Source organism: Clostridium phoceensis (assembly GCF_001244495.1).
In the GTDB taxonomy this organism is placed as follows: Bacteria; Bacillota; Clostridia; order Oscillospirales; family Oscillospiraceae; genus Lawsonibacter; species Lawsonibacter asaccharolyticus.
Genome location: NZ_LN866274.1, coordinates 1,112,515 through 1,167,779, shown reverse-complemented (window position 1 = coordinate 1,167,779; position 55,265 = coordinate 1,112,515). Strand labels below are relative to the sequence as shown.

The following is a 55,265-nucleotide window of genomic DNA, read 5'->3' as shown; positions in this document are numbered from 1 at the left end:
AGGCATCGCCATTGGGGCCTGTGCGGTGGGACTGGCCGCCCTGGGCGGCGGGGCCATCGGCCTGCTGTCCGTGGGAGGCGGTTCCTTCGGTGCCTACGCAGTGGGCGACGGGGCGGTGGGCACCCAGATCGCCATCGGCGGCTCCGCCTCCGCTCCCCTGGCCATCGGGAGCCAGGCCGCCTCCGGCGCTCTCACCTTCGGCCCGGGGGCCGACCCCGCCGCGGTGACGGCCGCCATCCGCCAGGCCGCCGCTGCAGCCCCTGTATGGCTCCAGGACCTGCTCATCTCCCTCGCCCTGGGAGTCTGACCCTTGTTTTTCCCCGGCGCCCGTGGTATCATGGTCCCAAATCTACCGGGCTGGGCAGCCCCTCCCCGGGGACAGGAGCGGCCTATGATACCGACTTACGAGCAGATGGGGGACTGGCTGGAGGAGATCGCCGGGGAATTCCCCGACGCCTTCTTTGAAGAGCTGGACGGCGGCATCCAGCTGGAGGAGGAGGCCCTGCCTGACCCTGATTTTCCCCCCGGTGAGATGTACATCATGGGGGAATACTGCCATGATATGCTGGGCCGGTACATCGTCCTATACTACGGCTCCTTTGCCGCCCTGCTCCCGGAGGAGGACGAGGAGGGGTGGAAGGATGAGCTCTTCGCCACGGTGGCTCACGAGTTCACCCACCACATGGAGGAGACGGCCGGCCTTCACGCCCTGGATGACAAAGACGCCGAATTTCTCCGTCAGGCCCGGGAGATCTACGGCGACACATAGCAGACGGAGGGGGCCGGCGGACGCCGGCCCCCTCTCTGATATCTAAAAGGCCGTCCCCCATCAGGAGCCTGGGCGCGTCCCAAAATTTTCCGCTCAGATCCTGTAACGAATGTCCCGTCCCTGGGACCAATAGACAGAAGGACACGGAAGGAGGCGACCGCCATGGCCCACCGGGGTGAAGACCTGTACGAACAGCACGCCCAGCTGGTATACCGCTATCTCTTCTCCCTGTGCCGGGACGCTGACCTGGCGGAGGAGCTGTGCCAGGAGACCTTCTGCCAGGCCCTCCGACAGCTGGGCTCCTTCCGCGGGGACTGCACGCCTCAGGTATGGCTGTGCGCCATCGCCAAGCGGCTGTGGTACAAGGAGCTGGAGCTGCGGAAGCGGAACGTTCCCCTGGAGGAGGAGCACCTGGCCGGTCAGGCCGCCCCCGACGATCCAGCGCAGGAGACGGAGCAGCGGGAGGGCCGGCTGGCCCTGTACCGGGCCATGCAGCAGCTGGACCCGGACACCCGGGAGGTCATCCATCTGCGGCTGGCCGGTGACTTCTCCTTCCGAGACATCGGGGACATCCTGGACCGGAGCGAGGTATGGGCCAGGGTCCGGTTCTACCGGGGAAAAGAGGAGCTGGCTCGGATCATGGGAGGTGACAGGGATGGAACATAAACTGGACTGCTGCGTGGTACGGGACCTGCTGCCCGCCTACCTGGAGGGGCTGACAGAGGAGGAGACCACCCGGCAGGTGGAGGCCCACCTGGAGGAGTGTCCGGAGTGCCGCCGGCACCGGGAGGCTATGCAGGCCAGCCTGCCGGTGGTGCGGGCCCCCAAGCGGGCTCTGGCCTTTCTAAAAAAGGTGAAGCGCACCCGGCTAATCGCCGCCGTCCTGTCGGCAGTGGTGGCCCTGCTCCTCATCTTTCTGGTGTACGACAGCGAGTACCACTGGCGTGGGGACCTCCCCTCCCTCACCCAGGGGCTCCAGGACTATCTGGGCTGGACCGATCATCTGGAGGGCTGCGCCATAGAGGCCCTGGCCGCCACAGAGGTGGACGGCACCCTCTATGTGTCCTTCACCTCCGACAGCGAGGACAACGTCCACGGTGTGGCGGAGCTGGACCGGGGCCTCAACGGAAAATATCAGTTCGTTTCCGCAAGCTACTCCCCCTTCCCCTATACCGGAGGGGTCTTCCTCCATAGCAGCGAGGACCTCTGGCTCTTCGCCGGGGTGGGCTGCCGGGAGATCTATGGCTTCACCGCCCAGTTTGAGGTCTACGACTCCCAGGGGCTGGACCGGGTGGTCCCAGTCACCTTTCCGGTGCAGGAGGACACCTTCCTCCTGGCTGTCCCCAAGGACGAGCTGGACCTGGGGACAGGCCCGGATGAGCATGTCCGCCTCCCCGACTCTTTTCTCCTGCTGGACCAGGAGGGGGAGGACATCACGCAGGAGTATGAGGACCCGGAGATCGATCAGAGCTGGGGTGCCGGGACTGGGACGGCGGAGCGTTTTCTCCTCTACGTCCTGATCGGCCTCATCGGTCTCATCGGATTTGCCTTTGTCCGCTTCTTCCTGCTGTAAGCAGAGAGCACGGCGGCGGTCTCGAAACGAGACCGCCGCCTCTTTTACCAGGGCTCCATGGCGATATCCCGCCGGGGCAGCTTCTCCCAGGCGAACAGGGGTACCAGCTCCTCCGGGGATACAGGGGCCGCCTCCGGGATCAGCCCCGCCAGATGGGCCAGCCGGCCCACCAGCTCCCGGGCGGTAAACCGCTGCTGAAGGGCTCCCAGCTCCTGGTCCCGGTCCCGCTTGGCCAGGCGGCGGCCGTCGGGGGCCAGCAGCAGGGGCACATGGCCGTACTCCGGCGCGGGACAGCCCAGCAGCTCCAGCAGATACCGCTGCCGCGGGGTGGAGGAGAGCAGATCGCTGCCCCGCACCACCTGGGTCACCCCCATCCAGGCGTCGTCCACCACCACTGCCAGCTGGTAGGCGTACACCCCGTCGGACCGGCGCAGAATGAAGTCTCCACAGTCCCGGAGCAGGTTTTCCTCATACATCCCCTGGAGCAGGTCCCGGAAGGAGCTGGCACGGTCGGGCACCGCCAAGCGCCAGGCGGGGTTCCGCTGCCTGGCCAGATCCTCCCGCTGTTCCGCCGTCAGCCGCCGGCACCGCCCGTCATACACCGCCTGTCCATCCGAGCGGTGGGGGGCGGAAGCCGCCATCCGCTCCGCCCGGGTGCAGAAGCAGGGATAGACCAGCCTCTTCTCCTCCAGCTGCCGGAAGGCCGCCTCATAGGCCGGGGTCCGCCGGCTCTGGTACACCGGCTCGTTGTCCCAGTCCAGCCCCAGCCACTCCAGGTCCCGCATCACCTGGTCACACCACGCCTGGGTGCAGCGGTCCGGGTCCAGGTCCTCCAGCCGGAGCACCATCCTTCCCCCCGCGCTGCGGGCGGCCAGCCAGGCCAGAAGAGAGGACCACAAATTGCCCAGGTGCATCCGCCCGCTGGGGCTGGGAGCAAAGCGCCCTGTCACCGGCACGCCCACCTCAGTCGGCCCAGGGGTAGTGGCGGATCAGGGCCTGGGTCCCCTCACCCCCATGGCCCTCCGCCTCGATCTGCCGGCAGTCGGCCAGGACCTGCTCCAGCACCTCCAGCTCCAGGCCCCGGTCCCGGCACTCCTGGCTGGCGATCCCCATATCCTTTACAAAATGCCGCAGATAGAAGGCGGCGGAAAAGTCCCCGTTGAGCACCTTGGGGGCAATGATGTCCAGCTGGCCGCTCCGGGCCGCTCCGGTACGGATGGTCTCATAGACCCGCGCCGGGTCCAGGCCTGCCCGCTTGGCGTAGGTCAGCGCCTCGCACACCCCTGCCAGCGCCCCGGCGATGGCGATCTGGTTGGCCATCTTGGTGTGCTGGCCCGCGCCCGGGCCTCCCTCCAGCACGATGTTCTCCCCCATGGTCTCCAGCACGGGCAGCACCTTTTGGAACACGGCCTCATCGCCGCCGGCCATGATGGCCAGCGTCCCGTTGGCCGCGCCGGTATTTCCCCCGGACACCGGGGCGTCCAGGGCGTCCAGCCCCCTCTCCCGGGCCTGGTCATAGATGCGCTGGGCCAGCTTGGGGCTGGTGGTGGTCATGTCGATGAGCACCGTCCCGGGCTGTGCGGACTCCAGCAGTCCCCCGGGGCCAAAATAGACCTCCTCCACGTCCTGGGGATAGCCCACGATGGTGATGACTACCCCACAGCCGGCGGCGCACTGGGCGGCGCTGTCCTTCCAGACCGCTCCCTCCCGCTCCAGTGCCTCTGCCTTGCTCCGGGTGCGGTTGTAGATCTGGACCGGGTAGCCCGCCTTCATCAAATTGCGGATCATCCCCTGTCCCATGATGCCGGTGCCGATAAATCCAATGGTCTGCATGTGTGTACGCCCCTTTTCTGTCTCAGATGTATCCAGCATATCACGCTTTTCCCCCCGAGACAAGGGGGCGGTCCCATTTTGCCTGGACGGCTGGAGCGGGGCTCCGAAGATTTTCGCCCCTTGCGGGGAGGAGGTTTTCCCGCTATAATACAGATATCCTATGGGTACGGACGCTTTCAGATTTTTTTGTTCCGCATGCAATAAAACGCCCGTCTCAAGCATTTTAAGGATGACAGGAGAATGTGTCCATGACAGTGCTTGGACTTTTGACAACCACATATGGGGCCCCCTCCGCCCGGGAGGACCTGGAATCGCTGCTGCTGGGGGTGGCAGCCGGGGATTCCCACAGTCTGGAGGAACTCTATCACCGGACCCGGACCGCAGTCTACGGTCTGGTGCTCTCCTACTTGAAGCACCCCCAGGACGCCGAGGACGTGACACAGGACGCCTTTGTCCGCATCTGGGACACCGCCGCCAGCTACCGCCCCCAGGGCAAGCCTATGGCCTGGCTGCTCACCGTGGCCCGGAATCTGGCTCTGATGAGGCTGCGGGAGCGGGGGAAGACCCAGGAGCTGACCGACGAGGAGTGGTCCGCCCTGCCCGCCCGGGCCCCCGATGTCACCACGGAGGACCGCCACGTCCTCCGCGCCGCCCTTTCCCTCCTGTCCGAGCAGGAGCGGCAGGTGGTCATGCTCCATGCGGTCACCGGCCTGAAGCACCGGGAGATCGCCCAGCTGCTGGAGCTCCCCCTTGCCACAGTCCTGTCCAAATACCGCCGGGCCCTGAAGAAACTGAACCTGCTTCTGGAAGGAGATGACGCCTGATGACAGAACGCCAGTTGGAAGAGCGCCTGCGCGCCGCTCTGGAACACGCGGCCCCCAACGATGTGGAGGGGGTCCTCTCCCGCTGTGCCCCCCGTCAGGGCGGTGCGATCCCCATCACGGCGGCCCGGGCCAGACCCAAGAAGCACCGCTGGCTCCCTCTGGCCGCTGCCGCCTGCCTTGTGCTCGCTGTGACGGGAGGTGGCGTCGGTTACTACCTCCAGTCCAACACCGTAGCCTCCATCATCTCCCTGGACGTAAACCCCGGTGTGGAGCTGACGGTGAACCGGCAGGAAAAGGTGCTGTCCGCCGCCCCCACCAACGAGGATGCGGTGGATATCCTGGATGGCATGGAGCTGAAGGGGACCCCCTTGGATGTGGCCATGAACGCCATCGTGGGCTCCCTGGTCAAAAACGGCTATGTGGACGAGCTGGCCAACTCCATCCTCATTACGGTGGAAGATGAGGACACTGCCCGGGGCGCCCGGCTCCAGCAGGAGCTGACCAGCCAGGCGGACGCCGTCCTGGCCAGTGCCCAGGTGAACGGTGCCATCCTCTCCCAGACCTTCCAGCACAATGATGCCCTCCAGCAGAAGGCGGACGAGTACGGCATCTCCGCCGGCAAGGCGGCCCTGATCCAGACCATCGCAGACAGCAGTTCCGGCCTTTACACCTTTGAGGAGCTGGTGGGTCTGCCCATCAACGACCTGAACCTGCTCTATACCTCCCTCTTCTCCTTCCGCCCCGCCGACCCCGAGGACATTGGCGTCATCGGCGGCAGCGACGGCTCCTCTTCCGTTCAGACACTACCCAGCAGCGGCATGATCCAGACCTCCGGCCAGGCCAGCGACAGCGCCTACATCGGCGTGGAGGCCGCCCAGGCCGCCGCCTTCTCTCACGCCGGCGTCTCCGCCGCTCAGGCCACTGTACTGGAGATAGACTTCGACTATGAGGATGGAAGGATGGTCTATGAGCTGGAGTTCTATGCCAATGGCAGCAAGTATGAGTACGACATCGACGCCCTCACCGGGGCTGTGGTGAAATCCCAGCAGGAGAGCCGGGGCTCCGCCCCCTCCGGCGCCGACATCGGTGAGCAGGGAGCGAAGGAGGCCGCCCTGGCCCACGCCGGGTTGACGGAGGGGGATGTGGTCTCCCTGTCGGTCAAGCGGGAGTACGACGACGGCCGTCTGGAGTATGAGGTCAAGTTCTGGGTGGATACCACCGAGTATGAGTACACGGTAGATGGCGCCACCGGGGACATCCGCAAGAGCGAGAGGGAGCCACATCCCTCCGCCTCCTCCGCCGACATCGGCCAGGACCAGGCCGTATCCATCGCTCTGGCCCATGCTGGGCTCTCCCAGTCCCAGGTCTATGGGCTGGAGGCAGAGCGGGAGTGGGAGGACGACCATCTGGAGTACCAGGTGGAGTTCAAGGCCGGCGGCATGGAGTACAGCTACGACATTGCCGCCTCTGACGGTGCCATCCTCTCCTTTGAGCGTGAGAAGGACTGAGCTTTTCAAAACAAGGAGCCCGGACGGACTTGAACGGTCCGTCCGGGCTCCCCTGTTTTTTCTGTTTTCCCCTCAGTGGGCATCCGCCCAGCTCTTGCCCGCCGAAGTCTCCGCCAGCAGAGGGACAGACAGGGAGATCACCCGCTCCATCTCCTCCTCCACCAGGGCGCACACCCGCCCCTGTTCCTCCTCCGGGCATTCCACGATCAGCTCGTCGTGGACCTGGAGGACCAGCCGGCCCTCCATCCCCTCCGTACTCAGCCGGTCCCGCACCCGGAGCATGGCCAGCTTGATGATGTCGGCCGCCGTTCCCTGAATAGGCATGTTCAGGGCCACCCGCTCCCCGAAGGAGCGGGTATTGAAGTTGGAGGACTTCAGCTCCGGCAGCCAGCGCCGCCGGCCGAACAGTGTGGAGACATAGCCCTCCTCCTTGGCCCGCTCCACTACCCGGTCCATATAGGCCCGCACCCCGGCATACTTCAGGAAATATCGATCCATATACTCCTTGGCTTCCGCCACCGACACCCCGATGTCCTGGGACAGGGAGAAGGGGGAGATGCCGTACACGATGCCGAAGTTTACCGCCTTGGCCCGGCGGCGCATCTCTCCGGTCACTTGGTCCGGCTCCACTCCGAACACCTGGGAGGCGGTGATCGTGTGGATGTCCTCCCCGGTACGGAAGGCGCCGATCATGTGCTCGTCCTCCGCCATGTGAGCCAGCAGGCGCAGCTCGATCTGGGAGTAGTCCGCGTCCACCAGCACCTTGCCCGGTCCCGCCACGAACATCTTCCGCAGCTGCGCCCCCAGCTCGGTGCGGACGGGGATATTCTGGAGGTTGGGCTCCGCCGAGCTGAGCCGCCCGGTGGCGGTCACCGTGTTCTGGAAGCAGGTGTGGATCCGCCCATCCGCCCCGATCACCTTGGAGAGCCCGTCCACATAGGTGGATTTCAGCTTGGTCAGCTGCCGGTACTCCAGGATGGTCTCGATGATAGGGTGCTGGCCCCGCAGCTTCTCCAGCACGTCGGCGTTGGTAGAGTAGCCAGTCTTGGTCTTTTTCACCGGGGGCAGGCCCAGCTGGTCAAAGAGGATGCGGCCCAGCTGCTGGGTGGAGTTGATGTTGAACTCCTCCCCCGCCAGCGCAAAGATGGCTGCCTGGGCCCCCTGTATCCCCTGGGAGAGCATCTCTCCGAAGCGGATCAGCGCCCCCCGGTCCACCAGCATCCCTTCCCGCTCCATCTCTGCCAGCACTGGGCAGAGGGGCAGCTCGATCTGCTGGTACAGCGTCCACAGGTCCAGCTCCTCCAGCCGCTTTCTCAGCGTTTGGTGGAGGGCCCCGATAAGGGCGCAGTGGGATATCAGGGCGCCCATTGGGGCCGCCGGGTCGGCCAGGGGGCCGAAGGCCCCCTCCTCCAGATAGGCGGCGGCCTTGGGGAACTCCTGGTTGTAGTAGGTCATCCCCAGCTTCTCCAGCTCGTAGCTGCCGTCAGTAGGGGCCAGAAGATAGGCCGCCACTTCGGTGTCAAAGATGAAGTCCCCGGGCTCGATCCCCTCGTCCAGCAGGGCTTTCCAAAGCTCCTTGACCCCATGGGCCGCCTTGCGGATGCCTGGGGCGAAGAGCTCCCTCAAGAACTGGTTGTGGCAGTCCAGCCGGCCGGCGAAAAACAGCGCCGCCCGGGAGAGGCTCTCACTCTCCTGCCACTCCACGCACACGGTGTCCAGCCCGGGCAGAGCCAGCACATCCACCTGGTCCAGCCCCCGCCACAGGGCAAGCAGCTCCTCCATCCGCTCCCGGCTCTCCACCACCTCGCTCTCACAGGTTCCGGTGACCGGGGCCGTCTCTGTATCCCCCTCTCCCTGGGGTGCGGTGAGTCCGTATTTATCGATGAGCTTGGCAAACTCCAGCCGGAGGAAGAGCTGGTACAGGGCGGCCCGGTCCGGCTCCCGGCGCAGGTTTGCCTCCGGTGTGAACTCGATGGGAGCGTCGGTGCGGATGGTGGCCAGATCATAGGACATGCGGGCCATCTCCTCCCCCTCGGCCAGCTTTTTGACCACTCCCGGCTTGGCTGGGGTGCCGGCGGCCATCTCGATCTCCGGCATGGCCGCATACAGCAGGTCGATGGATCCATACCGCTGGACCAGGGCCATGGCCGTCTTCTCCCCCACCCCTTTCACCCCGGGGATGTTGTCGCTGGCATCCCCCATGAGGGCTTTCAGATCGATAATGTGGATGGGCCCGAAGCCGTACTCCTCCTGAAAGGTCTCCGGGGTCATATCCCGGGTGGCGGTACGGCCCATGCGGGTGGACACCAGCTTGACGGTGGTGGTCTCTGTCACCAACTGGAGGGAGTCCTTGTCCCCTGTGACCACCACGGTCTCCCACCCGGCGGCAGTATCCTTCACCGAGATGGTGCCGATGAGGTCGTCCGCCTCCCATCCGTCCAGCTCGTACATGGGGATGTTCAGGGCCGCGAGGACCTCCTTCAGGATGGGCATCTGACTGGCCAGCTCGTCGGGCATCCCCTTGCGGGTGGCCTTATAGCCCTCATAGGCCAGATGACGGAAGGTGGGGGCCTTCCGGTCAAAGGTGACACACAGTGCCTGAGGTTCGCACTCGTCCAGCAGCTTGTTCAGGATGGCCAGAAAGCCGAACACCGCATTGGTGGGCTGGCCGTCCCGGGTAGTCAGGTTCTGGCTCACGCCGTAAAAGGCCCGATTGACAATGGAATTCCCATCCAGGACCATCAGTTTTTTCATAGGGTCTGTCCTCCTGTTTCCGGCCCACAGCCGGAGGAATGATCGAATGATTTATTGTATAGTATATCAGCTTTTCCCCTGGCAAACAAGATAAAAGCCCCCCTGGCTCCTTGCAGTTTTTCCCCTTGTATGGTATTCTGAGGACAGAGTTCCCCCCGAATATGTCATAGCTTTTATTGTCAGGAGGCTGATGAGTAATGGAGCGAAAGGCTTCTTCCCTCCGGTTCACCCGTGGGCGACTGGCCGCCCTGCTGTCGGCCGTGGTGCTGGTGACCATCGTGGTGTTCTCTCTGACCTTTTATCACCTGTGCCTGCACGCCAAGCGGATGGAGGTTCTCACTCAGGGGGACGGACCGCTATGGGCCTTTGAGCAGGGCCAGCTTGATATCCTGTCTCAGGAGGCGGACGGCGCCACGGTCTACGGCGGCTCCGGATGCCGCGTCACAGTCCGGAACGGAGAGATCACCGCAGTCACGGATGAGAACATGGGGTTCTCCAAGTTCTACGAGGGGGGCGTTTTGACCTCCGTCACCTTTGACAATCCCTTGGCGGAGGCAGCTGCTCTGTGCACCCCCTTCTCTGTAAACTCCTATGTGCAGTACACGGTCCGCACCCCGGAGGAGGCCCGGACCATCCGGGCAGAGCTGGACNGAACATGGGGTTCTCCAAGTTCTACGAGGGGGGCGTTTTGACCTCCGTCACCTTTGACAATCCCTTGGCGGAGGCAGCTGCTCTGTGCACCCCCTTCTCTGTAAACTCCTATGTGCAGTACACGGTCCGCACCCCGGAGGAGGCCCGGACCATCCGGGCAGAGCTGGACCGGGGCGGGACCGCCGCTCTGGAGGCGCGCGGCCTGCGCTGCTGGGCGCTGGGCAACGGCTATCTCGTTGTGGAGACATGAACTCCCGCCGCATCACAGAAGAAAACACAGCCGCCAGCGTACTGGCGGCTGTGTTTTCTTAAATCTCTGCGGCCAGCCGGGCGGCCCGCTCCTGGGCCTCCCGCAAAATGGCCTCCGGGTCATTGCCCCGGATATCCAGTCCCTGGGCAGCGACGCAGTGGGTATTGATGATCCCCAGCATCCCGGCCACCCCTCTGACATACTCATATCCGAAATTCCGATCCTCCAGCGGCCCGCCGGCGGTGGTAATATAAATCAGCCGCTCTGCCCGGCACAGCCCCCGCTGCTCCCCCGCCTGTGTGTATCCAAATGTGATCCCCAGTGTGCAGGCCCACTCCAGATAGACCTTCAGCGCCGCCGGGAATCCCAGATCCCAATAGGGGGCTCCCACCACCACCAGATCCGCCCGGGCCATCTCCCGGGCGGGGAGGAGCAGCGGGTCCTCCCGCCCCTCCGCGGCCAGCTCCTCCCTGCGCCGGGACAGCTCCGCCGTCATCACGGGCAGCTCCGCCCTGGTCAGGTCCCGCTCCGCCACCTTCAGCCCCGGGCGGCGGACCCTCAGTTCCTCCAAAAATGTGCGGCACAGCTCCAGCGTCCGGGACTGTCCCGCCCCCCTCATACAGCTGTTGATCCACAGTACCTGTTTCATGCCTGTCCTCCTTTTCCTCGGGCCTCTGCCCATTTTCTCTCCATTATGCCCCTTCTCCGTCCCGGCGTCAACCACGCTTTGCCTTTCCCGTGCTTTTTCATAGACTTTTCCGTTTTCCCATGATATAATACCCGGAGAATCGCGGAGATCCCCGATATTTTTCCGGTCCTGGCCTGCGGGCAGGGCTGTTTATGCTGCATGATCCCGCCCCCGGGCCCGCTGCCCGGCCGGGCTGTATTCTGTTCAAGTTCTGGAGGAAGCACTTTGAAAACAGATATTTTGGGCATCCGTTTCGATGACCTCACCCGGGAGGAGGCCGCCCAGGCGGGCGCCGGCCTGCTCCGCTCTGGCAGCTTTCACTATGTGGTGACCCCCAACCCTGAATTTATCCTGGCCTCAGAGAAGGACCCAGAGTTCCGCCGCATCCTGAACGAGGCCGATCTGGTCCTGCCAGACGGCATCGGCGTGGTTTATTCCGCCAAAATTTTGGGCACACCTTTGAAGGAGCGGGTACCCGGCATCGACTTTGCCGCTGACATGCTGGCCCAGCTCAACGAGATGGGGGGCCGCCTCTTCCTGCTGGGTGCCAAGCCCGGCGTGGCGGAGGAGGCAGGCAGCCGCATCTGTGCCCAGTACCCCAATCTGGTCCTCTGCGGCACCCATGACGGCTACTTTGATAACGAGGCCCCCGTGGTCCGGGCGGTGTCTCAGGCCGCTCCCGACCTTCTGTTCGTCTGCCTGGGCGCGCCCAAGCAGGAGAAGTGGATGGCCCGGTGGGGCGCGCTCACCGGCGCCAAGCTGGCCATCGGCCTGGGCGGCGCCCTGGACGTCTTTGCCGGCAACGTGGACCGGGCACCGGAGAAGTGGCGCAGAATGGGGCTGGAGTGGGCCTACCGCCTGAGCCGGGAGCCCAAGCGCATCGGCCGGATGGCCAAGCTGCCTCTGGTACTGACCAGATCTCTGGGGGCCCGCCTCCGGGGCAAGGGGGGCCGGAGCTGATGCCGGGAAAGCTGATCGTCTTTGAGGGGACGGACGGCTCTGGCAAGTCCACCCAGTTTCAGGCGCTGTGCGCCCGGGTGGAACAGACGGGCACCCCCTTCCGCCGCCTGGTCTTCCCCCAGTACCAAGAGCCCTCATCCGCCCTCATCCGCATGTATCTGGGCGGGGAATTCGGCTCCCGCCCAGGGGATGTGAATCCCTACGCCGCCTCCGCTTTCTATGCGGTGGACCGGTACGCCTCTTTGAAAAAAGTATGGGGGGAATACTATTCCCAGGGGGGGCTGATCCTCACCGACCGCTACACTACCTCCAATGCCGTCCACCAGGGGGCCAAGTGCGCCCCCCAGGAGCGCCCCGCCTTTCTGGGCTGGCTGGACGACTTTGAGCACGACAAGCTGGGCCTGCCCCGGGCCGACCTGGTCCTTTATCTGGATATGCCTACCCGCTGCTCCCTGGAGCTGCTCCGCAGCCGGGAGGCAGCCACCCACACTCAGGGGGACATCCACGAGGTGGACCCCGACTATCTGGCCGCCTGCCGGGACAGCGCCCTCCAGGCTGCCCGGCTCCTGGGCTGGCAGGTCATCCCCTGCGTCACGGGGGACGGCCGCCTGCGCACGGTGGAGGAGATCCACCGGGAGGTGTGGTCCCTGGTCTCCCCCCTGTTGAATCTGAATTAAGAAGGAGCTCCCCATGGTTTATATTCTCCTGGCCGAAGGCTTTGAAGAGGCCGAGGCCCTGATCCCCGCCGACCTGCTCCGCCGGGCCGGACTGCCTGTTTCCCTGGTGGGGCTGAACGCCGCCACCGTGGCTGGCGGGCATGGCATCGCTGTTGCCGCCGACCTGACGCTGGAGCAGGTCGTCCTCTCCTCCCAGGACATGCTGCTCCTGCCCGGAGGGAAGGGGGGCGTGGAGTCCATGCAGATGGACCTGTTCGCCCTGGCCCTGATCCAGAAAGCCCACACTGTGGGCTGTTATCTGGCCGCCATCTGCGCAGCCCCCACCCTGCTGGCCCACCTTGGGCTGCTGGACCGCCGCAGCGCGGTCTGCTACCCCGGCATGGAGGGAGAGATGGGCTCCGCCGTGGTCCGGCCGGAGTGTCCTGTGGTAGTGGACGGACGCATCATCACCGCCCGCTCCGCCGGTTGCGCCTTTGACTTTGCCCTCAAGCTCATCGAAATCCTCGCCGGCGCCGAAAAAGCAAAGGAGGTCCAACATGCCATCCACTACCGCGGAACAGAAGAAACAACTGCGTAAGTCCGTCCGCAGCCTGCTCACCGCCCTCTCCCCGGAGGAGCGGACGGCCGGAGACCGGGCCATGTTCCAGGCATTTCTTTCCCTGCCGGAGGTCCGGCAGACTGGCACTTTTTTCCTCTTCTGGGGCATCGCCGGCCTGGAGCCGGACACCGGCTCTCTGGCCGCCTCGCTGACCAAGCTGGGGAAGACGGTCTGTCTCCCCCGGGTAGTCCCCGGCTTCGGGATGGAGTGCCGGGTCTACCGCCCGGAGCTGCCCATGGCCATCTCCGACTTCGGCATCCAGGAGCCCACGGAGCAGGCCCCTCTAATCCGCCCTGAGGAGATCGGCCTTGCCCTTGTCCCCGCTCTGTGCTATGATGAGGGCGGACGCCGCCTGGGCTTCGGGGGAGGCTACTACGACCGCTGGCTGGAGAGCTTCTCCGGGACCACCGTTGGCCTGTGCCGGGAGTGCGTCCTCCAGCGGAGTCTGCCGGTAGAGCCCCACGACCTGGGGGTCCATGTTCTGGTGACGGACCGACGGGTCCTCCGCTTCTGAGCCCCTGCCTGTCCGCCGGCCCCGCAGGAAAAAGGCAGGGCCGGAGGGCCCCGCCTGTCTCCAGCGGATGTAGTCCGCCTCAGCAGCAGCTGTCGCCGCAGCCGCAGCCGCTGTTGCCGCAGTTGTTCCCGCAGCCGCAGCTGTTGCAGCCGCAGTTACTGTTGCAGCCCCAGCTGTTTCCGCCGCAGCCCCAGATGATGATCAGGATCAGGATGATCCACAGACAGCTGTTACCGCCGCAACCGTTGTTTCCAAAGCACATGAAACATTCACCTCACTCAAAGTCGGCCGAGACCGTCGCCGGTCTCTCGCCTCTGTACCATTCTATGGCCCACCCCTGTCCCCGGTTCCACGGGGAAGGAAATTTTGTTAGGAGCTGACCCTATGCCTCAGGAACGCAGAAACTCAGACTACCGGGAGGCCGGCCGGCGCAGCCGGTCCTCCTCCCCCGCCCCCCGGCGCCGGCGTAGCGCCGCCCGCTCCGCCAGCTTTGCTGTGCTCTACGCTGTGGCCGTCATCGGCGTATCCGCTCTGCTGGCCTGTGTGGGCTGGATCGCCGCCAGCGACGTGCTGGCCCTGAACAAGGAGGAGCACTCCGTCACCGTCACCATCACCCCGGAGGACAGCTATGACGACGTGGTGGATATGCTCAAGGACAACGGCCTGATCGAGTACAAATCTCTCTTCAAGCTCTTCTCCGCCATCACCGGCGGCAAGGACAAGATCGCCTCTTCCGGCACCTTTACCCTGAACTCCGACATGGACTACCGCGCCCTGATCTCCGGCATCAGCGCCAATTCCGCCTCCCGGGCAGTGGTGGATGTCACCATCCCGGAGGGCTACACGGTAGCCCAGATCTTCCAGCTCCTGGAGGAGAAGGGGGTGGCCACGGTGGAGGACCTGAACGAGACGGCGGCCACCCACGACTACGCCTTCTCCTTCCTCCAGGACATTCCCCTGGGTGACCCCGAGCGGCTGGAGGGCTACCTGTTCCCCGCCACCTACGAGTTCTACACGCCCCACAATCCCCTGTACGCCATCAACAAGATGCTTCAGACCTTCGACGCCCAGTTCACCGATGAGATGCGCCAGGAGGTGGCGGACAGCGGACGCACCATCCACGAGGTGCTCACTGTGGCCTCCATGATCGAAAAGGAGACTGACGGTGAGGACCGGGGGAAGATCGCCTCCGTCATCTACAACCGCCTGAACAACCCCGGTGCCTCCGCCGGCACCAACGGCTACCTTCAGATCGACGCCACCCTGGCCTACCTCAACGGGGGCAAGGTGCCCACCGAGGCGGACAAGTCCATCGACTCCCCCTACAATACCTATCTGTATCCCGGCCTGCCCCCCGGCCCCATCGCCAACCCCGGCCTGGAATCCATCAAGGCCGCTATGGAGCCGGAGAGCACCTCCTACTATTATTATACCCTGGGCGACGACGACAAGCACCATTTCTTCAACACTTACGGAGAGATGACCTCCTTCATGTCCACCCAGGCGCTTTACAGCGGCGGCTGACGATTTACAGCGGGCCCCGGAACGACTTCCGGGGCCCGCTCGACCTGTTGAAAAGGCGCGGCTCCTATGCCGCTCTGATGGGAGGCTGATCCTGATGGAACGAAAGAAGATCGAACTGCTGGCTCCGGCCGGCGACATGGAGCGCCTTCAGATGGCCGCCGCCTATGGGGCAGACGCGGTCTATCTGGCCGGTACTACTTTCGGCATGCGCTCCTTTGCCGGCAACTTTACGCCGGAAGCACTGAAGGAGGCGGTGGAGCTCTGCCACCGCCGGGGCATCCGGGTCCATGTTACCTGCAACACCATGCCCCGAAACAATGAGGTGGCCCGCCTGCCGGAGTGGCTGGAATATCTGGACAGCCTGGGGGTGGACGCCATTATCCTGGCCGATGTGGGCACCCTGGCTCTGGCCGCCGCCCACGCCCCCCATGTGGAGCGGCACATCTCCACCCAGGCCAGTGTGGTCAACTACCAGTCCGCCCGGGCATGGCACCAACTGGGGGCCAAGCGGGTCATCCTGGCCCGGGAGCTCAGCCTGGACGAGATCCGGGAGATCCGGGACAAGACGCCCCCCGAGCTGGAGCTGGAGGTCTTTGCCCACGGCGCCATGTGCGTCAGCTACTCCGGCCGGTGCCTGCTGTCCAACTACATGACGGGCCGGGACTCCAACCGGGGGGCCTGCGCCCAGCCCTGCCGCTATCAGTACGCCCTGATGGAGGAGAAGCGGCCGGGAGAATACTTCCCCGTCTATGAGGAGAATGGGGAGACCTACATCATGAACTCCCGGGATATGTGCATGATCGACCACGTGGGCGAGCTGATGGACGCCGGCCTGGACTCCCTCAAGATCGAGGGGCGGGCCAAATCAGCTTACTACGCCGCCATCGTCACCGGAGCTTACCGCCACGCCATCGACGCCGCCTGGAGCGGCGTGCCTCTGGACCCCGTCTGGCGGGATGAGGTAGAGCACATCAGCCACCGGCACTACTCCACCGGTTTCTTTTACGGCCAGCCAGGCCAATTCACAGAGGATTCCCGCTACATCCGGGACTGGCAGATCACCGCAAAGGTGGTCAGCTGTGACCAGGAGGGCCGCGCCCTGCTCACCCTGAACAACAAGTTTTCCCTGGGCGACCGGCTGGAGCTGGTGGGCCCCGGCGTCCGCCCCCAGCCTCTGGAGGTCACGGCGCTGTGGGACGAGGACGGACTGCCCCTTACCCAGGTCCGCAAGCCCCAGATGCGCTTCCGCATGCAGCTGCCCCAGTCGGTGCCCCCCCTCTCCATCCTGCGCCGTCAGGCGGACCTGACCCCTTGAGTTCTTTCTGTGCAAACGAGCGCAGGGCTTCTCCCCGTGTGGGGAGAAGCCCTGCGCTTTCCTTTTTGTTCTCTGACAGATGGAAGCGAACCGTTGTCTTTTTAAAATTTGCTGCTCTCAGTTCAGCGCCACCGCATCGTCCTTTTCAAAGGCGGAGGGGCTATAGTAACGGGTCACAGTGCCGTCCGCGGCCTTCTCAAAGCTGAAGTGCTCCATGAAGTCCCACAGCATAGGCATATCAGAGGGATAGCAGTTGTGGGGACGCAGGAGGCACTGCGCCCACTGAACCAAAGGAACTTCTACGCCATCAACAGTCTTGCTCCAAATATATACTTCCGGATGGCGAGAGTCAGCATTTACTACACTGCTAGCGCTGTTTGCCTCATAGGCAACCTCAAATCCATTCACCTGGAGCATATAGTTTGCCCACGACTGCATGTCTTTAGCTTCAAATCCATCTGCCATACTACCAGAATCCATCTGCCCTGTAACCATCATGGTGGGAATCGACTCATAAGCAGGCTCTGTCGAAGTTACCATCATTCCTTCCTGATTCTTACTGGGATCTTTTGGTGTAACTGCTCCAGAAGTCGTGGCGACAGCAGCATAGAATTCAGGATTGGTCATTGCAAACCCCTGGGTAGTGTTGGATCCCGCAGACTGGCCGGAGCCATAGATCCGGGTGAAGTCCAGATCTGCATAGCTGTCGTCGATCTGCTCCTCCAGGATGGTGATCAGGGAGTGGTAGAACTTGTCGGAGTCGGCATGGGACACGCTGCACGGACTGGCATTATAGGTCTCGCACACAAAGGCCAGCACGATCCCCTCGTCCTCGGCGATCTGCCACCACAGAGTGGAGTCCAGGAAGATGGAGTCGGTCTGGGTGTTGCCGGGATAAATCATCAGCACTGGCAGTTCCTTGCCCTCGAAGCCCTCAGGCACGTAGATGATATACTCCCGGGGGTCCCACAACCCATCTCCGCTGTTGTCGCTGAAGGCGATCACGCCCACCTGGACGGTGCCGTGGCCGTCAATGGCCACATCCTCCTGGGCCAGGATCTGGGTCCCGTCACTGAGGGTCTTCTGCACCTGTCCGGCCTTGGCCTGCTTCTGGGCGGCCACCCGGGCGGAGGTGTAGTCCAGGCGCTGGGCGATGGCATTGGAATATGCGAAGGTCGTATCATACCGGGTGTACTGGGCCATCCAGGCGTACAGCTCTGCGGCGCTCACATCGGCACTGCCGGTCACCTTCACCTGAGAGATGCCGTGGTCGGCCCCGGCGGCCTCCAGACGGCTGTTGGCATAGTCGGTCTGATAGGCGTCAGAATCCAGCTTCTGGTAATAGGTGTCTCCCTCAGCTGCGGCCTCACAGTCGTTTGCCGTCTTCCAGTGGGCGTCGCTGCCGGTATAGGCAGCCAGCCATGTAGGCACAGGCACGTCCTTCGGGGCGATCTCCCCGGCAATGCCCACCTGCTTCAGGGTCTTATCCAGCACATCGGTGATGTCGCCATTGGCGCTCTTCCCGTCATACGTTTTGCTGCTCACGCTGGCCAGATAGTCGTCTCCGGCACTCTCGCCGTCCACGAAAGCCTGGCTGATGACAAAGATGGGATTCTCAGCGGCCCAGGCCTCCAGGGGAGCGGCACCCTCGCCGTAGCCCGCCAGATAAAACTCTCCGAAGGTGGAGAACACGTTGATGCCAGCCTCATTTCTGCCGCTCTTCAGGAAGGCAATGGCGGCGTCCATGTAGGCCTTCTCCTCCGCCGCGCTGCCCCAGCCCTCCGCGCCGGGCTCCAGCACGAACAGGGCCTCGCCCTTCTGGTCCATCAGGTCGATCCACCCCTCGTCCTCCAGGAACTGCTGGGTATCCACACCATTGGGCACCGCGATCACGGTGAAGTAGGAGCGGATGGACGCCTCCTCGGAGATGTACACCGTCACCTGGCGGTCACCCTCCACATCGATGTTCTTCGTGAACCAGCCGGTCAGCGGCAGCTGGGCCGCCTGGGTCCAGTCCTTCTCCAGCGCCGTGATGGTGTCCAGATCCACGCCGCCCAGCTCATACAGCCGCACGGCCACACCCGCCGTGTTGGCCCGGCTCACTGTGCTCTTGGGGGACAGCTTGCCGTCCACCGCCTGCATCACACCGCTGGACAGTGCCCAGGACATGGCCTCGCTGGCCCAGCTGTCCAGCTCCCCGGCATCGGCGTAACCGGCCAGGTTCCCAGAGGCGCTGACCGCCGCATCCTTATACTGCGCCGCAAACTTGGACGCCATCACCGCCATCTCCTGGCGGGTGATGGTCTGGTTCACACCGAAGCTTCCGTCCTCGTAGCCCGCCGTGATCCCCTGCTCCACCGCCCAGGTGGCCGCCTGGGCAAACCAGTCGCCCGTCTTCACGTCGGTGAAGGTGTCCTTGCTCTGCACCGCTGGCTGTCCCGCCATCTTGTACAGCATCGTCACCCACATGGCCCGGGTGATGGTGCTCTCCGTATCGAAGGTCTTCCCGCTCACGCCCGCCATCAGGCCGTAGTAGTTGGCGTCCATCACATCCTCGTAGTAGGATGCGCTCCGGCTCACGTCCTGGAACTTCTGCTCCGGCTGATACGCCGCGCTTCCAGGCACCGCCATGGCCAGAGACAGCGCCGCCGCAGTGGACACAGTCACAAATCTCTGCATCTTTCTTTTCATCTCGGATACCTCCTTATATTTTTGTTTGCCCCTTCACATTTTGGTCATTTTCTATAATTTTCCTCTCATATTTTCTCTTTTTTATTATACTATGTCCACCCTCTATTTTCTAATGTGCATTTTCGATTGTTTCATATCATTTTTACATGATTTTAGGTCCACGAAAATCCAACAACTATAGCGGTGAATTTTGTTATCCGGATAAGGCGTCCAGACGGAAAAAAGGTAGACACACGGCGCTCTTCCATACTTCTGCTTTTTTCTATGTTGGGAACAGTCCGAGACAGCCACGGGAAGGGCCAGCGCCCGCAATCCGAACTTCCGTGAGGCTCTCCCTCAGATCTTTTTCTCCCCCTCAGAGGCTGCTGTGTTCTGGACCATCATCCCCACCAAGGAATGTGGAAGGTAGACCCCCTCCAGATAGGCACACTTCCGCCGCCGTGAGATTCAGTTCCGCGGCGGCTGATCATGGAGATACCGAACTGATGTGACAGGAAGGTTAGCAGGATGAAGCTGAGCCTGCTGTAGTATTTTCTATCGGTGGCCAAGGTGGACCATAGGACCACATCGCAAAGACCGCCAGGCAGCTCCATGTGCCCAGTCCACCATCATCTGATATCCGATGGAAACGGAAGCTCCGCCCATGGTCAATCAAATTAAATTTTACCAGGAATGGATACAGGAGAAAATCCTCTGTTGTCTGCGGAGAAAAATCCTGCTTTTTGCGGAACAGGCCGATTCGGGTCTTGAGGACAGCCAGTGGAGTACGAAATTCATGGACAGCATTTTGTGAAAAGCCCCGCTGCTAGAATGGCGGAAAATTTACCAAAGCCGACCTGGGCAGCGTGGTCTTTTTTGCCTTTTCCACCTCTGCCAGCGAGGGTGTGCAGGAGCTCTATAACGCTCTGGTCCAGGCATATGAGGGCGTGACCGCAAATGGAGCGGGTCTCGTTTTGTGTACCAAATCTGAGGAAGGAAATGAACTGTTTGCCGATGCGCCCTTCCCAGTCATTCTTTACAATGATTCTCTGAAGGCGGAGGTTGGAAAAAACAGCGTCATGATTGAGGATGAGGAGACTGCCAACACTGCCTCCTGGTATGTGAACGGCTCTTTTCTCTCTGCCTGGAGTCTGAAGGTGGACGCCGAGGATCTGGTCGAGGATGCGGCCGCCTTTGTGGAGATGACCCAGAGCTAGGAACTTTCCGGTGCCGACAGCGCTGACAGCGGAGCGGCCACCATGGTCCCCATGGGCTGATATGAAAAAAATGACTGCCGGTTTGCTGGCCACCGCCCTGCTGATGATGGGCTTCGGCCTGTGGCGGGGAGGAGGGGCGGCGGTCCTGTCCAAGGGGATCAATCTGTGCACGGAGTGTGTAAGGATTGGCTAGTAACAGATCCAGCTGGGGGCGACCCTGGCCACGCCCCCATTTCTTCTGAACTTTTTTCGGGGGAAGATCTCCCGGGAGAGTCTGAAAGGGATCTGCGTGCCCGGACTGAGCTGCTACTCCTGCCCGGCCGCAGCGGCCTCCTGCCCCATTGGGGCCGTTCAGGCCGTCATCGGCTCCTCCAAATTCCACTTTGCCTATTATGTGGTGGTATTTTTGCTACTCATCGGGACCCTGCTGGGGCGCGTGGTGTGCGGCTTTCTGTGCCCCTTCGGCTGGTTCCAGGAGCCGCTCCACAAGATCCTCACAAAAAAGTTCAGCACAAAGCGGTTCCATGTCCTCACCTATCTGAGATACGTCATCCTGCTGTTGTTCGTCATCATTCTGCCCATGACGGTGGTAGACGAAGTGGGGATGGGCGATCCCTTTTTGGCAAATACCTGTATCCCGCCGGGATCCTGGAGGGCGGGATCCCTCTGTCCCTGGCACATCCCAGTATTCAGGCCAGTCTGGGCTGGCTCTTCACCTGGCAGAGTTGCATCCTGCTGGGGGTGTGGTGCTGTCGGTGTTCTTCTACCGGCCATTTTGCAAATGGCTGTGCCCTCTAGTGGCTTTTTACGACCTGTGCAACAAGTTATCCCTCTACCGGCTGGAGGTGAACGAAAGCCTGTGTACCGCCTGCGGCGCGTGCAGCCGGGGTGTGTAAGATGGATGTGGATGTATTCCGTACGCCGAACCATACCGAATATATCCGCTGCGGGGACTGTGTGGCCACCTGTCCCCGTTAGGCTATCACCAAGATCTTTTCTCTGAAAAAACAAACGAAAAAGGACGCGATTATATGATACAAAAAGGATTTTCTTTGCTGCTGGTTGTAGCCCTGATGCTGGCCGCGCTGACGGGCTGTTCTGCCGGAGAGGATAACTCCCTGGTATCTAAAACGCCCTTCCCGGAATTTTCGGAGGTGGACACCGAAGGAAACCCAGTGGGCAGCGACATCTTCGCAGATTACGACGCCACCATCGTCAGCTTTTGGAACAACGGTTGCGGCACCTGTATCGAGGAAATGCCGGAGCTGGAGGAGCTGTACCATCAGTTCCAGGAGCAGAATATCGATCTTATCGGCGTGGGTACCTACTCCAGCGAGGGTGAGGAACAGCTGGAGACCGCCCGGGAGATTCTGAAGGAGAAGGGCGTCACTTATGTGAATATCTCTCCCAATCCGGAGGGAAAGTTCTATCAGGACTTTATTTCAGAGATCTTTACCTGTCCCTCCACCTACATTGTGGACAGTGGAGGCAATATCATCAGCGCGCCCGTCTCCGGAAATGTGAAAAAGCAGATCGCCCCCCTGAACGAGCGACTGGCACTGATCCTGGAATGACGACAAAGGCGGCTGTCTCCAACGTGGAACAGCCACCTTCTTTATCATGTGGTTTCTTTACCTAAGAGTCGGTCGAGTTGCGACGCATCCCAGGAATACCGAGCATCCAAGTCTTTCTTGGAAAAATGCTTCAGTCCAAATTGTGGGGAAATACCCCGGTCTGCTGTGGCGTCAAACCAGAGCCACTGACCGTCCAACCGGGCGATGTTCCACATGTGGTTTCTCCTCCTGCGACCCCGGTGACATTATAGCAAGGAATTCCAATCTGTTCAAACAGAAGTTTGAGGGCATGGGAGTATCCTCCGCAAATCGCGACTCCATCCCGGAGCGCCCCGATGGCTGTCTGGGAATCGAACGGCATACTGGCCCGGTCCGAATAATAACGCTGGTCGTATTTGACCTACTCTGTTAAAAACCGGTATAAAGCCTCTGCTTTTTCCCGTTCCCCCATCGTGTCATCGACCAACGTATCGACAGTCTCTGCCGCCAGTTCCTCCGCCTGCTACAACAACGCAAGACACTCATCTATGGTCATTCCCATAGCCGGGGCGTATGTGGGCTGCGTCCCATCCCGGCTGAGAGAACACAGGATATAGCCGCCGCCCACCTGCTGGAGCGCCCGGTTCATCCCGTCCGGCGTCAGGGTGGGGTCAGTCACCCGGATGTTTACCGGTTCTGCTCCCAGGTGGGCGTCCGCGACCTCGATAAGCTCCGGCAAAGAGCCCACCGGCACGCCGTCCCAATCCTGGGGATACCCCGCTATATAGAGCATATAGGAGATATGGCAGGTCAGCAGTCCGTTTTCTTCCTCTTCGGTGATGTCATAGGCGTATTTCAGCTCCGGGTGCGCGCCGATCACCCCATAGTACAGGTTTTTCACGTCCATCTCCGGGGTCTGCTCCCAAGTAAACCCGGACACCTCCATCGGCAGGGGCTGGCGCATCTGGGCGATCGCGGCGTAAAGTTCCCCCTGCAATTCTTCGGACGAGGTGATGGGCAGAGGGCCCTCTATCTCCGGCGCAGGCTGCTCCGGCTGGGGAGCGGGGCTTTCTGAATCCGGCGGCTCAGGCGGCAGGGAAGCGGTATCTTCCTCTTTCCCGCTGCACCCAGCCAGAATCCTGGTCAAAAGAGAGATTGTAAGTAGAGCGGTTATGACCCGCTTTACGGACTGCCGCATGGAGGTTCCTCCTCAGGATACTGTTTTTCATACAGGTAAACGGACATGGACGCTTCCTCTGTGCTGCCGGGCACGGCCGAGGAGAAGGCGCGCCGGTCCGCGCGGGAAAAGCCGTGGCAGTCATAAAAGGCGGTATTGCAGGTGGAGTCGGTGTAGAGATAGATGCGCCGGACGCCGCAGTCGGTCAGGTAAGCCTCCGCCTGATGCAGCAGCTCCCGGCCGATCCCTGCGCCGCGGCACGCCTTGTCCACGGCAAACAGCGTCAACACCCCATCATACCGCTGTGCGCGACCTGCGGTCAGACTGTGGTAGATGCGGTGCATCTGATGAAAGCTCTCCGTGCTGCACCCGTATCTGCGGGACGCGGCAGACATCCGCAGCTGATGCCAGAGGGTCGCCCACAGGGCGGGCAGGTGGGGAAGCAGACGGTACCGGCCTTTGGCATTGCACATGATGACGCCCACCGGCCTTCCGTCCCGTACCGCCACCCGGGCAAAGGTCTGTTCTGCCAGGCAGCTTTGCAGATAGGTGTGCTTCAGCTGCGCCAGTACCCTGGGCTCCGGCACATACTGCTCCAGATGGAAGCTATCCGAGATCAAGGCCTCGATGGCGGAGCCGTCCTGTTTCGTCCATGTGCGATAGGTGATTTCGTTCATAAATTCCACTTTCATTTACGCGATGCGGTAGACTGCTTCTAAAATTCTGACGGTATGTTCGATTCCCAGCGCACCGCTGTCCAGGCAGAGGTGATAGTTTTCGGAGTGCCCCATGACCTGGTCGGTATACTCCTTCAGATAGACCGCCCGGGCCCTGTCGGTATCCCGCAGTACCTTTTCCGCCTGCTGGGCGGGCACGCCGTACTGCTCAACGATCCGCTTCAGACGGGTCTGTCTGTCCGCGTAGAGGTAGACGTGCAGCGCATCCTTCCGGTCTGACAGGATTCGGTTTGCGCCCCGGCCCACCAGAATGCAGGGTCCCTGCTCCGCCAGCTCCCGGATGGCGGCCGCCAGGGCCAGAAAGGCCTAATCGTCCAAAGAAAGGCGGAAGGGGGCGCCGGGAAACTGAAACTGATAGGCCAGCTTGCGGCCCTCCCGCCGCTCCGCCAGCTCCAGAAACGTCGGGTCGAGCCCGCTGCGTTTGGCGGCCTCCTCACAAAGGGCTCTATCGTAAAAGGGGATGCCGAGACGCTCGGCCAGCTGTGTTCCGATCTCCCGGCCGCCGCTGCCGTACTGCCGGCTGATGGTGATGATGGAGTAGCTCATTTGTATCAGCCTCCCTCCGGCGTCCGGTTCATGTTGGCCGAGGCGATGCGCTTCATAGAGCGGATGGAGCAAAGGCATACCAGAATGGTCAGCAGGTCGGCGGCGGGCTGGGTCAGATAGATGCCGGTGACGCCCAGCAGCCGGGGCAGCACCAGGATGAAGGGCACATAGAACAGTCCCTGGCGGATCATAGACAGGAACAGGCCGTACCCGGAGGCCCCGATGGTCTGGTAGGTGATGGTCATCATATAGCACAGGCCGAAGGCCGGATAGAGGGCCACCTGGGAGATCAGCAGCCACCGCCCGTAGTCCACGATGACGGGATTCTGGTTAAACAGCAAAATCAGCGGCCGGGACAGCAGGATATAGGCGGCGGCCACCAGCACCGTCAGCACCAGGGAGCCCTTGAGGGCAAAGCGTACCGACTGGTGGAACCGCTCCTCCTGCCGGGCGCCGAAGGCGTAGGAGGCCACCGGCTGATAGCCCTGCATGAAGCCCATGACCACGTAGCACCCGATAAGGACCAGCCGCTGGACCACGCCGTAGGCGGCGATGATGTTGTCCGCGTCCGGCAGGGGGGCTGCGGCGATGTTGGTGAGGGAGGAGGCCACCGACAGGCAGATCTGGATGACGGCCGTGGGGATACCGATGACGGTGACGGTCTTGATGAGCTTCCAGCTGGGGTGGAAGGCCCGGGGGCGCAGCTTGATCACGGAGCGTCCGCTGAGATAGAACCAGGTCAGGATGAAGAAGGTGACGAACTGGGAGACGGTAGTGGCCAGGGAGGCCCCCTCCACCCCCATGCCCAGGCCCCAGTCAAACATGAATACAGGGTCCAGCACCACATTCAAAAGGGCCCCGGTGATGACGGCGATGGAAGAGATCTTCACGGAGGACTCTGCCCGTGCCGCGCAGTTCATGCTCTGGGCAGGCAGATTGGCCAGGGCCGCCACAAACATCCAGAAGGCGTAGTCCTTGGCCAGAGGGAGGGAGGCGTCAGAGGCGCCGAACACCCGCATCAGCGGCTCGATGAACAGGATGCCGCCCACGCACAGCACCGCGCCGATGACAACGGAAAGCCCGATGATGGTGGTGACGGTGCGGCTGGCCCCCTCCTCGTCCTTGGCTCCCAACTGCCGCCCCGCCAGGACGGCAGCTCCGGCGGCGAAGATGTTCTCGATGGACACCATGATGAGGAGCAGCGGCACGGTGACGCCCACCGCTGTCAAAGCAATATCAGAATCCAGCATTCCGATGTAGGCGGTGTCCACGATGTTGTAGACCGCCTTGGCCAGCAGGGCCAGGGTGGCGGGAAGGGCCAGCTTGACGATGGCCTTGGATGGTTTAGCCTCGCCCAGAATGGAGGAGTTCTGTTTGGCTGCCATATCACTTACCCCTCTCTGTCACGCCGTACAGCAGCACGGTCAGCAGCTTGCGGCACTGGTCGTCCCGGTGGACAAACCGCTCCTCCGGGGGGATGGAGGGCGACCGGTTCTGGGCGTTGATGAAATCCTGGAACTGGCGGAACAGGTCCACCACGTCCTCCACGGTAATGTCGGCCCGCAGGGGCAGCCGGCGCAGCAGCCGCTCCAGGGTGGACACGGTCAGGGCGTCAAACTCCTTCCGCCTGGCCCGGACCCCTTCCGCCAGGGGCGCGGGGGGCGAGATGACCGCCTCGCAGAAGATGGACTGATAGATGGGGTGTTCCTGGAAAAAGGCCATGCGGGCGCTGAAATACCGCCCCAGCTGATCCTCCACCGCTCCGGCGTCCTCCTCCGGCAGGGCGGCGCTGAGGTGTGCGGTCAGGCACTGAAAGCACTCCTCCACGCAGGCCAGATACAATTCGTCCTTGCTCTCAAAATAGTGGTAGACGATCCCCTTGGAGATCCCCTGGGCGGCGCAGATGGTGTTCACCGAGCTGCCGCCGTAGCCGTTCGCTGCAAATTCTGCCAGAGCGCTGTCCATGATCCTGCGCCTGGTCTGCTGATTTTTTTCTTCTCGCTTCATAGAGCTGCCTCCAAAATAATTGACCACAAGGTCTGTTTTCTGCATCATAGCATAAATAGACCTTGTGGTCAATATTTAAAATGTGAACTTTTAAGACGTTTGAGATTCCTCCCGAATTTGTGTCTCCTTTTGATGGTACAGGGAGGTATCAGCTACTATACCTTTTTAGGTATAGTGGGTCGAAATTTGGTAGAAGTATATAGGAACGTTCCACAGAGCGGAGAGTTCGCCGTTTTTATGTAGGGCAGACCCCACCGCCCACCTGTATTCCGCCCCATCACTCTGTCATAGTTAAAATTTTTTGAAATGGGGCGCCAGCGTTTGATTATGAAAATGGCAGGTCCCGCAGACAACAGATGGTCGTCTGCGGGACCTGCCAGAAAAGAGAAGGAATGAAAATCAAAGCGCGATCAATTCCAGTATCAGCTGCCCACCATGATCCGAAACCACGGTCTCCGGCTCGCCTGGTATCCGGACATAACCAAGCCGCTCTAAAACGGTGAGTGCACGGGCCACATGGTTCACGCCCAGCACCACTTTCTTCTGCGAGCCGGCTTCCAGGGCATCTTCCAGACAAGTCGGAATAGGAGGTGTGTCCTCCGCGGGTAGGATCAGGCGTAGAATCTGAAATTGGTGGACTGTTTTTACCGCCTTGCGGCACAAATCCGTAATCTCATCAAACCTGCCCTGTTCTATCATATGTCCCGGGCACATCCAGCTTCCACCGCAGGCCAGCACGTTAGGAAGGCGCAGATATTGTGACAAATTTTCCAGCCGGATCCCACCTGTTGGCATAAACCGCATACCTTGATAGGGAGATGCCAACGCGTGGAGCATAGCAGCGCCGCCGGACTGCTCAGCAGGGAAAAACTTGACTGTAGTCAACCCCAGTTTCAGGGCAACTTCCAGTTCAGTCGGAGTCGAAACGCCAGGAAACACCGGGATATCTCTCTCTTGGCACCAGTCCACTACCGCTCGGTCCAATCCAGGGCTTACGATAAATCGCGCACCAGCTTCTACCGCCTGTTGTGCCATCGCTACACTATGCACGGTCCCTGCACCTACCAGAATGTCCGGCGCCTGACATACTGTTTGCCGAATCGCTTCCAGGGCAGCACTTGTTCGCAACGTGATTTCCATACTGTTCAAACCACCTGCCTGGATCGCCCGGGCCAAAGCAACACCTTTTTCTGCCTGTGTCAGGACAACGACAGGGACCAAACCGCTTTCAAAAAATGTACGTGTCACTGAGTCAGGCACTGTGCCGCCTCCAATCCTTTTGTCCGGCCATGAACGCGTCCAGTTCCTCCCGGCTGGGCAGGCCATCATTATCTCCACGGCTCATCACCTGGATCGCGCCCACTGCGCACCCTCGTTGGACTGCCAGGTCGAGAGGCAGTCCTTCTCTCCATGCAGAGAGCACCCCCACTGCGAATCCGTCGCCCGCGCCCACCGTGTCCACCACATGTTCCACATGGAAACCGTCCACACATCCGGAATCTCCGTTATCACAGATGTAATAGGCACCCTTGGGCCCGAGTTTGACTACCACCGTTTTTGTGCCACGCTCGAGATAGTGGGCCGCTATTTTTCTCGGCTCCGTCTCACCAATCAGCAGTTCCGCCTCTTTGATCCCAGGCAGGAAAAGGTCGGATCGGTATGCAAGTGAGTTGATGCAATTCGCCATTTCCTCCCGAGATGTCCACAGCTGAGGCCGCAGGTTAGGATCAAAAGAAAAGAAGCATCCCGCTTTCCTGGCTTGTGCATTCAGGACCTCGGATGCAGCGCGGGCAGACTTGGAAAGTGCGGGGGTAATACCGGTGAGATGAACCATATCAAACTTGGAAAAGTCCATCGTCTCCACATCCTCTGCCGCCAGAGTCGAAGCCGCACTGTTCCTACGGAAATAGCAAATCGCCGGATCCCCGGCGGTGACTTTGGATTTGAACATAAATCCCGTCGTATGAGTATCAGAATAAAGTATCTCATCAGTGGATATCCCGTTACTTCTCATGACATCGGTGATGCGTCTGCCAAATAAATCATTTCCCAGCTTTGTCAAGTAGGTAACATTATGGCCCAACCGTTTCAATCCTATGGCGACATTCAGTTCTGCTCCGCATGTGGTCAGGGAGAAACTCTCCACTTTCTCCAGCTCTCCTACCGAGTCAGCCATAAACAGCCCCATCGGTTCACCCACAAGCAATACGCTTTTTCTCATGGTTTCCCTCCGTTACGGACACGTTTTACCTCATCCGGATTGTGGAAGCCCGTTCATAGAACACGCAAGGGAGCAATATCTCTTTTGGGGGACATTCTGGTCCCTCCAGCTTCTCCAGCAACAAAGCAGCGGCTCGACTGCCGATCTGTGTAGCAGGGATCTTGACTGTCGTAATATTGGGGGCTATGATAAAAGGCCAATTCATTTCATTGGACCAATCCCAATCTTCCGGCCCGCATAACCCGATTTCTTCAGGAATAGAAAGTCCCAATTCCTGGATCGCATGGAATGCCCGGACCGTTGTAATACTGTTGCATCCAATCACGGCCGGAATCCCCAAATTGTTACGGCCAAGTGCCCGTTGCAGGACCTGGACAGCACTCTCCCCTCCAGGTTTCAGCATATACACATCTTCCGATGCATCATAGCCATATAACGTATGTATGATCTCCAAAAACGCTTCCCGGCGTTTCATGCGCACCGAATTATTCTCCCAGGGCTCTACCAAAAACAGCGGGCGGGTATACCCCTGCTGCTTCAAATGGTTGAGCAGATGAAACATGGCTTCATGCTGGTCAGTTGTTACGATGTCGAAGTTATAATCCCGCACCTGCCGATCACACAGAACGACAGGGAGTCCACCGCATCGGACTTGAATCAAAAAGTTGTTGGAATAAGAAGTCGTATTTACCAGAACACCGGACACACCTTTAGACAACAGAGAAGACAGTGCATGCTTTTCTTTCTCCAAGTCGTCCGCCGAATCGGCAATCAGCAGTGTATAACCCCGCTTGTCCAAGAATTTGCTGGCTCCATTGATCAGTGCAGAGGAAAAAGGAGAGGAGATATCAGCTATCAGAAGACCAATTAAATTGGTGGTCCGCTTTTTCAAATTGCTGGCAATGTCACTGGGGTGGTAATTGGTCATTTCAATGACCGTCCTGATCCGTTCCCGGGTCTTTTCACTCATCAACTCTGGATGCCCGTTGATATAGCGTGAAACTGTAGTTTTGGACACGCCGGCCGCCATCGCCACATCATTAATCGTCACGCGCTTCTTGCTGCTCATATCATGCCCTCCCCTTTTCCGCCTGACACGAAAGATTGTGGTAAAACCTTGTCTATTTTTTCATTCTAATGGCTTTTTAGGGGAATTTCAACCCCCGAAGGGGGAAAACTATCAAATCGTCCCATGTTTGGCGTAAACGGCTTCCATAGTTGCTCCCTGACGCAGACTTTCCCGCACCTGGTCCTCGCTCTTGATCGTCTCAAAAGCTTTTTCAATCACCTCGTCGGCAATATCTTTTGGAATCACGGCCACGCCATCGATATCTCCAAAGATGATATCACCGGGGTTGATGGTCACGCCGTACATGATGACGGGGATCTGGCACTCATTGATTTCGGCACGCCCTTTAGAGGTCCGGGGGTCATGGCCGGCATAAAACAGAGGAAAGTCCATCTCCTTCAGCGCCTTCAGGTCCCGGGCATACCCGTCCAGCAAAACACCGGCGCACTTTTTGTTATTGACCCGGGTGGCAAACAACTCTCCGAACACCGCGCAGTTATAATCCCCCCGTGTCACCAGAACATAGATTTCATCTTCCTCCAGCTGATCCACCACTTTGCACTGGGCCGTCAGCGGGCTCTCTGGCATGGAATACACGGTGGTAGCGATACTGGTGAACGCGGGCCCAAAAATCACGGTGTCATCTTTCAATGGCATCAGTTCTTTCCCAATACACTGATTGCGGTACCCCATTTCATCCATCACATCACACAGGACGCCGGAATACATATTTTTCTTGATAAACTCCTTATCGTACTTTTTCATAGTTGATCCCTCCGGTATTTTGATTTCAAATTTAAAGCTGTTTTGCATATGGGATTTTATTGAATGGGTGTTTCAGAGGCTCACCGTTCAGCCCGCGGACCACTTCCTCCGCCGCGCTGGTCAAAAGTGTAAATTCTGCTTCTTCTGAATACCATGCGGCGTGGGGAGTAATGATCACATTGTTCATTTGGAGCAGAGGATCATCTTTTTCAATGTACTCCTGGGACAGCACGTCCAATCCTGCGCCTGCAATCTGCCCGGTCTGCAGCGCCTGTAGCAGATCTCTCTCCTGGATCACACCGCCCCGGGCCGTGTTGATCAGGAACGCGCCGGGCTTCATCCAGCCAAAGAACTCCCGGTCGATTATCTCTTTCGTCTCACTGGTCAGCGGCAGATGGACCGACACCACATCGCTTTCCTGTGCCACTTCCTTGGCAGACTTCAAGATGATATCCAAATCGTTCACCTGATCCTGCTTCAAATAAGGATCATAGGCGATGACCCGCATGCCAAATGCTTGGGCCTTCTTAGCTGCACATCGGGCGATCGCCCCGCACCCCATCAGGCCAAATACTCGATTTTGAATACGATGGACCGGCTTTGTCACTGCGTAGTCCCACATCCCCTCCTGCACTGTCCTGGTAAGGATATTGAACTTCTTGGTGATGGCCAGCATCAGCAAGATGGCATGGGTGGATACATCTTCGATCCCATAGTCGGGTACATTCGCCACGGGGATCCCAGCGGCAGTCGCCGCAGCCACATCGATGTTGTCCATACCGACTGCACTGCGGACGATCAGGCGGCACTTAGGCAGGGCGTCGATGATTTCCTTGGTGATTTTGGCAAAGTGTACCTGGACCGCATCTGCATCCTTGGCTACCTGGATGATCTCCTCTGCCGTCTTACATTGGTAAGGCCGGAATTCAAATCCCGCCCGATCATAGACATCCTGAAAAGGCTGAATGGAATCATACATATAGTCGGTCAGCACAACGACCGGCTTGTAATCCAACTTTATCGACATAAAAATCCTCCATCCACCGGGAGTGTTACCCCACTGATATAGTCCGAAGCCTCAGAGGCCAGGAACACCACTACAGCTTTGAAGGCTTCCGGGTCTCCCCAGCCTCCGGCAGGAATCCGTGACAATATCTCCTGATTGCGCACCGAATCCTCCATCAAGGGTCGGTTCATATCAGTAGCAATGTACCCAGGCGCAATGGCATTTACGTTGATGCCTTTTGCAATCCATTCATTGGTTAGCGCGCGGGTCAGTCCCATCACAGCCGTCTTTGTAGCCGTATAGGCAGGTACGCGATAGCCGCCCAAATAGCTGAGCATAGAGGCAATGTTGATGATTTTGCCTTTGTGCTGTTTTTCCATCTCCCTGGCTGCCAGCTGGCTGAGGAAAAAGACTGCATTCAGATTCAAGGCTACCACAGCGTCCCAGTCCTCCCGACTGAAATCCACGCTGTCCATCCGTTTCTGCATCCCTGCGCAGTTCACCAGGATATCCAGTCTTCCACCCAACAGTTCCATACTCTGACGGAATGCGTCATCCAACTGGACCCGATCTGTTAAATCGGCCACTACACCGTCCGCGGAAAATCCCCGTTCCCGAAAAAAGTCCCGGACCTTGTACATACGCTCTGAGCGGTTGATCAGAACGACCTGAGCACCGGACTCACACAGCCCTTCAGCCAGGTAGCGGCCGATTCCCTCCAGGGACCCGACTCCAGTGATAATGGCTTTTTTCCCGGTCAGGTCGAATTTCCGAATCATTTCTGTCCTCATAGCGGTCCCTCGCTCACTTCACATAGCTCTGATCCTGATTATAGACCCCGAACACCCGGTCTTGTGGGCGCTTAGCTACCAAGACCCACATATATTTGTTGCAAGTACCGGGCGATGCGACCGTGGGATGATATCCCATAGGGAAGACCACCATGTTACCCTCACGCACTGGATGGGCAACGGCATCATAAAACCCATTCTTCTCCAGGTAAGTGAATTGGAAGCCAAGCTTAGGAGCGGGCATATCGAAATAGCAGTAGGTCTCCTCCAGTGTTTTGGCATGTTCATGAGGCGGCCAACTGGTCCAGCAAGCATCTCCGCCGAAAGTATAGCCGCACATCAGGCGGGAGGCAGGAGTCTTGTCATTGATCATCAGGAAAACTTCCCGTTTGAATATTCCCTCACCATGGATTTCGTGGAAGTCGCCCAGAGGTGTATCGGGATCAAAGCGGATGAAGTGAGTCTGCCCGATCCCTTCGTACTTGGCAAAGGCGACATAAAAGCTGCAGTCCTCCCTGGCTGTCAGCACACAGCCAGTATCTGCACTGAGATACACGCAATCTAGCTTCTTCATTTCCTCATCAAAGCAGCCGTCCACTTTGGCGTGCCCAGCACCGGAAACCAGTGCGATGCACATCTCATATCCTTCACTGGACACGATGTGGCTATCTCCAGCCTTCAGATTGATCCGGTTGATATGGGTGTACTCACACTCCTGCTTTTGGGGAGAGATTGCCTCCTGGACACCGTACTCTTTGGTTGTAGCCACATTCCACTTGTACATATCTTCTCGTTTCATAGTTTAGTCCCTTTCTGCGGCAACGCCGCACACATAGCTTTTATTCGATTTGGTATATCAGGGAACTACAAAGGCCGTGATTTGCGGTACCAAGATGATAAAAATCACAATGGCAAGGTTGGCAATAAAGAAAGGCATCTCGCCTTTGGAAACATCCTCCACATTCAGTTTGGAGACATTAGCGATTCCAAATATGTTGACCGCCACTGGCGGTGTACAGCATCCGAGGGAGTTCATGATACAGAACATGATGCCGAAATGAATCCCGTCGATCCCCATCGCCTGTACAATAGGCCAAAGCAGGGGGACCAACAGCACCGCAATAGAGGTGCCGTCCATAAACATCCCAAAAATCAGGAACAGGATAAAGCAGAACAATAAGAATACTGTTTTGCTCATATTGGAATTGACTACGAAGTCGCTGATCCCCTTTGACAGTCCGGTATAAGAGAAGAAGTAGGAGAACGAGGAGGCACAGGCAATAATGAACATCACCGTTGCGCTCCCTTTTGCGGAGGTCACGAAGATACGCGGCAAATCAGTCCATTTAATTTCTCGATAAACGAAAATACCAATAAAGATGGCCGCCACTACCGCGATTCCTGCAGACTCTGTGGGAGTAAATATCCCGCTGTAAATACCGCCCAGGATGATAAAGGGAATCAGCAGTGCGGGGAACGAGTCCAACAGCACCTGTAGGAATCCCTTGAACCTCTGATGCTGGACCCCCGCTTTGGGCCACTTCTGCCAGTTGGCCATAACTGCCACGATGATACAAAATACCACCGTGGTCACGACACCCCAGAACAGGCCAACCGCAAACATGTCAGTGATGGAGACCCCTGTCAGCGTGCCATATACGATCATAATGATGCTGGGCGGAATGACCGGGCCAAGGCCGCCGGCCACTGCCAGCAGTCCGGCAGAAGTCTTCTCCGGATAACCCATCTGTTTCATAGCCGGGTAAAGCATAGAGCCAATCGCGATCACCGTGGCGGGGCCGGAACCAGACAGGGCTGCGAAGATGGCGCAGGCCAGCACCGCCGTATAGCCTAGTGAGCCGCGGATCCGCCCAGTCAGGCAATTGACAAACTCCACAATTTTCCCTGAGATACCACCATCTGTCATGATGTTGCCCGCCAAAATAAATAACGGGATCGCCATCAGGGAGGCAGAGTCAATACCGGTGAACAGCTTCTGGCTGATCATGACCAGCGGAATATCACAATAGATAAAGCTGACCACAGCGGAGATGCCCAGGGAAACAGAGACCGGGATACCGATGATGAGGGCGATCACAAACGTACCAAACAAAATCGCTATGGTCATGCTGCTTCCCCCTCCTTCTTTTTGTGGTGCAAAATCGTATTAAGCAGAATGATGCACTGAGTAACAAAAATCAACACACACCCCACCGTGATGGATGCCTGAGGCACCCAAGTGGGCATACCCAAACCGGGTGTGGCCGATTGGGCAGCAGCCTGGGTCTGAAGGAGCCGGAAAGAAGTAAGCCCCACCACGCCGGAAAAAATAATAGTAACAATGGTAGAAACATCCTGCAACAAACCTGCGACCTTAGGCGGCAGGCGCCGAACCAAGGAATCAATATTGAGCTGTGAGTGGTCTCGCAGGCCTATTTCGGCGGCAAATAAAATGATATATACCATACAGGCCCTCGCAACTTCCTCAAACCAGCCGATCTCCAATTTGAAAATGTTGCGGTTCACCACCTGCGAGAATACGGCCAGCACCATCACAGCAAACAGGGCAGAAATCAATATCCGCTCTATTTTGTCAATCACAGTTACGAGCCTCACAAGGTTACCTCGCCTTTCTTATCTTGATCTCAGCATAACGAACTTCTTTATATATCCTCTGCTTTTTGGTGGCCCCGCCCATCTGGGACGGGGCCACTGTCACAAAAGGGCCAATATCACTTTTCCGCTGCGGCGACCATGTCCAGCATCTCCTGGGGCAGGCTGTCCGCGAACTCACCATACAGGGAAGCGGTGGCCTCTTTCAGGGACTCGCGGTCGATTTCGATAATCTCCAGACCGGCGGCCTCCAGCTCCTCAATGGCGGCCTCGTTGGCCTCCATACACATCTGGCGGCCAGCCTCGGCGCCATCACGGCAAGCCTGGAAGAAGGTGTCCCGGAGATCCTCGGGAATCTTATCGATAGCGCTCTGAGAGATCAGCACGGGGCAGACGTTGTAGAAGTGCCCGGTCAAAGTCACATACTTGGCCACTTCAGTGAAGCCGTCGGTAGCGATGTTGCTCAATGCATTCTCGCCGGCGTTGACAGTGTTCTGCTGCATGGCGGTAAACAGTTCGTTATAACCCATGGGAGTGGCGATGGCACCCAAAGCGTTGAATGTGGCCATGTCCAGGGGATTCTCCATGGTGCGGATCTTAATGCTCTTGAAATCATCAATAGTACGCACAGGGACCGTGGAGAAGACATGCCGGAAACCGGTGGGCAGATAGCAGGCAATGGTGATGCCTTTTTCTTGAGCAAGCTCATTGAGCTTCTCACCCAGCTCCCCATTCAAAGCGTTGGCGATATGATCGTCGGTCTCAAACATGAAGGGGGCGCCCAGAACAGCCAGCTCGGGGATCACAGTCCCCAGGACGGCCTGGTTGCTGATTGCCATATCCAGGGTATTCATCTGAATAGCTTCCATGGAAGGCTTGACGTCCCCCAACTGAGAGCTGGGGTAGACTTCAATCTGGATGCGACCGTTTGTCTGGGTGGCGACCTCCTCAGCGATTCGCTGCATCGCCAGATGGTTGGTTGCTGTCGGGCTGTGGCAGTCGCTCAGCTTCAGAGTAATGGTCTCCTGATCATTGCCGCCTCCAGACCCAGAAAGCTCTCCCGGCACATCGGGAGTAGATGTGCTCGTACCACCGCCGCCGCAAGCCGTAAGGGAGAGGGTCATGACGCAGGTCAAGATGAGAGAAGTCAGCTTTTTCATTTGTTTTTCCTCCGTTTCTTTATTGATTCGTTTTCAGGGAAAGATCGTTGTTTCGAGCAAAAGCATTTTAGTTAATCGATTTCATTCTTTTCAAAAATACAATTTTATATAGAAACCAAAACTTTATCTTGTGCTATCAAACAATATCTCCCCCTAATGTAGATCTAATTATATACTTTTCGACGATATTGTAAAGTGCTATTTGCAAATTTTCTAGTTTAAACAAATTTTAAGTCCGATTTTTATGAACTACTCCTAACCCCCTTCTCCAATATTTTCTCATTTTTGTTTATCGGTTTCATTAAAGTGAATAAGGGTGATTTTGCAAGCATATCAACTACCATAACGGTCCACCCAGTGAAATCCGAAGGACAACTTTACCCATGCAGGCCCGCCGCGTCAGCGGCGGGCCTGTTCGTCGTCCCGTTTAGGCATGATGGGGTAAAATTTTCAATAAAAATATATGGAAATGTCCCACACAGAGGGAAGTTCCCAGGTTTTATGTAGGGCTCGGCATCCCTGATACGCTGCGAAAATCTTCCTCTTGCAGGGGAGGTGCCCCGAAGGGGGCCTTTCCGTCCCCCGGGGTTACATCCAATAAGGGTGACCAAAACAGGAGCCCAATAGAAATCCAGCGCAAGTGATTTCCGTTGGGGGGGACGAGTAGCGGCAGGAGCGAATCTTTCTCTTTAGGGCTAGACGAGTGATCTGGAGCTTACGAGGATGAGCTCGGTCGCTGAAGAGGAGGATTTTTAAGGGGAATATGAATCGAAATATCTCCCCCTTAAACGGCTCTTTGCCGCGACTGGCAAAGTGGGACGCCGCTAGTGCGGTGAAATAGCTCGGGTAATCACGTGGGGCCACCCCCCCACAACGTATCATCCGCAGGAGCCGGCGGGGTCGAACTCGTCATTGGTGACGCAGGTCATGATGTCGACTACCCAGAGCACCTCGATGGCTTCTTGGTTGTCCTCGGAAGTCACGTCGCTGTAGCCCGTGGCGCCGGTGCCGACGACCATCAGCCCCAAGGTCATGACGGTGGCCAGAGCCAGGCTGAGGGCCCGCTTCAGGTTTCTCATTCAGAATTCCTCCTTTTAGATTTTTGCTGCCAATTCTAGAATCGGTAACACATTTCGGGATGTTCTCCCATATCCAGAGGTTTTCGGAAGCTTTTTTACCCAATTTAGCTGTGAGTACCACACCTCTTGTATGCAAAAATCACCGCCAAATTGGCGGTGATTTTCCTTAAAAATGGTGGACCTAATCGGGATCGAACCGACGACCTTACGGATGCGAACCGTACGCTCTCCCAGCTGAGCTATAGGCCCATATTTAGTTATCTTATATAATTTGAAGCATTTTGCTTTGTTTTATATGCCTGTCTTCAAAAGAAACTCGTTTTTATGACAGGCCGTTGATGGGACCATCCTGCCCTTCACAGCAGGGGGCAGCCTTTAGACAGGTTTTCATTATACCAGATTTATCAAAAATGTAAAGCCCTTACCGCAAATTTTTTTATCCTCTTTCCCATCCTGTTTTGGGGATGACTGGAATTCAAATTTATACCCCAGCATTTGTAAATTCCCAATGATTCCCTCCGCGGGAAGTTCTCATATAATTATTCAGTTTGTCCAATAGGCAAATTCCCGCTGTACGCTTATAATGAATATAAAACAATTCTGCCGTTTTCCTTTCCACATGCGGCCGGCGGATAGCTCTTCCCGCCGGGTAGAGGTGAACAACCATGCAGATCTTCTCCGGACAGTCAATTTCATCTGATGTCGTTTTCGGCCCTCTTCATTTCCTTACGCCCGCACCGCCGACGATATCTGCTCATTCTCCCCTCCCGCCAGAAGAGGAGTGGGAGCGCTTCTCCACGGCTCACCGCCAGGCAGTACTGGAGCTGGCCCAGCTCTATGACCAAGCTGTCCAGATGGTGGGGGAAAAGCTGGCCACCATTTTTGCCATCCACGCCATGCTCCTGGATGACCAAGACTATCAGGACACTGTCTACTCCATGATATTTTCCTGCGGCTGTACAGCTGAGCACGCCTCTAAGACTGCTATGGATCACCTGGTATCCCTCTTTGAGCAGATGGACAGCCCCTATATGCAGGCCCGCGCCTCTGATGTCCGGGCCATCTCCGATCGAATGCTCCGTATCCTCACCGGCCGCGGCACTTTGCCCCCCGTCTCTTTCTCTCCTTCTATCCTGGTGAGCACAGAATTTGCTCCCAGCCAGATCATCACCCTCGACCGCTCCTGTATTTTGGGCTTTATTGCTATGCGCGGCAGTGTACAGAGCCACGCCGCTGCCCTGTCCCGAGCCCTCTCCATCCCCGCCCTGGTGAAGCTCGATCTCTCGGCTTCCCTGGAAGGCCACACTGCCCTTCTAGATGGAGGAGCGCAGAAGCTGTATGTGGACCCTACCCCTGACATTCTCTCCCGTCTGGGCCCCCCTGATCCAAGCATCCGCCTCTCCACACCGAATCAGTTATAACAGAGCCTTCGGACCGCTCCGGTCGTCCGAAGGCTCTTCTTTGCAAAATAATATTTTTTTGCTGGGAACTTTTCTTAATTCCTGTCGTCCAAAAGAGTGTACAGAGGAACTTCCCTCAAAAATCTCAAATATCATAATAAGGAGAACCCAAATGAAACGAATCTTTACTCTGATCCTTGCCCTTTCTCTGCTGGCCCTCACCGCCTGCTCCGGCGGCGGCACCGGTGAGACAGACAGCTTGACCCCTGAGGAGCGCACCCAGCGCTTCGTCACTGCCATCACCGATGCCCGCAGCGAGGAGGACAACGAATACAACAGCATCCTCAGCTCCGCGGATGACGACACGGCGGATATGACTTTCCAGCTCCTAGGGGTCACCGCCGAGGATATGGAGTCCTTTGCCATCAGCGTGTCACTGATGAACGTCAAGGCCTACGGCATTGCCGTCATCAAGCCCGCACAGGACAGCGAGGACACGGTGAAAGAGGGCCTTCAGGGCTTTATCGACCAGCAGCAGCAGAATTTCCAGATGTATCTGCCTGACCAGTATGAGGTCGCCAAGAACGCCCGCTTGGAGACGCTGGAGGACGGGACCGTGGTCATGGTGATGTGTGAGGACCAGGATACGGTCTTTGACTCCATCATTGATTCCCTTCAGGCCGGCTGACCCGCGCTCTTTTCTGCGGGCAAGCTTTCGACAAATTTTCTGCGGCCCCGCCGGAAGGCGGGGCCGCAGCTTTTGATCTGCTCTGGATCTCCCTCATGCCTCTTTTTTCTGTTGTAATATTCTCCAATCAGTGTTATATTAAAAGCGGATATACCAAACACTTTTCACAAGACGGGAGGTAAGAATATGAACGCGATCCAGCTTACATCGAGATTCAACCCCCAGCTTGAGGTGTCGGTCTTCCAGGGGCATTTTGCCACCCGGCACTCCCACAACAGCCACTACATCGACATCACCCGCATGAAGCACGAGTTCACCATGGCCCGGGAAGCTGCCATGACCCTGGCCCAGAACTACGCCTATGACAAGGGGGTGGACACCATCGTATGTCTGGACGGGAGCGAGGTCATCGGCGCGTTCCTCGCCCGCCACCTGGCCAAAAAGGAAGTCTTTTCCGTCAACAGCAGCAAAAACATTAACGTAGTCACCCCGGAGTATGACTCCAACGGGCAGCTGATCTTCCGGGACAACCTGACCCCCATGATCGTGGGGCGGGAGGTGCTGATCCTGATCTCCACCGTCAACTCCGGCAAGAGCGCCCGGCGCACCCTGGAGTGTGTCCAGTATTACGGCGGCAAGGTCCAGGGCATTGCCGCCATCTTCAGCATGCTGGAACAGGTGGACGGCATCCCGGTGTACAGTCTTTTCTCCCCTGACGACATCGCCGGATATATCTCCAGCTCCCCCAAGGAGTGCCCCATGTGCCGGGCCGGCCAGAAGATCGATGCCCTGGCCAACAGTTTCGGCCTGTCCATGCTGTGACCCACGCTTGCTATCGTGCATCCCCCGGATGCACGATTTTTATACCTATTTATTCATTTTTCCTTGCATAATATTCATTTTTGGTGAAAGTAAACGGAATATTTTTTGTCGTTTCTGGATAATCATACGATTCAGCACTTGCTTTTTGCTTTAAACGGTGGTAGACTTCCCTTAACATTGAATGATGCGGAGCTGCGGCGGCCCTGATCCGGCCCCACGCCCGCCCATAATCAGGAGGAAATGAACTATGTCTCAAATCAAAAAAGTGGTACTGGCCTATTCCGGCGGCCTGGATACATCCATCATCATCCCCTGGCTGAAAGAGAATTACGGTGACCCCGAGATCATCGCTGTCTCCGGCGATGTGGGACAGGGGACCGAGCTGGACGGCCTGGAGGAGAAGGCCATCAAGACCGGCGCCTCCAAGCTGTACGTGGAGGACCTGACAGATGAGATGGTAGATGACGTCATCATCCCCTCCATGATGATGGGAGCCAAGTATGAGGACTATCTGCTGGGCACCGCCTTCGCCCGTCCCATCATCGCCAAGCGGCTGGTAGAGATCGCCAAGGCGGAGGGTGCCGACGCGATCTGCCACGGCTGCACCGGCAAGGGCAACGACCAGGTGCGCTTTGAGCTGGCCATCAAGCGCTTCGCCCCCGAGATGAAGATCATCGCCCCCTGGCGTGAGTGGGACATCAAGGGCCGCGACGAGGAGATCGACTATGCCGAGTCCCACAATGTGCCCCTGAAGATCAGCCGGGAGACCAACTACTCCAAGGACAAGAACCTGTGGCACCTGAGCCATGAGGGTCTGGACCTGGAAGACCCGGCCAACGAGCCCCAGTACGACAAGCCCGGCTTCCTGGAGATGGGCGTCTCCCCCGCCATGGCCCCTGACCAGGCCACCTATGTGACCCTGGATTTTGAGAAGGGCTGGCCTGTGGCCGTGGACGGCGAGAAGATGAAAGCCAGCGATATCATCCGCAAGCTGAACCAGCTGGGCGGCGAGAACGGCATCGGTCTGCTGGACATCGTGGAAAACCGGCTGGTGGGCATGAAGGACCGCGGCGTGTACGAGACCCCCGGCGGCACCATTCTCTACCGGGCCCACGAGGTGCTGGAGATGATCACCATTGATAAGGACACCAAGCACATGAAGCAGAAGCTGGCGGTGGACTTTGCCGACCTGGTGTACAACGGCAAGTGGTTCACCCCCCTGCGGGAGGCCCTCACCGCCTTCGCCGTGGACACCCAGAAGCATGTCACCGGACAGGTGAAGCTGAAGCTGTACAAGGGCAATATCATCACCGCCTCCGTCACCTCCCCCGAGAGCCTGTACTCCGAGAACCTAGTCACCTTCGAGGAGAGCGACTACAACCAGGACGATGCGACTGGCTTCATCAATCTGTGGGGCCTGCCCGATACCGTCCAGGCGCTGCGGGAGCAGGGAAAGCTGAAATAAATTTCAATTAGGAATTAGGAATGAGGAATAAACGGATTCGCCTGCGGCGAATGAAATTCAAGCCGTCTGGCTTCGCCGGACCCCTCAATTTCTAATTCCTAATTCCTCATTCCTAATTAAGGAGCGATTCAATATGAAACTTTGGGCCGGCCGGTTTCAGAAAGAGACCGACACCTTAGTAAACGACTTCAACTCCTCCATCGGGTTCGACGCCCGGCTGTATAAGCAGGACATCCAGGGCTCCATGGCGCACGCCGCCATGCTGGGCCGGCAGGGCATCATCGAGGAGCACGAGGCGGAGAAGATCATCAACGGTCTCAAGACCATCCTCTCCGAGATCGAAGGGGATGGTGTGGAGTTCTCCCTGGACAACGAGGACATCCACATGAACATCGAAGCCATGCTCACCCATCGCATCGGCGATGCGGGCAAGCGTCTCCACACCGCCCGCAGCCGAAATGACCAGGTGGCGGTGGACACCCGTCTGTATGTGAAGGAGGAGATTCCCGTCCTTATCGGCAAGGTGCTGGATCTGGAGCGGGTCCTGGTGAAGAAGGCCAAGGCCCATCTGGACACCGTGATGCCCGGCTACACCCACCTCCAGCGGGCCCAGCCTACCACCTTCGCCCACTACATGATGGCCTACGCCAACATGTTCAAGCGGGACGTGACCCGGCTGGAGGACTGTCTGGAGCGGCTGGACGAGTGCCCCCTGGGCGCGGGCGCCCTGGCCACCTCCACCTATCCGGTGGACCGCTTCGCCACCGCCCAGGCCCTGGGCTTCAAAAAGCCCACCGACAACTCCATGGATTCCGTCTCTGACCGGGACTATGTGATCGAACTGCTCTCCGCCCTGTCCATCCTGATGATGCATCTGTCCCGGTTCTCCGAGGAGATCATCCTCTGGTGCTCCTGGGAGTTCAAGTTCGTGGACCTGGACGACGCCTACTCCACCGGCTCCTCCATCATGCCCCAGAAGAAGAACCCTGACGTGGCCGAGCTGGTCCGGGGCAAGACGGGCCGGGTGTACGGCGATCTGGTCACCCTGCTGACCATGATGAAGGGCCTGCCCCTGGCCTACAACAAGGACATGCAGGAGGACAAGGAGGCCCTGTTCGACGCCGTGGACACGGTGGAGCTGTGCCTGCCCGTCTTCGCCGCCATGGTGGACACCCTGACGGTGCGCCCCAAAAACATGGCCAAGGCGGCGGCCGGCGGCTTCATCAACGCCACCGACTGCGCCGACTACCTGGTCAAGAAGGGCCTGCCCTTCCGGGAGGCCTATATGATCGTGGGCCGTCTGGTCAACCTGTGCATCAAGACCGGGGACACCCTGGACACCTTGACCCTGAAGGACTTCCGGGCCATCTCCGGACTGTTTGACGAGGATGTGTACAAGGCCCTGGAGTTAAAGACCTGCGTCAACGGCCGGAGCGTCTACGGCGGTCCCGCCCGGGAGAGCGTGGAGAAGCAGATCTCCAATATCGAGGGATTCCTTGCGCAGCGGAGCTGACTTTTATTCCTCCCCCATTTCGTTTCGTGTTCCTGGCGGGGGCCTTTTTGTGCTCCCCTCTCCCGCGGGGCAGGACACACAGACGATCGGAACTTATCTTTCAAAAATCAGGTGGTCCTTATGAACAAACCCAAGATCTATATTGACGGCAAGGAGGGCACCACAGGCCTGCAGATCTATGAACGGCTGGGCGGCCGGGACGATCTGGAGCTGCTGCTCATTGACGAGGACAAGCGGAAGGACACCGAGGAGCGGCGCAAGTTCCTCAACGCCGCCGACCTGGTCTTTCTGTGCCTGCCCGACGCTGCCGCCGTGGAGGCGGTCTCCCTTATTGAGAACGGGAACACCAAGGTGATCGACGCCTCCACCGCCCACCGCACCTCCCCCGGCTGGGCCTACGGCTTTGCGGAGCTGTCCAAGCTCCACCGGGCGCAGATCTGCGAGAGCATGCGGGTCTCGAACCCCGGCTGCCACGCCACCGGGTTCATCAGCATTGTCTATCCCCTGGTGGGCATGGGCATCCTGCCCGCCGACACGCCTCTCAGCTGCTTCTCCCTCACCGGCTATTCCGGCGGCGGGAAGAAGATGATTGCCCAGTATGAGGCAGAGGGGCGGGAGGACCTTTTGAGCAGCCCCGCCATCTATGGCATCACCCAGAGCCACAAGCACCTGCCGGAGATGCAGGTCCGCTGCGGCCTCAGCTGTCCGCCGGTGTTCAGCCCCATTGTGGACGACTATTACAAGGGTATGGCCACCACCGTACCCCTGCACCTGTCTCAGCTGCGGGGGGTAAGCAGCCTCCACGACGTGTGGAAGGCCCTCTCCGACTACTACGCCGGGCAGAAGCTGGTCCGCGTGGCCCCTGAGGGAGCCGATGGCAAGCTCTATGGCGCGGGCAAGGCCGGGGACGATGACCTGACCCTCACCGTGGCAGGCAACGACGGCCAGCTGACGGTGACGGCCCTCTTCGACAATCTGGGCAAGGGTGCCAGCGGCGCCGCGGTACAGAACATGAATCTGATGCTGGGCTTTGAGGAGACCGAAGGGCTGAGCCTGAGCTGAAATAGGCGGCCATTCTCCCTCTTTTTTCTGAAATTTCTGGTCCGGGACTTGACGAAAGCCCCGGACCGGCGGTTTAATGGAACTGAGAATTTCCCTTCCCCCTTCTGGGGCACTTTGCTGGAAAGGAAGTCTGTACAGCTATGAAACAGGTATCTGGCGGCGTCTGCGCCGCAAAGGGCTTCGTGGCCGCCGGCGTCCACTGCGGCGTCAAGGCCAGCAGCAGCCCGGATAAAAACGACCTCGCCCTGATCCTCTCTGAGAAGGAGTGTACCGCCGCCGCCACCTATACCCTCAACCGGGTGAAGGCGGCTCCCCTGTACGTCACCATGGACCACCTGGAGAACGGGGTAGCCTGGGGCGTGGTAGCAAACAGCGGCAACGCCAACGCCTGCTGTCCCATGAGCCACGAGAACGCCCAGGCCATGTGTCTGGCCGCCGCCCAGGCCACCGGCCGGGCCCCCGAGGATTTTGCCGTGGCCTCTACAGGCGTCATCGGCCAGACCATCAACATCACCGCCATCCAGGCCGGGATGCCCGCCCTGGCGGCCAAGCTGGGCCCGGAGGGCTCCGAGGATGCGGCCCGGGCCATCATGACCACCGACACGGTGAAGAAGGAGCTGGCCTTCTCCCTCACCCTGGGTGGAAAAGAGGTCACCCTGGGTGCCATCGCCAAGGGCTCCGGTATGATCCACCCCAACATGGGCACCATGCTCTGCTTCATCACCACCGACTGTGCCATCACCCACGAGATGCTGGAGGACGCTCTGCGGGAGGTAGTGGCCCGCACCTTCAACCGGGTAACGGTGGACGGGGACACCTCCACCAACGACATGTGTCTGGCCCTGGCCAACGGTATGGCCGGCAACCCCCTCATCGAGTGGAAGGACGAGGACTACTCCGCCTTCCTGGCCGCCCTGGAGGAGCTCTGCCGCCAGCTGGCCCGCTCCATTGCCGGGGACGGCGAGGGGGCCAGCAAGCTGGTCACCTGCAGGATGACCGGCGCCCGCAGTGAGGAGAGCGCCGAGCGCCTGGCCAAGGCGGTGGTCGGCTCCTCTCTGGTGAAGGCCGCCATGTTCGGTTCCGATGCCAACTGGGGGCGGGTACTGTGCGCCATGGGCTACTCCAAGGCCCCCTTCCGCCCCGAGCATGTGGACGTCACCTTCCAGTCCCAGGCGGGTTCCGTCCCGGTCTGCCGGCAGGGGGACGGCCTGCCCTTTGACGAGGACGCCGCCAAGCGCATTCTCAGTGAGAAGGAAGTGGTCATCCTTGTGGACCTGCACGAGGGGGACGAGGCTGCCGAGTGCTGGGGCTGTGACCTCACCTATGACTACGTGAAGATCAATGGAGACTATCGCACCTGATCCCTGGCCCAGAGGGAAGGGAGGCACGGGGAGCGCCGCCATGTGCTCCGGCTCCTCCCTCCCCATATTTTACTGTTTGAGGGGGAATACGCATGTCCTTCAATGAAGTGGACCGCGCCCAGGTGCTGGCCGAGGCGCTGCCCTATATCCAGAAATATTATGGCAAGACCATTGTGGTCAAGTACGGCGGCAACGCCATGATCTCCGACGAGCTGCGGCAGGCCGTGATTTCCGACATCATCCTGCTCCACCTGGTGGGGCTGCGGGTGGTGGTTGTCCACGGCGGCGGACCTGAGATCAGCGAGATGCTGAAAAAGACGGGCAAGGAGTCCCGATTTGTGGACGGCCTGCGCTACACCGATGAGGAGACCATGGATGTGGTACAGCAGGTGCTGTGCGGCCGGGTGAACAAGAATCTGGTGGCCACCCTGAACCGCCTGGGCGGCCGGGCCCTGGGCCTGTGCGGCCTGGACGGCGCGCTGTTCCAGGCCCGTCTTCTGGACGAGAGATTCGGCCTGGTGGGGGAGATCACCAAGGTGGACCCCACCCCGGTCAACGACGCGCTGGACAACAACTACATCCCCGTGGTGTCCACCGTGGCCCTGGGGACGGATGCGGAGACCTCCTACAACATCAACGCCGACACGGCGGCCGCCAAGCTGGCGGTGGCACTGGGGGCGGAGAAGCTGATCCTGCTCACCGATGTGCGGGGGCTGCTGCGGGACCCGAAGGATGAGCGCACCCTGATCCCGGAGCTCCAGCTCTCCCAAGTCCCCGCCCTTGTCCGGGAGGGGGTCATCTCCGGCGGCATGATCCCCAAGGTGGACTGCTGCGTGGAGGCGGTCCGCTCTGGCGTCAAGTCCGCCATCATCCTGGACGGCCGCGTCCCCCATTCCATCCTCATCGAGCTGCTCTCCAACGAGGGCATCGGCACCATGCTGGTCAACTGAACTAGGAGCGCCGGAAGGAGAATCGTTATGACCTTTGAAGAGATCAAAGCACTGGACCATCAGTACGTGATGCAGTCCTACGGCCGCTTCGACGTGGCCGTGGACCACGGCAGGGGCGCCACCCTCTGGGACACCCAGGGCCGGGAATACATCGACTTCACCTCCGGCATCGGCGTGTGCTCCCTGGGCTACGCCGACGAGGGCTGGGTGAACGCCATCACCGAGCAGGCAGGCAAGCTGGGACACATCTCCAATCTGTTCTACGCTGAGCCCTATGTGAAGGCCGCGGAGAAGCTGTGCCGGAAAGCGGGCATGTCCAACGTGTTCTTCGCCAACTCCGGCGCGGAGAGCAACGAGGGCCTGATCAAGCTGGCCCGCAAGTACTCCTTTGACAAGTACGGCAAGGGACGGGGGACCATCATCACCCTCCACAAGTCCTTCCACGGCCGCACCATCACCACCCTCTCCGCCACTGGGCAGGACGTGTTCCACAACTATTTCTTCCCCTTTACCGAGGGCTTCCGCCACGCCGACGCCAACGACTTCGACAGCGTGGAAGCCATGGCCGGACACGATGTGTGCGCCGTCATGTTCGAGCTCATCCAGGGCGAGGGCGGCGTGCTCCCCCTGGACCGGGAGTTTGTGCAGAAGGTGGCCGACCTGTGCGCCAAGCGGGACTGGCTGCTCCTCATCGACGAGGTGCAGACCGGCGTGGGCCGCACCGGCTCTCTCTTTGCCTTTCAGCAGTACGGCATCCAGCCTGACGCAGTCTCCTTCGCCAAAGGCATCGCCGGCGGCCTGCCCTTCGGCGGCGTGATGGCGGGAGAGAAGTGCCGCAATGTCTTCACCACCGGCACCCACGGCACCACCTTCGGGGGCAACCCCATCTCCGCGGCCGCAGCCTGCTACGTGCTGGACCGGATGGACGACGCCATGTTCCAGTCCGTCCAGGAGAAGGGGGCATATCTCCGCAGCCGCATTGAGGCCCTGGACCTGCCATGCCTGGGCGCCACCCGGGGCATGGGCCTGATGATCGGCATCGACGTGAAGGGGGAGCGCACCAACAAGGAGCTGGCCGCCAAGCTGATCCAGAGCGGCCTGCTGGTCCTCACCGCCGGCCCCGGCCTGCGCCTGCTCCCCCCCCTGGTCATCACCCAGGAGGAGATGGATAAGGGCCTGGCCATCCTGAAAGCAGCGCTTTCTTAACTTCAGCGCGGAGGGCAGGCCCGCTCCCTCTGTCATCCTCACTCTGAACATCGGGGGTTTTTATCATGCAGAAAGACTTACTCAAGCTGCTGGATCTGTCCAAGGAGGACATCATCAAGATCCTCAACACCGCTGACCAGCTGAAATACAGCCAGAAGCATGGTCTGGTCCACGACTATCTCCGTGGCAAGACTCTGGCCATGATTTTTGAGAAGAACTCCACCCGGACCAGGGTCTCCTTTGAGACTGGAATGTACCAGCTGGGCGGACACGCTCTGTTCCTGTCCGGCAAGGAGAGCCAGATCGGCCGGGGCGAGCCCATCGAGGACACCGCCCGGGTCCTGGCCCGCTACTGCGACGGCATCATGATCCGCACCTTCCATCAAGAGGAGGTGGAATCCCTGGCCAGTCACTCCCACATCCCCGTCATCAACGGCCTGACCGACTTCTGTCACCCCTGCCAGGTGCTGGCCGACCTGATGACCGTCCGGGAGCACAAGGCCACCCTGGAGGGATTGAAGCTGTGCTACATCGGGGATGGCAACAACATGGCCAACTCCCTCATCGTGGGCGGCCTGAAGTGCGGCATGGAGGTATCGGTGGCCTGCCCCGCCGGCTACGACCCTGACCCCCAGGTGCTCGCATTTGCCGCCAGCCAGCCGGACTTCAAATTCTCCCTGGTCCGCACCCCCCAGGAGGCGGCCGCCGGGGCCGACGTGGTCTTTACTGACGTGTGGGCCTCCATGGGCCAGGAGGAGGAGCGTGCCGTCCGGGCCGCCGCCTTTGCCGGCTATCAGGTCAACGACCGCCTTATGACCCTCACCAACCCGGGGTGTATGGTACAGCACTGCCTGCCCGCCCACCGTGGGGAGGAGATCACGGCGGAGGTCTTTGAGGCCCACGCCCAGGAGATCTTTGACGAGGCGGAAAACCGCCTCCACGCCCAGAAGGCCGTCATGTACCTGCTGATGTGCCCCGACGCCAAATAAATCAGACAGAGGGCCGCCCCAGGACAACGTTCCGGGGCGGCCAGACTGTCGAAAAAGCGGCAGAGCCGCTTTTTCGAGAAATCAAGCACGCAAGCTGGGTCCCGATCCCTTGCAGGAAAGTGGGCCCATCTTGCGTAAGAGGTGTCATTTCCGAGGTACACGCCCCCGGAAATGACGTGATTTAATTTGATTCCGTCGCCTGCGGGCAACGGAACTCCTTGCAGGAGGGCTTTTTTGACAAGCTGGCCGCCCCGGGACGTTGTCCCAGGGCGGCCAGCTGTGCGCTTCAGTATTCCTCTGTCAGGATCAGCATGCCGTCCAGGAATTTTTTCAGGTTCACCTTGCCGCGTCCCCCTTTTCCCCGCAGATGGGCCATCTCAGCCCGCACCTCGGGAAAGGGGAAGAGCACCGCGGCATACTGGGTGAAGAACTCGTTCCCATAGTCCTCCACCCCCAGGCTGGCGATATGGCCCAGCCCCCGCTCCACCGCCCGCCGGACCCGCTGCTCCATGGTCTTGGGGCTGTCACTGAGCTGGCTGCACAGGGTGCCCACCCCGATCTGAGAGGCCGTCTGCTTTCGCTCCAGCAGGAAGAGGCACAGCTCCATGATGTCCCCGGCCCCCTTCTCCCCTGCCATGCCCAGCTGGCTCAGGATATACTGGATGCGCCGGCGCCACACCTCCTGCCGCCCCGCCGGAGCGGCGGGCTGGGGCTCCCGGCTCTGAAACACGCTCTGGATGGTGTGGAGGGCCCTCTCGTTCTCCATCTGCCGGATCACGTTGCCCACCACCTGGCGCACCTCGATCAGGTTGATGGGCTTCTGGATAAAGAACTCCACCCCGGCCTGATACGCTTTTGCGATCAGCTCTTTGGCCGACACCTGGGAGATCATCACGAACTTGGCCCGGCTGCCCAGCTCCTTCAGCTCCCGCACCAGCTGGATGCCGTCCCGCCCGGGCATCAGCAAATCCACCAGCACCAGATCCGGGTCCAGCGCCATGATCCGCTCCGGGTCCGTGGCCCCCTCCTCGCTGGCGCCGCACACCCGGCCCAGTGCGTTGCTCTCCAGGATATCCTCCAGCACCCCGATCACCGAGGGGTCGTCCTCCGCGATATAGATCCTCATTTCTCTCTCTTCTCCCCCTTCACACGGTGGAGCGGCAGCTCCACGGAAAAACGCGCGCCCCGCCCCGGCTGGCTCTCCACCGAGACGGAGCCGCCCAGCTCCTCTGTCAGCGACTTGACTGCGGGCAGGCCCACGCCCCGGTTGATGTTGCCGGTCTCCGGGTCAAATTTGGTGGAATAGCCCACCTGGAACAGATTGTGCATGGAGCGCTCCGAGATACCGGGGCCGTCGTCTGACACGGTGAGAAACAGAGTGTCACCCTCCACCCGCTCCTCCACCAGCACGATCCCACGGCCGCCAGCTCCCTGAATGGCCTCGATGGCGTTGGTCACCAGGTTCTTCAGGATGGACAGCAGGCGGTAGTGCTCCTGGGTGGAGAAGTCGGCGGTGCGCCTGCACTCCAGGCGGATGCTGGCCCGGTTCTCCCCCAGCATCCGCCGGGTGGAGTTCTCCAGAATGTGCATCAGATCCTGGAATTCCATCTGCTCCTGGTCATAGACCTCCTCCACCTCCCCCTCGATGCCCCGGATGATGCGCAGGTTGTCCTTTTTCACCTCGTGGACGTCCCGGGCAATGGACAGGGCCAGGGCACTCAGCTCACCGCTCTCCCCTTCCTTCTCCCCCAGCCGCTCATAGAGGCGGTATGCGTTGGTCATCACCTGTTCAATGTCGTCGGAGTTCTTTTTTAAAAAGTACAGCTCGTTTTTCAGCTCCGCCGTCATCAGGAACAGGCGCTGGTAGCGCCGCTCGTGCTCCTGCCGCAGCAGCAGGCGGTGGTAGTACCGGCTTCCCCACAGGATCATGGCCGCAGTGAAGGATCGGGCCACCGCCAGTCCGATCAGGGGGAGCAGGGCCCGGGCCTCCGTCTCCAGCCCCCGCACTCCGGAGGACAGGTACAGATTGATCACATTGGAGATAAAGTCACTGACCAGAAAGGCCGCTCCCATCCGCCCCAGAGAGGCGGTGCGCCGGTCCCGGATCAGCAGGCAGAGCACGCAGTCATAGCAGAGGTAGAACACGCCGCCGGGATACTCCATCCGCAGCGCCTCCCCCGGCGGCATCCCTGCCGCCAGGTCCAGTGCCAGCCGCATCATCACCACGCACAGTCCGGTGACCAGCCCAGTGTCCGGGCGGTGGCTCTCCCGCATCATGGTCACCAGCAGGGCCGGGTAGAGGATGGCGGCGGTGGAGACCCGGAAGCCCTCCGCCCACACTGTCAGATACAGCTGGGAGGTCAGGGCCACTGCCAGCCCGATCAGCAGCCTGCGCTGCCACGGGCCGATCCTCCAGCCTTTTCTCCCCAGTCCCCCCATGGCGCTCTCCCCCCGTTTTTTCTCTATTTTACTCCATCCCCCGGCAGCTGCGCAAGCGTCCCCCTCCCCCTTCCCGCAAAATTCCACCCTTTTCTAAAAAAATCCGCTCCCGCTCCCGCCCCCTCCATTGACTTTCCTCCCGGAATTGGGTATGATTCACTTTATGTAATACGTCGTCCAAGCGCGGAAAGGAAGTTTTGACCATGCCCACACTGGAACAGTTCAAAAACGCCCGGAGCGTCTTAAAGGGCGTGATCCGGGAGACCAGTCTCATCGACTCCCCGGCCCTGTCCAAGGGCTGCGGCAACCGGGTCTATCTCAAGCCCGAAAATATGCAGGTCACCGGCGCCTACAAGATCCGGGGCGCTTACTATAAGATCAGCACCCTGACCCAGGAACAGCGGGAGCGGGGCCTGGTCACCGCCTCCGCCGGCAACCACGCCCAGGGCGTGGCCTACGCTGCCCAGGCCGCCGGCGTGCCCGCCACCATCGTCATGCCCACCACCACCCCCCTGGTGAAGGTGAACAATACCAAGGACTACGGGGCCAAGGTCATCCTCCACGGTGAGGTCTTTGACGAGTCCGCCGAGCTGGCCGCCAAGCTGGCGGAGGAGGAGGGGCTGACCTATATCCACCCCTTCAACGACCTGGAGGTGGCCACCGGCCAGGGCACCATCGCCTATGAGATCTTCCAGGACCTGCCCGACGTGGACATCATCCTGGTGCCCATCGGCGGCGGCGGGCTGGCGGCGGGTGTGTCCACCCTGGCCAAGCTGCTCAACCCCAACGTAAAAGTCATCGGCGTGGAGCCGGAGGGGGCGGCCTGCATGAAGGCCAGCCTGGAGGCGGGCCATGTGGTCTCCCTGCCCACCGCCAACACCATCGCTGACGGCACCGCCGTCAAGACCCCTGGAGACAAGGTGTTCCCCTACATCCGGGACCATGTGGACCAGATCATCACCATCCCGGATACGGAGCTGGTGGAGGCCTTCCTGGATGTGATGGAGAAGCATAAGATGGTGGTGGAGAACTCCGGCCTGCTGTCCGTGGCCGCTCTGCGCCACCTGTCCTGCCAGGGGCTGAACGTGGTCTGCGTCCTCTCCGGCGGCAACATGGACGTGATCACCATGGCCTCCCTGGTCCAGCACGGCCTGATCATGCGGGGCCGCATCTTCACCTTCTCCGTCCTCCTCCCCGACCGTCCCGGTGCCCTGCTCAGCATCGCCGATATCCTGGCCCGGGAGAACGGCAACGTCATCAAGCTGGAGCACAACCAGTTCGTGAACATCAACCGCCAGAGCGGCGTGGAGCTGAAGGTCACCCTGGAGGCCTTCGGCCACGACCACAAGGACCGCATCCTGGAGGCGCTGAGCCAGGCCGGCTACCAGGCCCACGAGGTGGACACCACCGATTTCTATCACTGATCCGGCCCTGTTGACTTGCGCTCTTTTTGGGGAAGCCCCCACGTCAGACCGTATCCAACAAAACAGAAAGGGGATCTTTGAAATGGATTTTGAGGCTTTGCAGGCGGCCCGGGAGAGCTGCCGTGTGTACAGCGACCGCCCCGTGCCCCGGGAGGCCCTGGCCCACCTGGTGGACGTAGCCCGGCTGGCCCCCAGCGGCTGCAACGCCCAGCCCTGGCGCTTCATCATCATCGACGAGCCAGAGGCCCGGGCCAAGCTCATTGAGGCGCTGGACGACGACGGGCTCACCGGCTGCCCCTGGGGAGACCGGGTGCCCAACTTCATCCTGATCTGTGAGGATGAGGCACACGTCAAGCCCGGCGTCGCGGAGCACTACGGTACCCAGCACTTCGCCCAGATGGACATCGGCATGGCTGCCATGGCCCTGTGCTATGAGGCCACTTCCATGGGGCTGGGCACCTGCCTCATCGGCACCATGAACCAGGCCAAGCTGCACCAGTCCTTCGGCATCCCGGAGGAGCGGCCCGTCCGCCTGATCGTCACCGTGGGCTATCCCGCCAAGGAGACCNTAGCCCCATCTAGTGGGGTATAAGGGACAGGCCACTGCCCCCGCCGGGCAGGGCCCGGCGGGGGGTATCTGAAAAGCGGCGGGCCATCCGGATCGGCCGGGGCCGCCGGGCGGCCGTGGGATCAGCCTGGAGCAGGCCTCGGGTCCGGGGCTCCGGGGAGTGCTTCCGCCCTCCCGCTCTCCGCTCTGCATCCTATGCGTCGGACCGGCCCTCTGCCCCTGGCCCAGCCCCTACAGCCCTAATCAAAACCTCTCATTTTTTCGGAAAGCGGGGTCAAAACCATGATAAAAGTTTCACCTTCCATCCTCTCCGCCGATTTTGTCAATCTGGAACGGGATATCCGGCGGGTCTCCGATGCCGACTACCTCCATGTGGACGTGATGGACGGCGCTTTCGTTCCCAATCTCACCATCGGCGTCCCGGTGGTCCAGTCCATCCGCCGGTGCACCGACATGTTCCTGGATGTCCATCTGATGATCGAAAAGCCGGTGCGGTACATCGAAGCCTTTGCCAAGGCTGGGGCGGACCTGCTCTCTATCCACCTGGAGGCCGACCACCCCACCCGCATCGCCCAGGCTCTGAGGGTCATGGGGGAGTGCGGCGTAAAAAAAGCGGTGGCCCTGCGGCCCATCACCAAGGCGGAGGCCATCCTCCCCTATCTGGAGGAGCTGGACCTGGTGCTGGTGATGACGGTGGAGCCCGGCTTCGGCGGCCAGGCCTTCATGGAGTCCCAGCTGGACACCATCCGCCAGGTGNCGGGGGGGGCGGGCCCGGGTGGGGGGGAGGCGGGGGGGCCCCGGCTCCGGCGCCCGGGCCTCCAGGGAGCCCCAGCGGGCCCCCACCCGCCGGGTGCGCCCCCTCATCGGGCGGTACACCCCCGCCTGCGAACTGGAGGTGGACGGGGGCATCTCCCCCAAGACCGCCCCCCTGGTGGTGGAGGCGGGGGCCAACGTGCTCGTGGCCGGCTCCGCTGTCTACGGGGCGGAGGACATCCCCACCGCCATTCAGGCCCTCCGCGTGTCAGGGGGTGCGCGGTGAGAGAGTATAAGATCCTCTCCGCTGACAGCCTGGAGCAGGCGGAGCAGGTCATGAACGACATGGCCCTGGCCGGGTGGCGGACCACCTCCCTCACGCCCTATCCCGCCGGCTTTCCGGCCGGTGTCAGCTATCTGTTTGCCGTCGTGTTGGAGCGGGAGCGCTGATCTCCCCCTGTTCACACCGTGTACTATTTACGACTCCGGAGGTCTTTCCCATGCAGTATTTCCCCCCCGCACTGGAAAATTTGGTGGAGCAGTTCGCCCGCCTGCCCGGCGTCGGCGTCAAATCCGCCCAGCGGCTGGCGTTCCACGTCCTCTCCCTCCCAGAGGAGGACGCCGCCGCCTTTGCCCAGGCCATTCTGTCCGCCAAGTCCGCCATCCACTGCTGTCCGGTGTGTCAGAATCTGACGGAGGGGGACGGCCCCTGCTCCATCTGCGCCAGCCCCAAGCGGGACGCCTCCGTCATCTGTGTGGTGGCCGACCCGAAGGACGTGGTGGCCATGGAGCGGGCCCGGGAGTACCAGGGGCTCTACCACGTGCTCCACGGGGTGATCTCCCCCATGAACCACGTGGTGCCGGATGACCTGCACATCAAGTCCCTGGTAGAGCGGGTGGCCGCCGGCGGGGTCCAGGAGGTCATCATGGCCACCAATCCCGACACGGAGGGGGAGGCCACCGCCATGTACCTCTCCCGGCTGCTGCGCCCCTTTGGGGTGAAGATCACCCGTCTGGCCTACGGCATTCCGGTGGGCAGCCACCTGGAGTACGCCGACGACGCCACCCTGATGCGGGCCCTGGAGGGCCGTCAGGAGATGTGAAAATTTGAACGCCGCACTCCCGTTGGAGTGCGGCGTTTTTACGCCTGTTTTTCTGGGCATTTTCGACGGCGGCGCATGGGCACCATTTCTTCGGGGCGCTGACTGGATCGGCTTGATCTCCCCCCAGATTTTTAAAACTTATCGCAATATACCGATTTTAAATTACTATATGTTTTGATTCGGCATCTGATATGGTCACTTTTCAAGGCGCCTCCTGACGCCGCCGCTGCGCGCGGCAGAGCGGGCCCGGCCCGCTTCTCCTCCCTTCTGCGGGAAAAGATGCGCTTTACGGGGCTTGGCCCCGGTGCTATAATAGGCTCAAATCAGACAAAGGATAGGAGGCCATCTTCATGGTGAATCAACGCATGTTGGGGCTGGGCACCGCCCGGTCCGTCATCCGCGAGCTCTTTGAATACGGCAAGATACGTGCCGCCCAGGTGGGGGCGGAGAATGTCTTCGATTTCTCCCTGGGC

58 protein-coding genes, 1 tRNA gene and 2 pseudogenes (2 of these 61 only partly in view) are annotated in these 55,265 nt (G+C 60.1%); 34 read left to right on the top strand and 27 right to left on the bottom strand.

Features of this window, described 5'->3' with window-relative positions:
- The 4 genes from BN1969_RS06465 to BN1969_RS06450 form a co-directional block, all read left to right on the top strand.
- Positions 1-307, top strand: partial view of a helix-turn-helix domain-containing protein gene (locus tag BN1969_RS06465; RefSeq protein ID WP_050623552.1) — the end only. It extends 473 nt beyond the left edge of the window; the window shows 307 of its 780 coding nt (coding positions 474-780); its start codon lies off the left edge, out of view; it ends in the stop codon at positions 305-307.
- 84 nt (positions 308-391) lie between these two features.
- Entirely contained in the window at positions 392-769 is a 378-nt protein-coding gene (locus BN1969_RS06460; RefSeq protein WP_050623551.1) for a metallopeptidase family protein, read from the top strand.
- Positions 770-931: 162 nt separating this feature from the next.
- On the top strand, positions 932-1,435 hold the full coding sequence (locus BN1969_RS06455) for an RNA polymerase sigma factor (RefSeq protein ID WP_050623550.1): 504 nt from the start codon (positions 932-934) through the stop codon (positions 1,433-1,435).
- Positions 1,425-2,342, top strand: coding sequence for an anti-sigma factor family protein (locus BN1969_RS06450; RefSeq protein WP_050623549.1), 918 nt, complete (start codon positions 1,425-1,427; stop codon positions 2,340-2,342). The genes BN1969_RS06455 and BN1969_RS06450 overlap by 11 nt, the downstream gene beginning before the upstream one ends.
- Positions 2,343-2,386: 44 nt before the next feature.
- Here BN1969_RS06450 and gluQRS read toward each other — a convergent pair whose 3' ends face one another.
- Both gluQRS and BN1969_RS06440 read right to left on the bottom strand, forming a co-directional pair.
- Positions 2,387-3,292, bottom strand: coding sequence for a tRNA glutamyl-Q(34) synthetase GluQRS (gene gluQRS / locus BN1969_RS06445; protein WP_272867224.1), 906 nt, complete (start codon positions 3,290-3,292; stop codon positions 2,387-2,389).
- A 13-nt stretch (positions 3,293-3,305) separates the two neighbouring features.
- Positions 3,306-4,214 (bottom strand): NAD(P)-dependent oxidoreductase, encoded by a 909-nt coding sequence (locus BN1969_RS06440; protein ID WP_256183334.1) that lies wholly within the window; start codon positions 4,212-4,214, stop codon positions 3,306-3,308.
- A gap of 209 nt (positions 4,215-4,423) precedes the next feature.
- Between BN1969_RS06440 and BN1969_RS06435 the strand changes: the two genes are divergently transcribed.
- Both BN1969_RS06435 and BN1969_RS06430 read left to right on the top strand, forming a co-directional pair.
- On the top strand, positions 4,424-4,999 hold the full coding sequence (locus BN1969_RS06435; RefSeq protein WP_050623547.1) for an RNA polymerase sigma factor: 576 nt from the start codon (positions 4,424-4,426) through the stop codon (positions 4,997-4,999).
- The gene (locus tag BN1969_RS06430; protein ID WP_050623546.1) at positions 4,999-6,507 is read left to right on the top strand and encodes a PepSY domain-containing protein; all 1,509 of its coding nucleotides are present in this window, start codon (positions 4,999-5,001) and stop codon (positions 6,505-6,507) included. Before BN1969_RS06435 ends, BN1969_RS06430 begins: the two co-directional genes overlap by 1 nt.
- Before the next feature lie 72 nt (positions 6,508-6,579).
- On the opposite strand, the gene polA is transcribed toward BN1969_RS06430, so the two are convergent.
- Positions 6,580-9,261 (bottom strand): DNA polymerase I, encoded by a 2,682-nt coding sequence (polA, locus tag BN1969_RS06425; protein WP_050623545.1) that lies wholly within the window; start codon positions 9,259-9,261, stop codon positions 6,580-6,582.
- Between the two features lie 688 nt (positions 9,262-9,949).
- On the opposite strand from polA, the gene BN1969_RS06415 reads away from it, so the two are divergent.
- Positions 9,950-10,162 (top strand): hypothetical protein, encoded by a 213-nt coding sequence (locus BN1969_RS06415; RefSeq protein ID WP_050623543.1) that lies wholly within the window; start codon positions 9,950-9,952, stop codon positions 10,160-10,162.
- Between the two features lie 58 nt (positions 10,163-10,220).
- Here the strand turns inward: BN1969_RS06415 and BN1969_RS06410 are convergent, their stop codons facing one another.
- Positions 10,221-10,811, bottom strand: a complete 591-nt coding sequence (locus tag BN1969_RS06410) for an NAD(P)H-dependent oxidoreductase (protein ID WP_050623542.1) — start codon at positions 10,809-10,811, stop codon at positions 10,221-10,223.
- A 264-nt stretch (positions 10,812-11,075) separates the two neighbouring features.
- On the opposite strand from BN1969_RS06410, the gene BN1969_RS06405 reads away from it, so the two are divergent.
- From BN1969_RS06405 to BN1969_RS06390, 4 genes are read left to right on the top strand one after another with little or no spacing between them, the layout of a single operon-like run.
- Complete coding sequence (locus BN1969_RS06405) at positions 11,076-11,810, top strand: WecB/TagA/CpsF family glycosyltransferase (protein WP_050623541.1); 735 nt, start codon at positions 11,076-11,078, stop codon at positions 11,808-11,810.
- The gene (locus BN1969_RS06400; RefSeq protein ID WP_050623540.1) at positions 11,810-12,487 is read left to right on the top strand and encodes a dTMP kinase; all 678 of its coding nucleotides are present in this window, start codon (positions 11,810-11,812) and stop codon (positions 12,485-12,487) included. The genes BN1969_RS06405 and BN1969_RS06400 overlap by 1 nt, the downstream gene beginning before the upstream one ends.
- A 13-nt stretch (positions 12,488-12,500) precedes the next feature.
- Positions 12,501-13,064 carry a DJ-1 family glyoxalase III gene (locus BN1969_RS06395; RefSeq protein ID WP_050623539.1) on the top strand — a complete coding sequence of 188 codons (564 nt, stop codon included), beginning with the start codon at positions 12,501-12,503 and terminating at the stop codon, positions 13,062-13,064.
- On the top strand, positions 13,024-13,599 hold the full coding sequence (locus BN1969_RS06390) for a 5-formyltetrahydrofolate cyclo-ligase (RefSeq protein WP_050623538.1): 576 nt from the start codon (positions 13,024-13,026) through the stop codon (positions 13,597-13,599). The genes BN1969_RS06395 and BN1969_RS06390 overlap by 41 nt, the downstream gene beginning before the upstream one ends.
- Positions 13,600-13,678: 79 nt before the next feature.
- Here the strand turns inward: BN1969_RS06390 and BN1969_RS06385 are convergent, their stop codons facing one another.
- A complete protein-coding gene (locus BN1969_RS06385) occupies positions 13,679-13,861 on the bottom strand; it encodes a hypothetical protein (protein ID WP_050623537.1) in 183 nt (60 codons plus the stop codon).
- 122 nt (positions 13,862-13,983) lie between these two features.
- On the opposite strand from BN1969_RS06385, the gene mltG reads away from it, so the two are divergent.
- Positions 13,984-15,123 carry an endolytic transglycosylase MltG gene (gene mltG, locus BN1969_RS06380; protein WP_050623536.1) on the top strand — a complete coding sequence of 380 codons (1,140 nt, stop codon included), beginning with the start codon at positions 13,984-13,986 and terminating at the stop codon, positions 15,121-15,123.
- A gap of 94 nt (positions 15,124-15,217) precedes the next feature.
- Positions 15,218-16,438, top strand: a complete 1,221-nt coding sequence (locus BN1969_RS06375; RefSeq protein WP_050623535.1) for a peptidase U32 family protein — start codon at positions 15,218-15,220, stop codon at positions 16,436-16,438.
- A gap of 117 nt (positions 16,439-16,555) precedes the next feature.
- On the opposite strand, the gene BN1969_RS06370 is transcribed toward BN1969_RS06375, so the two are convergent.
- Positions 16,556-19,129 carry an S-layer homology domain-containing protein gene (locus BN1969_RS06370; RefSeq protein WP_050623534.1) on the bottom strand — a complete coding sequence of 858 codons (2,574 nt, stop codon included), beginning with the start codon at positions 19,127-19,129 and terminating at the stop codon, positions 16,556-16,558.
- A gap of 953 nt (positions 19,130-20,082) precedes the next feature.
- On the opposite strand from BN1969_RS06370, the gene BN1969_RS06365 reads away from it, so the two are divergent.
- The 5 genes and pseudogenes from BN1969_RS06365 (at position 20,083) to BN1969_RS06360 (ending at position 21,899) form a co-directional block, all read left to right on the top strand.
- Positions 20,083-20,325, top strand: coding sequence for a hypothetical protein (locus tag BN1969_RS06365; protein WP_147577015.1), 243 nt, complete (start codon positions 20,083-20,085; stop codon positions 20,323-20,325).
- Between the two features lie 61 nt (positions 20,326-20,386).
- Positions 20,387-20,518 (top strand): CD1871A family CXXC motif-containing protein, encoded by a 132-nt coding sequence (locus BN1969_RS18860; RefSeq protein ID WP_272867223.1) that lies wholly within the window; start codon positions 20,387-20,389, stop codon positions 20,516-20,518.
- A 96-nt stretch (positions 20,519-20,614) separates the two neighbouring features.
- A pseudogene (locus BN1969_RS19165) lies at positions 20,615-20,782 on the top strand (4Fe-4S binding protein); the annotation flags it as partial.
- Positions 20,783-21,071: 289 nt separating this feature from the next.
- Positions 21,072-21,221, top strand: coding sequence for a 4Fe-4S binding protein (locus tag BN1969_RS19160; RefSeq protein WP_473206037.1), 150 nt, complete (start codon positions 21,072-21,074; stop codon positions 21,219-21,221).
- 135 nt (positions 21,222-21,356) lie between these two features.
- On the top strand, positions 21,357-21,899 hold the full coding sequence (locus BN1969_RS06360; RefSeq protein ID WP_050623532.1) for a TlpA family protein disulfide reductase: 543 nt from the start codon (positions 21,357-21,359) through the stop codon (positions 21,897-21,899).
- A 44-nt stretch (positions 21,900-21,943) separates the two neighbouring features.
- Here BN1969_RS06360 and BN1969_RS17855 read toward each other — a convergent pair whose 3' ends face one another.
- The 19 genes and pseudogenes from BN1969_RS17855 to BN1969_RS06270 form a co-directional block, all read right to left on the bottom strand.
- The gene (locus BN1969_RS17855; protein ID WP_154669726.1) at positions 21,944-22,114 is read right to left on the bottom strand and encodes a hypothetical protein; all 171 of its coding nucleotides are present in this window, start codon (positions 22,112-22,114) and stop codon (positions 21,944-21,946) included.
- Positions 22,030-22,260: a hypothetical protein gene (locus BN1969_RS19155; RefSeq protein WP_473206036.1), complete on the bottom strand. Its 231-nt coding sequence runs from the start codon at positions 22,258-22,260 to the stop codon at positions 22,030-22,032. Before BN1969_RS19155 ends, BN1969_RS17855 begins: the two co-directional genes overlap by 85 nt.
- 141 nt (positions 22,261-22,401) lie before the next feature.
- Positions 22,402-23,076: a hypothetical protein gene (locus BN1969_RS06355; RefSeq protein WP_050623531.1), complete on the bottom strand. Its 675-nt coding sequence runs from the start codon at positions 23,074-23,076 to the stop codon at positions 22,402-22,404.
- On the bottom strand, positions 23,061-23,732 hold the full coding sequence (locus BN1969_RS06350; RefSeq protein ID WP_082203656.1) for a GNAT family N-acetyltransferase: 672 nt from the start codon (positions 23,730-23,732) through the stop codon (positions 23,061-23,063). Before BN1969_RS06350 ends, BN1969_RS06355 begins: the two co-directional genes overlap by 16 nt.
- Before the next feature lie 15 nt (positions 23,733-23,747).
- Positions 23,748-24,338: pseudogene (locus BN1969_RS18515) on the bottom strand (cytidylate kinase-like family protein).
- A gap of 5 nt (positions 24,339-24,343) precedes the next feature.
- The gene (locus BN1969_RS06335) at positions 24,344-25,723 is read right to left on the bottom strand and encodes an MATE family efflux transporter (RefSeq protein WP_050623527.1); all 1,380 of its coding nucleotides are present in this window, start codon (positions 25,721-25,723) and stop codon (positions 24,344-24,346) included.
- Position 25,724: 1 nt separating this feature from the next.
- Positions 25,725-26,345 carry a TetR/AcrR family transcriptional regulator gene (locus tag BN1969_RS06330; protein ID WP_050623526.1) on the bottom strand — a complete coding sequence of 207 codons (621 nt, stop codon included), beginning with the start codon at positions 26,343-26,345 and terminating at the stop codon, positions 25,725-25,727.
- Between the two features lie 399 nt (positions 26,346-26,744).
- Positions 26,745-27,605: a bifunctional 4-hydroxy-2-oxoglutarate aldolase/2-dehydro-3-deoxy-phosphogluconate aldolase gene (eda, locus tag BN1969_RS06325; RefSeq protein WP_077138713.1), complete on the bottom strand. Its 861-nt coding sequence runs from the start codon at positions 27,603-27,605 to the stop codon at positions 26,745-26,747.
- Positions 27,598-28,566 carry a sugar kinase gene (locus tag BN1969_RS06320; RefSeq protein ID WP_050623525.1) on the bottom strand — a complete coding sequence of 323 codons (969 nt, stop codon included), beginning with the start codon at positions 28,564-28,566 and terminating at the stop codon, positions 27,598-27,600. Before BN1969_RS06320 ends, eda begins: the two co-directional genes overlap by 8 nt.
- A gap of 25 nt (positions 28,567-28,591) precedes the next feature.
- The gene (locus BN1969_RS06315) at positions 28,592-29,635 is read right to left on the bottom strand and encodes a LacI family DNA-binding transcriptional regulator (RefSeq protein WP_050623524.1); all 1,044 of its coding nucleotides are present in this window, start codon (positions 29,633-29,635) and stop codon (positions 28,592-28,594) included.
- 111 nt (positions 29,636-29,746) lie between these two features.
- The gene (locus BN1969_RS06310) at positions 29,747-30,400 is read right to left on the bottom strand and encodes an RraA family protein (RefSeq protein ID WP_050623523.1); all 654 of its coding nucleotides are present in this window, start codon (positions 30,398-30,400) and stop codon (positions 29,747-29,749) included.
- 31 nt (positions 30,401-30,431) lie between these two features.
- The gene (locus BN1969_RS06305; RefSeq protein WP_050623522.1) at positions 30,432-31,427 is read right to left on the bottom strand and encodes a C-terminal binding protein; all 996 of its coding nucleotides are present in this window, start codon (positions 31,425-31,427) and stop codon (positions 30,432-30,434) included.
- Positions 31,418-32,185, bottom strand: a complete 768-nt coding sequence (locus BN1969_RS06300; RefSeq protein ID WP_050623521.1) for an SDR family oxidoreductase — start codon at positions 32,183-32,185, stop codon at positions 31,418-31,420. Before BN1969_RS06300 ends, BN1969_RS06305 begins: the two co-directional genes overlap by 10 nt.
- 25 nt (positions 32,186-32,210) lie before the next feature.
- Entirely contained in the window at positions 32,211-32,996 is a 786-nt protein-coding gene (locus BN1969_RS06295; RefSeq protein WP_050623520.1) for a 5-deoxy-glucuronate isomerase, read from the bottom strand.
- A gap of 57 nt (positions 32,997-33,053) precedes the next feature.
- Positions 33,054-34,325 carry a TRAP transporter large permease gene (locus tag BN1969_RS06290; RefSeq protein ID WP_050623519.1) on the bottom strand — a complete coding sequence of 424 codons (1,272 nt, stop codon included), beginning with the start codon at positions 34,323-34,325 and terminating at the stop codon, positions 33,054-33,056.
- On the bottom strand, positions 34,322-34,798 hold the full coding sequence (locus tag BN1969_RS06285; protein ID WP_147577012.1) for a TRAP transporter small permease: 477 nt from the start codon (positions 34,796-34,798) through the stop codon (positions 34,322-34,324). Before BN1969_RS06285 ends, BN1969_RS06290 begins: the two co-directional genes overlap by 4 nt.
- A gap of 131 nt (positions 34,799-34,929) precedes the next feature.
- Complete coding sequence (locus BN1969_RS06280) at positions 34,930-35,970, bottom strand: TRAP transporter substrate-binding protein (RefSeq protein ID WP_050623517.1); 1,041 nt, start codon at positions 35,968-35,970, stop codon at positions 34,930-34,932.
- Positions 35,971-36,848: 878 nt separating this feature from the next.
- Positions 36,849-37,049: a hypothetical protein gene (locus BN1969_RS06275; RefSeq protein ID WP_050623516.1), complete on the bottom strand. Its 201-nt coding sequence runs from the start codon at positions 37,047-37,049 to the stop codon at positions 36,849-36,851.
- A gap of 173 nt (positions 37,050-37,222) precedes the next feature.
- Positions 37,223-37,298 (bottom strand) — tRNA-Ala (locus tag BN1969_RS06270).
- A 416-nt stretch (positions 37,299-37,714) separates the two neighbouring features.
- Between BN1969_RS06270 and BN1969_RS06265 the strand changes: the two genes are divergently transcribed.
- The 10 genes from BN1969_RS06265 to argF all read left to right on the top strand — a co-directional run bounded on the left by BN1969_RS06265 (position 37,715) and on the right by argF (position 48,505).
- The gene (locus tag BN1969_RS06265; RefSeq protein ID WP_077138712.1) at positions 37,715-38,470 is read left to right on the top strand and encodes a phosphoenolpyruvate-utilizing N-terminal domain-containing protein; all 756 of its coding nucleotides are present in this window, start codon (positions 37,715-37,717) and stop codon (positions 38,468-38,470) included.
- Between the two features lie 151 nt (positions 38,471-38,621).
- Positions 38,622-39,137: a DUF4358 domain-containing protein gene (locus tag BN1969_RS06260; protein ID WP_050623514.1), complete on the top strand. Its 516-nt coding sequence runs from the start codon at positions 38,622-38,624 to the stop codon at positions 39,135-39,137.
- 186 nt (positions 39,138-39,323) lie between these two features.
- Positions 39,324-39,959 (top strand): type I phosphoribosyltransferase, encoded by a 636-nt coding sequence (locus tag BN1969_RS06255; RefSeq protein WP_050623513.1) that lies wholly within the window; start codon positions 39,324-39,326, stop codon positions 39,957-39,959.
- 247 nt (positions 39,960-40,206) lie between these two features.
- Positions 40,207-41,424 (top strand): argininosuccinate synthase, encoded by a 1,218-nt coding sequence (locus BN1969_RS06250; protein WP_050623512.1) that lies wholly within the window; start codon positions 40,207-40,209, stop codon positions 41,422-41,424.
- A 133-nt stretch (positions 41,425-41,557) separates the two neighbouring features.
- Positions 41,558-42,937: an argininosuccinate lyase gene (gene argH / locus BN1969_RS06245; protein ID WP_050623511.1), complete on the top strand. Its 1,380-nt coding sequence runs from the start codon at positions 41,558-41,560 to the stop codon at positions 42,935-42,937.
- A gap of 120 nt (positions 42,938-43,057) precedes the next feature.
- Positions 43,058-43,999 carry an N-acetyl-gamma-glutamyl-phosphate reductase gene (argC, locus tag BN1969_RS06240; RefSeq protein WP_050623510.1) on the top strand — a complete coding sequence of 314 codons (942 nt, stop codon included), beginning with the start codon at positions 43,058-43,060 and terminating at the stop codon, positions 43,997-43,999.
- Positions 44,000-44,139: 140 nt separating this feature from the next.
- Positions 44,140-45,360, top strand: a complete 1,221-nt coding sequence (argJ, locus tag BN1969_RS06235) for a bifunctional glutamate N-acetyltransferase/amino-acid acetyltransferase ArgJ (RefSeq protein WP_050623509.1) — start codon at positions 44,140-44,142, stop codon at positions 45,358-45,360.
- A gap of 92 nt (positions 45,361-45,452) precedes the next feature.
- Positions 45,453-46,310, top strand: a complete 858-nt coding sequence (gene argB, locus BN1969_RS06230) for an acetylglutamate kinase (protein WP_050623508.1) — start codon at positions 45,453-45,455, stop codon at positions 46,308-46,310.
- A gap of 27 nt (positions 46,311-46,337) precedes the next feature.
- On the top strand, positions 46,338-47,516 hold the full coding sequence (locus tag BN1969_RS06225; RefSeq protein WP_050623507.1) for an acetylornithine/succinylornithine family transaminase: 1,179 nt from the start codon (positions 46,338-46,340) through the stop codon (positions 47,514-47,516).
- Positions 47,517-47,581: 65 nt separating this feature from the next.
- Positions 47,582-48,505, top strand: coding sequence for an ornithine carbamoyltransferase (gene argF / locus BN1969_RS06220; protein WP_050623506.1), 924 nt, complete (start codon positions 47,582-47,584; stop codon positions 48,503-48,505).
- A 286-nt stretch (positions 48,506-48,791) separates the two neighbouring features.
- On the opposite strand, the gene BN1969_RS06215 is transcribed toward argF, so the two are convergent.
- Complete coding sequence (locus tag BN1969_RS06215; protein WP_050623505.1) at positions 48,792-49,631, bottom strand: DNA-binding domain-containing protein; 840 nt, start codon at positions 49,629-49,631, stop codon at positions 48,792-48,794.
- The gene (locus BN1969_RS06210; protein WP_050623504.1) at positions 49,628-50,944 is read right to left on the bottom strand and encodes a sensor histidine kinase; all 1,317 of its coding nucleotides are present in this window, start codon (positions 50,942-50,944) and stop codon (positions 49,628-49,630) included. Before BN1969_RS06210 ends, BN1969_RS06215 begins: the two co-directional genes overlap by 4 nt.
- Before the next feature lie 203 nt (positions 50,945-51,147).
- Between BN1969_RS06210 and ilvA the strand changes: the two genes are divergently transcribed.
- From ilvA to BN1969_RS06185, 6 genes are all read left to right on the top strand, one after another.
- Positions 51,148-52,368: a threonine ammonia-lyase gene (gene ilvA, locus BN1969_RS06205; protein WP_050623503.1), complete on the top strand. Its 1,221-nt coding sequence runs from the start codon at positions 51,148-51,150 to the stop codon at positions 52,366-52,368.
- A gap of 82 nt (positions 52,369-52,450) precedes the next feature.
- Complete coding sequence (locus BN1969_RS06200) at positions 52,451-52,960, top strand: nitroreductase family protein (RefSeq protein ID WP_050623502.1); 510 nt, start codon at positions 52,451-52,453, stop codon at positions 52,958-52,960.
- Positions 52,961-53,218: 258 nt separating this feature from the next.
- Positions 53,219-54,139, top strand: a complete 921-nt coding sequence (locus BN1969_RS19150) for a ribulose-phosphate 3-epimerase (RefSeq protein ID WP_423243652.1) — start codon at positions 53,219-53,221, stop codon at positions 54,137-54,139.
- A gap of 50 nt (positions 54,140-54,189) precedes the next feature.
- The gene (recR, locus tag BN1969_RS06190; RefSeq protein ID WP_050623501.1) at positions 54,190-54,792 is read left to right on the top strand and encodes a recombination mediator RecR; all 603 of its coding nucleotides are present in this window, start codon (positions 54,190-54,192) and stop codon (positions 54,790-54,792) included.
- Between the two features lie 4 nt (positions 54,793-54,796).
- Positions 54,797-54,970 carry a hypothetical protein gene (locus BN1969_RS17845; RefSeq protein ID WP_154669724.1) on the top strand — a complete coding sequence of 58 codons (174 nt, stop codon included), beginning with the start codon at positions 54,797-54,799 and terminating at the stop codon, positions 54,968-54,970.
- Between the two features lie 172 nt (positions 54,971-55,142).
- Positions 55,143-55,265 carry the 5' end (the start) of a pyridoxal phosphate-dependent aminotransferase gene (locus BN1969_RS06185; protein WP_050623500.1) on the top strand. Its footprint extends 1,059 nt past the window's final position, so the window shows 123 of its 1,182 coding nt (coding positions 1-123); it begins with the start codon at positions 55,143-55,145; its stop codon lies beyond the right edge, outside the window.

What these genes read in the sequence shown, in the direction of transcription:
- BN1969_RS06260 (WP_050623514.1), top strand. Translation starts at nt 38,622, where the DNA reads ATGAAACGAATCTTTACTCTGATCCTTGCCCTTTCTCTGCTGGCCCTC.
- BN1969_RS06265 (WP_077138712.1), top strand. Translation starts at nt 37,715, where the DNA reads ATGCAGATCTTCTCCGGACAGTCAATTTCATCTGATGTCGTTTTCGGC.
- BN1969_RS06375 (WP_050623535.1), top strand. Translation starts at nt 15,218, where the DNA reads ATGGAACGAAAGAAGATCGAACTGCTGGCTCCGGCCGGCGACATGGAG.
- BN1969_RS06280 (WP_050623517.1), bottom strand. Translation starts at nt 35,970, where the DNA reads ATGAAAAAGCTGACTTCTCTCATCTTGACCTGCGTCATGACCCTCTCC.
- BN1969_RS06250 (WP_050623512.1), top strand. Translation starts at nt 40,207, where the DNA reads ATGTCTCAAATCAAAAAAGTGGTACTGGCCTATTCCGGCGGCCTGGAT.
- BN1969_RS06275 (WP_050623516.1), bottom strand. Translation starts at nt 37,049, where the DNA reads ATGAGAAACCTGAAGCGGGCCCTCAGCCTGGCTCTGGCCACCGTCATG.
- BN1969_RS06295 (WP_050623520.1), bottom strand. Translation starts at nt 32,996, where the DNA reads ATGAAACGAGAAGATATGTACAAGTGGAATGTGGCTACAACCAAAGAG.
- BN1969_RS06440 (WP_256183334.1), bottom strand. Translation starts at nt 4,214, where the DNA reads ATGCTGGATACATCTGAGACAGAAAAGGGGCGTACACACATGCAGACC.
- BN1969_RS06395 (WP_050623539.1), top strand. Translation starts at nt 12,501, where the DNA reads ATGGTTTATATTCTCCTGGCCGAAGGCTTTGAAGAGGCCGAGGCCCTG.
- BN1969_RS06210 (WP_050623504.1), bottom strand. Translation starts at nt 50,944, where the DNA reads ATGGGGGGACTGGGGAGAAAAGGCTGGAGGATCGGCCCGTGGCAGCGC.
- ilvA (WP_050623503.1), top strand. Translation starts at nt 51,148, where the DNA reads ATGCCCACACTGGAACAGTTCAAAAACGCCCGGAGCGTCTTAAAGGGC.
- BN1969_RS19155 (WP_473206036.1), bottom strand. Translation starts at nt 22,260, where the DNA reads ATGCCGTTCGATTCCCAGACAGCCATCGGGGCGCTCCGGGATGGAGTC.
- BN1969_RS18860 (WP_272867223.1), top strand. Translation starts at nt 20,387, where the DNA reads ATGAAAAAAATGACTGCCGGTTTGCTGGCCACCGCCCTGCTGATGATG.
- BN1969_RS06290 (WP_050623519.1), bottom strand. Translation starts at nt 34,325, where the DNA reads ATGACCATAGCGATTTTGTTTGGTACGTTTGTGATCGCCCTCATCATC.
- BN1969_RS06320 (WP_050623525.1), bottom strand. Translation starts at nt 28,566, where the DNA reads ATGAGAAAAAGCGTATTGCTTGTGGGTGAACCGATGGGGCTGTTTATG.
- BN1969_RS06215 (WP_050623505.1), bottom strand. Translation starts at nt 49,631, where the DNA reads ATGAGGATCTATATCGCGGAGGACGACCCCTCGGTGATCGGGGTGCTG.
- argC (WP_050623510.1), top strand. Translation starts at nt 43,058, where the DNA reads ATGAACAAACCCAAGATCTATATTGACGGCAAGGAGGGCACCACAGGC.
- BN1969_RS06370 (WP_050623534.1), bottom strand. Translation starts at nt 19,129, where the DNA reads ATGAAAAGAAAGATGCAGAGATTTGTGACTGTGTCCACTGCGGCGGCG.
- BN1969_RS06360 (WP_050623532.1), top strand. Translation starts at nt 21,357, where the DNA reads ATGATACAAAAAGGATTTTCTTTGCTGCTGGTTGTAGCCCTGATGCTG.
- BN1969_RS06400 (WP_050623540.1), top strand. Translation starts at nt 11,810, where the DNA reads ATGCCGGGAAAGCTGATCGTCTTTGAGGGGACGGACGGCTCTGGCAAG.
- BN1969_RS06460 (WP_050623551.1), top strand. Translation starts at nt 392, where the DNA reads ATGATACCGACTTACGAGCAGATGGGGGACTGGCTGGAGGAGATCGCC.
- BN1969_RS06430 (WP_050623546.1), top strand. Translation starts at nt 4,999, where the DNA reads ATGACAGAACGCCAGTTGGAAGAGCGCCTGCGCGCCGCTCTGGAACAC.
- argJ (WP_050623509.1), top strand. Translation starts at nt 44,140, where the DNA reads ATGAAACAGGTATCTGGCGGCGTCTGCGCCGCAAAGGGCTTCGTGGCC.
- BN1969_RS06300 (WP_050623521.1), bottom strand. Translation starts at nt 32,185, where the DNA reads ATGATTCGGAAATTCGACCTGACCGGGAAAAAAGCCATTATCACTGGA.
- BN1969_RS06305 (WP_050623522.1), bottom strand. Translation starts at nt 31,427, where the DNA reads ATGTCGATAAAGTTGGATTACAAGCCGGTCGTTGTGCTGACCGACTAT.
- BN1969_RS06435 (WP_050623547.1), top strand. Translation starts at nt 4,424, where the DNA reads ATGACAGTGCTTGGACTTTTGACAACCACATATGGGGCCCCCTCCGCC.
- BN1969_RS06335 (WP_050623527.1), bottom strand. Translation starts at nt 25,723, where the DNA reads ATGGCAGCCAAACAGAACTCCTCCATTCTGGGCGAGGCTAAACCATCC.
- BN1969_RS17855 (WP_154669726.1), bottom strand. Translation starts at nt 22,114, where the DNA reads ATGTGGAACATCGCCCGGTTGGACGGTCAGTGGCTCTGGTTTGACGCC.
- mltG (WP_050623536.1), top strand. Translation starts at nt 13,984, where the DNA reads ATGCCTCAGGAACGCAGAAACTCAGACTACCGGGAGGCCGGCCGGCGC.
- BN1969_RS06410 (WP_050623542.1), bottom strand. Translation starts at nt 10,811, where the DNA reads ATGAAACAGGTACTGTGGATCAACAGCTGTATGAGGGGGGCGGGACAG.
- BN1969_RS06455 (WP_050623550.1), top strand. Translation starts at nt 932, where the DNA reads ATGGCCCACCGGGGTGAAGACCTGTACGAACAGCACGCCCAGCTGGTA.
- recR (WP_050623501.1), top strand. Translation starts at nt 54,190, where the DNA reads ATGCAGTATTTCCCCCCCGCACTGGAAAATTTGGTGGAGCAGTTCGCC.
- BN1969_RS06315 (WP_050623524.1), bottom strand. Translation starts at nt 29,635, where the DNA reads ATGAGCAGCAAGAAGCGCGTGACGATTAATGATGTGGCGATGGCGGCC.
- BN1969_RS06225 (WP_050623507.1), top strand. Translation starts at nt 46,338, where the DNA reads ATGACCTTTGAAGAGATCAAAGCACTGGACCATCAGTACGTGATGCAG.
- BN1969_RS06350 (WP_082203656.1), bottom strand. Translation starts at nt 23,732, where the DNA reads ATGAACGAAATCACCTATCGCACATGGACGAAACAGGACGGCTCCGCC.
- BN1969_RS06355 (WP_050623531.1), bottom strand. Translation starts at nt 23,076, where the DNA reads ATGCGGCAGTCCGTAAAGCGGGTCATAACCGCTCTACTTACAATCTCT.
- BN1969_RS06255 (WP_050623513.1), top strand. Translation starts at nt 39,324, where the DNA reads ATGAACGCGATCCAGCTTACATCGAGATTCAACCCCCAGCTTGAGGTG.
- polA (WP_050623545.1), bottom strand. Translation starts at nt 9,261, where the DNA reads ATGAAAAAACTGATGGTCCTGGATGGGAATTCCATTGTCAATCGGGCC.
- BN1969_RS06385 (WP_050623537.1), bottom strand. Translation starts at nt 13,861, where the DNA reads ATGTGCTTTGGAAACAACGGTTGCGGCGGTAACAGCTGTCTGTGGATC.
- argH (WP_050623511.1), top strand. Translation starts at nt 41,558, where the DNA reads ATGAAACTTTGGGCCGGCCGGTTTCAGAAAGAGACCGACACCTTAGTA.
- BN1969_RS06310 (WP_050623523.1), bottom strand. Translation starts at nt 30,400, where the DNA reads ATGAAAAAGTACGATAAGGAGTTTATCAAGAAAAATATGTATTCCGGC.
- BN1969_RS06390 (WP_050623538.1), top strand. Translation starts at nt 13,024, where the DNA reads ATGCCATCCACTACCGCGGAACAGAAGAAACAACTGCGTAAGTCCGTC.
- argB (WP_050623508.1), top strand. Translation starts at nt 45,453, where the DNA reads ATGTCCTTCAATGAAGTGGACCGCGCCCAGGTGCTGGCCGAGGCGCTG.
- argF (WP_050623506.1), top strand. Translation starts at nt 47,582, where the DNA reads ATGCAGAAAGACTTACTCAAGCTGCTGGATCTGTCCAAGGAGGACATC.
- BN1969_RS06450 (WP_050623549.1), top strand. Translation starts at nt 1,425, where the DNA reads ATGGAACATAAACTGGACTGCTGCGTGGTACGGGACCTGCTGCCCGCC.
- BN1969_RS06330 (WP_050623526.1), bottom strand. Translation starts at nt 26,345, where the DNA reads ATGAAGCGAGAAGAAAAAAATCAGCAGACCAGGCGCAGGATCATGGAC.